At 36.5% G+C, this 57,671-nt stretch carries 49 protein-coding genes and 1 tRNA gene (2 of these 50 cut by a window edge); 29 read left to right on the top strand and 21 right to left on the bottom strand.

The window, feature by feature from the left end; all coding sequences use genetic code 11:
• Positions 1-280 carry the 3' portion of an SPOR domain-containing protein gene (locus BN1354_RS05750; protein WP_045089341.1) on the top strand. It extends 230 nt beyond the left edge of the window, so only the last 280 of its 510 coding nucleotides appear in the window; its start codon lies off the left edge, out of view; it ends in the stop codon at positions 278-280.
• Positions 281-298: 18 nt separating this feature from the next.
• A complete protein-coding gene (gene folE / locus BN1354_RS05745) occupies positions 299-877 on the top strand; it encodes a GTP cyclohydrolase I FolE (RefSeq protein WP_045089342.1) in 579 nt (192 codons plus the stop codon).
• Positions 878-1,024: 147 nt separating this feature from the next.
• On the opposite strand, the gene typA is transcribed toward folE, so the two are convergent.
• Complete coding sequence (typA, locus tag BN1354_RS05740; RefSeq protein WP_053826504.1) at positions 1,025-2,827, bottom strand: translational GTPase TypA; 1,803 nt, start codon at positions 2,825-2,827, stop codon at positions 1,025-1,027.
• Positions 2,828-3,096: 269 nt separating this feature from the next.
• On the opposite strand from typA, the gene ahpC reads away from it, so the two are divergent.
• From ahpC to BN1354_RS05725, 3 genes are all read left to right on the top strand, one after another.
• A complete protein-coding gene (ahpC, locus tag BN1354_RS05735; protein ID WP_045089344.1) occupies positions 3,097-3,663 on the top strand; it encodes an alkyl hydroperoxide reductase subunit C in 567 nt (188 codons plus the stop codon).
• A 95-nt stretch (positions 3,664-3,758) separates the two neighbouring features.
• On the top strand, positions 3,759-5,315 hold the full coding sequence (gene ahpF, locus BN1354_RS05730) for an alkyl hydroperoxide reductase subunit F (RefSeq protein ID WP_053826503.1): 1,557 nt from the start codon (positions 3,759-3,761) through the stop codon (positions 5,313-5,315).
• Positions 5,316-5,402: 87 nt separating this feature from the next.
• Complete coding sequence (locus tag BN1354_RS05725) at positions 5,403-6,260, top strand: energy transducer TonB (RefSeq protein ID WP_045089346.1); 858 nt, start codon at positions 5,403-5,405, stop codon at positions 6,258-6,260.
• Here the strand turns inward: BN1354_RS05725 and BN1354_RS05720 are convergent.
• From BN1354_RS05720 to rpmH, 6 genes are all read right to left on the bottom strand, one after another.
• On the bottom strand, positions 6,243-6,863 hold the full coding sequence (locus BN1354_RS05720; protein WP_053826502.1) for a NigD1/NigD2 family lipoprotein: 621 nt from the start codon (positions 6,861-6,863) through the stop codon (positions 6,243-6,245). The two genes, BN1354_RS05725 and BN1354_RS05720, sit on opposite strands and share 18 nt — an antisense overlap.
• Before the next feature lie 8 nt (positions 6,864-6,871).
• A complete protein-coding gene (locus tag BN1354_RS05715; protein ID WP_053826501.1) occupies positions 6,872-8,023 on the bottom strand; it encodes a 1-acyl-sn-glycerol-3-phosphate acyltransferase in 1,152 nt (383 codons plus the stop codon).
• Positions 8,024-8,035: 12 nt separating this feature from the next.
• Entirely contained in the window at positions 8,036-9,031 is a 996-nt protein-coding gene (locus tag BN1354_RS05710; RefSeq protein ID WP_053826500.1) for a D-alanine--D-alanine ligase, read from the bottom strand.
• 59 nt (positions 9,032-9,090) lie between these two features.
• The gene (locus tag BN1354_RS05705) at positions 9,091-10,176 is read right to left on the bottom strand and encodes an RluA family pseudouridine synthase (protein WP_082057345.1); all 1,086 of its coding nucleotides are present in this window, start codon (positions 10,174-10,176) and stop codon (positions 9,091-9,093) included.
• 11 nt (positions 10,177-10,187) lie between these two features.
• Positions 10,188-10,853 carry a PASTA domain-containing protein gene (locus BN1354_RS05700; RefSeq protein WP_045089350.1) on the bottom strand — a complete coding sequence of 222 codons (666 nt, stop codon included), beginning with the start codon at positions 10,851-10,853 and terminating at the stop codon, positions 10,188-10,190.
• Between the two features lie 192 nt (positions 10,854-11,045).
• Positions 11,046-11,192, bottom strand: coding sequence for a 50S ribosomal protein L34 (gene rpmH, locus BN1354_RS05695; protein ID WP_045089351.1), 147 nt, complete (start codon positions 11,190-11,192; stop codon positions 11,046-11,048).
• Positions 11,193-11,636: 444 nt separating this feature from the next.
• Here rpmH and BN1354_RS05690 point away from each other — a divergent pair.
• From BN1354_RS05690 to BN1354_RS05655, 8 genes are all read left to right on the top strand, one after another.
• Positions 11,637-11,708: transfer RNA gene (locus tag BN1354_RS05690), tRNA-Glu, on the top strand.
• A gap of 28 nt (positions 11,709-11,736) precedes the next feature.
• Positions 11,737-11,991: a 30S ribosomal protein S20 gene (gene rpsT, locus BN1354_RS05685; protein ID WP_045089352.1), complete on the top strand. Its 255-nt coding sequence runs from the start codon at positions 11,737-11,739 to the stop codon at positions 11,989-11,991.
• Between the two features lie 113 nt (positions 11,992-12,104).
• The gene (locus tag BN1354_RS05680; protein WP_053826499.1) at positions 12,105-12,410 is read left to right on the top strand and encodes a Dabb family protein; all 306 of its coding nucleotides are present in this window, start codon (positions 12,105-12,107) and stop codon (positions 12,408-12,410) included.
• Positions 12,411-12,609: 199 nt separating this feature from the next.
• On the top strand, positions 12,610-14,568 hold the full coding sequence (gyrB, locus tag BN1354_RS05675) for a DNA topoisomerase (ATP-hydrolyzing) subunit B (protein ID WP_053826498.1): 1,959 nt from the start codon (positions 12,610-12,612) through the stop codon (positions 14,566-14,568).
• 18 nt (positions 14,569-14,586) lie between these two features.
• Positions 14,587-15,513 (top strand): S66 peptidase family protein, encoded by a 927-nt coding sequence (locus BN1354_RS05670; protein WP_074010737.1) that lies wholly within the window; start codon positions 14,587-14,589, stop codon positions 15,511-15,513.
• Between the two features lie 47 nt (positions 15,514-15,560).
• Positions 15,561-17,078: a potassium/proton antiporter gene (locus BN1354_RS05665; protein WP_045089356.1), complete on the top strand. Its 1,518-nt coding sequence runs from the start codon at positions 15,561-15,563 to the stop codon at positions 17,076-17,078.
• Positions 17,079-17,082: 4 nt separating this feature from the next.
• A complete protein-coding gene (locus tag BN1354_RS05660; protein WP_053827220.1) occupies positions 17,083-18,096 on the top strand; it encodes a M28 family peptidase in 1,014 nt (337 codons plus the stop codon).
• Positions 18,096-18,527 (top strand): SufE family protein, encoded by a 432-nt coding sequence (locus BN1354_RS05655; protein WP_045089357.1) that lies wholly within the window; start codon positions 18,096-18,098, stop codon positions 18,525-18,527. The genes BN1354_RS05660 and BN1354_RS05655 overlap by 1 nt, the downstream gene beginning before the upstream one ends.
• A 70-nt stretch (positions 18,528-18,597) precedes the next feature.
• Here the strand turns inward: BN1354_RS05655 and BN1354_RS05650 are convergent, their stop codons facing one another.
• The 7 genes from BN1354_RS05650 to BN1354_RS05620 form a co-directional block, all read right to left on the bottom strand.
• Complete coding sequence (locus tag BN1354_RS05650) at positions 18,598-19,380, bottom strand: pyrroline-5-carboxylate reductase family protein (protein ID WP_045089358.1); 783 nt, start codon at positions 19,378-19,380, stop codon at positions 18,598-18,600.
• Positions 19,377-20,153: a glutamate 5-kinase gene (proB, locus tag BN1354_RS05645; RefSeq protein ID WP_045089359.1), complete on the bottom strand. Its 777-nt coding sequence runs from the start codon at positions 20,151-20,153 to the stop codon at positions 19,377-19,379. The genes BN1354_RS05650 and proB overlap by 4 nt, the downstream gene beginning before the upstream one ends.
• A gap of 4 nt (positions 20,154-20,157) precedes the next feature.
• Entirely contained in the window at positions 20,158-21,345 is a 1,188-nt protein-coding gene (locus BN1354_RS05640; RefSeq protein WP_053826496.1) for a glutamate-5-semialdehyde dehydrogenase, read from the bottom strand.
• A 288-nt stretch (positions 21,346-21,633) separates the two neighbouring features.
• Entirely contained in the window at positions 21,634-23,667 is a 2,034-nt protein-coding gene (locus BN1354_RS05635; protein ID WP_053826495.1) for a TonB-dependent receptor, read from the bottom strand.
• Between the two features lie 30 nt (positions 23,668-23,697).
• Positions 23,698-24,048 carry a DUF488 domain-containing protein gene (locus tag BN1354_RS05630; RefSeq protein ID WP_197272020.1) on the bottom strand — a complete coding sequence of 117 codons (351 nt, stop codon included), beginning with the start codon at positions 24,046-24,048 and terminating at the stop codon, positions 23,698-23,700.
• A 7-nt stretch (positions 24,049-24,055) separates the two neighbouring features.
• Positions 24,056-25,381, bottom strand: a complete 1,326-nt coding sequence (locus BN1354_RS05625; RefSeq protein WP_045089362.1) for a dicarboxylate/amino acid:cation symporter — start codon at positions 25,379-25,381, stop codon at positions 24,056-24,058.
• Positions 25,382-25,383: 2 nt separating this feature from the next.
• A complete protein-coding gene (locus BN1354_RS05620; RefSeq protein WP_082331545.1) occupies positions 25,384-27,522 on the bottom strand; it encodes a S9 family peptidase in 2,139 nt (712 codons plus the stop codon).
• A gap of 107 nt (positions 27,523-27,629) precedes the next feature.
• Here BN1354_RS05620 and BN1354_RS05615 point away from each other — a divergent pair, with 107 nt between their 5' ends.
• Positions 27,630-28,520 carry a cation diffusion facilitator family transporter gene (locus BN1354_RS05615; RefSeq protein WP_053826494.1) on the top strand — a complete coding sequence of 297 codons (891 nt, stop codon included), beginning with the start codon at positions 27,630-27,632 and terminating at the stop codon, positions 28,518-28,520.
• A gap of 2 nt (positions 28,521-28,522) precedes the next feature.
• On the opposite strand, the gene speA is transcribed toward BN1354_RS05615, so the two are convergent.
• The gene (speA, locus tag BN1354_RS05610; protein ID WP_053826493.1) at positions 28,523-30,421 is read right to left on the bottom strand and encodes a biosynthetic arginine decarboxylase; all 1,899 of its coding nucleotides are present in this window, start codon (positions 30,419-30,421) and stop codon (positions 28,523-28,525) included.
• Positions 30,422-30,814: 393 nt separating this feature from the next.
• Between speA and BN1354_RS05605 the strand changes: the two genes are divergently transcribed.
• From BN1354_RS05605 to BN1354_RS05575, 7 genes are all read left to right on the top strand, one after another.
• Complete coding sequence (locus tag BN1354_RS05605; protein WP_053826492.1) at positions 30,815-32,074, top strand: serpin family protein; 1,260 nt, start codon at positions 30,815-30,817, stop codon at positions 32,072-32,074.
• A 405-nt stretch (positions 32,075-32,479) separates the two neighbouring features.
• On the top strand, positions 32,480-35,026 hold the full coding sequence (locus BN1354_RS05600) for an adenosylcobalamin-dependent ribonucleoside-diphosphate reductase (protein WP_045089366.1): 2,547 nt from the start codon (positions 32,480-32,482) through the stop codon (positions 35,024-35,026).
• Positions 35,027-35,179: 153 nt separating this feature from the next.
• Positions 35,180-36,985 carry an ABC transporter ATP-binding protein gene (locus BN1354_RS05595; RefSeq protein WP_197272018.1) on the top strand — a complete coding sequence of 602 codons (1,806 nt, stop codon included), beginning with the start codon at positions 35,180-35,182 and terminating at the stop codon, positions 36,983-36,985.
• A gap of 269 nt (positions 36,986-37,254) precedes the next feature.
• On the top strand, positions 37,255-37,857 hold the full coding sequence (locus BN1354_RS05590) for an IMPACT family protein (protein ID WP_053826491.1): 603 nt from the start codon (positions 37,255-37,257) through the stop codon (positions 37,855-37,857).
• Between the two features lie 158 nt (positions 37,858-38,015).
• On the top strand, positions 38,016-40,466 hold the full coding sequence (gene topA / locus BN1354_RS05585; protein WP_053826490.1) for a type I DNA topoisomerase: 2,451 nt from the start codon (positions 38,016-38,018) through the stop codon (positions 40,464-40,466).
• A gap of 14 nt (positions 40,467-40,480) precedes the next feature.
• Positions 40,481-40,975, top strand: coding sequence for a GNAT family N-acetyltransferase (locus BN1354_RS05580; protein ID WP_053826489.1), 495 nt, complete (start codon positions 40,481-40,483; stop codon positions 40,973-40,975).
• Between the two features lies 1 nt (position 40,976).
• Entirely contained in the window at positions 40,977-41,219 is a 243-nt protein-coding gene (locus tag BN1354_RS05575; protein ID WP_045089370.1) for a hypothetical protein, read from the top strand.
• 27 nt (positions 41,220-41,246) lie between these two features.
• Here BN1354_RS05575 and BN1354_RS05570 read toward each other — a convergent pair whose 3' ends face one another.
• From BN1354_RS05570 to BN1354_RS05550, 5 genes are all read right to left on the bottom strand, one after another.
• Positions 41,247-41,804 carry a chromate transporter gene (locus BN1354_RS05570; RefSeq protein WP_045089371.1) on the bottom strand — a complete coding sequence of 186 codons (558 nt, stop codon included), beginning with the start codon at positions 41,802-41,804 and terminating at the stop codon, positions 41,247-41,249.
• A complete protein-coding gene (locus BN1354_RS05565; RefSeq protein WP_045089372.1) occupies positions 41,805-42,362 on the bottom strand; it encodes a chromate transporter in 558 nt (185 codons plus the stop codon).
• A gap of 371 nt (positions 42,363-42,733) precedes the next feature.
• Positions 42,734-44,086 carry a TrpB-like pyridoxal phosphate-dependent enzyme gene (locus tag BN1354_RS05560; protein WP_053826488.1) on the bottom strand — a complete coding sequence of 451 codons (1,353 nt, stop codon included), beginning with the start codon at positions 44,084-44,086 and terminating at the stop codon, positions 42,734-42,736.
• Between the two features lie 49 nt (positions 44,087-44,135).
• Positions 44,136-46,439, bottom strand: a complete 2,304-nt coding sequence (locus BN1354_RS05555; protein WP_045089374.1) for an NADP-dependent malic enzyme — start codon at positions 46,437-46,439, stop codon at positions 44,136-44,138.
• A gap of 75 nt (positions 46,440-46,514) precedes the next feature.
• Positions 46,515-46,934: a hypothetical protein gene (locus BN1354_RS05550; protein ID WP_053826487.1), complete on the bottom strand. Its 420-nt coding sequence runs from the start codon at positions 46,932-46,934 to the stop codon at positions 46,515-46,517.
• Between the two features lie 261 nt (positions 46,935-47,195).
• On the opposite strand from BN1354_RS05550, the gene BN1354_RS05545 reads away from it, so the two are divergent.
• From BN1354_RS05545 to pncB, 8 genes are all read left to right on the top strand, one after another.
• Positions 47,196-47,951, top strand: coding sequence for a LiaI-LiaF-like domain-containing protein (locus BN1354_RS05545; protein ID WP_053826486.1), 756 nt, complete (start codon positions 47,196-47,198; stop codon positions 47,949-47,951).
• 14 nt (positions 47,952-47,965) lie between these two features.
• Positions 47,966-48,808 (top strand): LytR/AlgR family response regulator transcription factor, encoded by an 843-nt coding sequence (locus BN1354_RS05540; protein ID WP_045089376.1) that lies wholly within the window; start codon positions 47,966-47,968, stop codon positions 48,806-48,808.
• Between the two features lie 102 nt (positions 48,809-48,910).
• On the top strand, positions 48,911-49,519 hold the full coding sequence (locus tag BN1354_RS05535; RefSeq protein WP_053826485.1) for a TetR/AcrR family transcriptional regulator: 609 nt from the start codon (positions 48,911-48,913) through the stop codon (positions 49,517-49,519).
• 84 nt (positions 49,520-49,603) lie between these two features.
• A complete protein-coding gene (locus BN1354_RS05530) occupies positions 49,604-51,070 on the top strand; it encodes a TolC family protein (RefSeq protein ID WP_045089378.1) in 1,467 nt (488 codons plus the stop codon).
• Positions 51,071-51,134: 64 nt separating this feature from the next.
• Complete coding sequence (locus tag BN1354_RS05525) at positions 51,135-52,151, top strand: efflux RND transporter periplasmic adaptor subunit (RefSeq protein ID WP_082057431.1); 1,017 nt, start codon at positions 51,135-51,137, stop codon at positions 52,149-52,151.
• 49 nt (positions 52,152-52,200) lie between these two features.
• Entirely contained in the window at positions 52,201-55,329 is a 3,129-nt protein-coding gene (locus BN1354_RS05520) for an efflux RND transporter permease subunit (RefSeq protein ID WP_053826484.1), read from the top strand.
• A 33-nt stretch (positions 55,330-55,362) separates the two neighbouring features.
• Complete coding sequence (locus tag BN1354_RS05515) at positions 55,363-55,656, top strand: PG0541 family transporter-associated protein (RefSeq protein ID WP_045089381.1); 294 nt, start codon at positions 55,363-55,365, stop codon at positions 55,654-55,656.
• Between the two features lie 499 nt (positions 55,657-56,155).
• Positions 56,156-57,328, top strand: a complete 1,173-nt coding sequence (gene pncB, locus BN1354_RS05510; RefSeq protein WP_053826483.1) for a nicotinate phosphoribosyltransferase — start codon at positions 56,156-56,158, stop codon at positions 57,326-57,328.
• On the opposite strand, the gene BN1354_RS05505 is transcribed toward pncB, so the two are convergent.
• Positions 57,323-57,671, bottom strand: the end of a protein-coding gene (locus BN1354_RS05505) for a M23 family metallopeptidase (RefSeq protein WP_053826482.1). 1,343 nt of this gene lie beyond the right edge of the window; the window shows 349 of its 1,692 coding nt (coding positions 1,344-1,692); its start codon lies off the right edge, out of view; the stop codon is at positions 57,323-57,325. The two genes, pncB and BN1354_RS05505, sit on opposite strands and share 6 nt — an antisense overlap.

Raw genomic sequence — 57,671 nt, 5'->3', positions numbered from 1 at the left:
GTATTACAAAACAAGAGGTTTTAAAATACAGGCGTTCTCCGGCAATAACCAACGCACATCAAGAGATGAGGCTAACAGGAAGCAGAGCCAAATAAATCAGTTATATCCAGATCTGGAGACAGTGGTCCTATTTGAATCTCCTTTCTGGAGATTAAGGGTAGGTAATTTTGAAAACCGGGGAGAAGCAGAAGAGGCTTTGCATAAATTAAGAGAATCATTTCCATCATTTGGTAGAGAAATGTATATTGTTGTAGATGAGGTGAAAATACCTGTCAACTAACCTCATAAATGGAATAAAATGTCATCTGAAGAATTAGAAAAAAACAAATCCATTATTTCGGATCACATGAGAGAGATCCTCTCTCTGCTTGGCGAAGATGTTTCTCGCGAGGGACTTATTAAAACCCCGGACAGAGTAGCTAAGGCTATGCAATATCTGACTAAAGGTTATTGGCAGAGCCCTGAAGAGATACTTCGTTCTGCTCAGTTTAAGGAAAACTATCGCCAGATGGTAATTGTGAAGGATATCGACTTCTTTTCAATGTGTGAGCATCATATGCTGCCGTTTTTTGGTAAAGCGCATGTTGCATATATCCCCAATGGTTATGTCACCGGTCTAAGTAAGATAGCACGAGTGGTAGATGTCTTTTCAAGAAGACTGCAGGTGCAGGAGAGATTGACAACGCAGATTAAAGATTGTATTCAAAATACACTTAATCCTATGGGTGTGATGGTTGTTATTGAGGCTAAGCATATGTGTATGCAGATGCGTGGAGTAGAAAAGCAAAATTCAATTACTACTACATCAGACTTCACTGGTATATTCCGTGAGCAAAAAACAAGAGAGGAGTTTGTTAATCTTATTAATAGGAAATAAGTTTGCAGAAATACAGAATAAAATAAACTGATCAATAAGGTAGAGATCTGTTTATAATAATAGCCGGTTATAATCATTAATAACCGGCTATTCTATTAAATTAAACTTACTCTTAATTTCAGTATAGCTTATCTGATTTTTATGGTTTTAAGATTTCTTTGATGCTCTTTTCCTATCGTTTTCATCAAGAAGTATTTTTCTTATTCGCATATGTTTAGGAGTGACTTCAACATACTCATCATCCTTTATATATTCCAGAGCCTCTTCAAGACTAAAGATAACAGGTGGAGCTAATTGTGCTTTATCATCTGAACCGGATGCACGAACGTTGGTAAGTTTTTTTGACTTGGTAACATTAACTACCAGGTCGCCTTCTTTATTTTGTTCTCCTACTACCTGACCGGCATATACATCTGTTTGTGGGTAGATGAAAAAATGACCTCTGTCTTGCAGTTTATCCAATGCATATGCATAAGCATTACCTGATTCTCCAGCAATAATTGAACCGTTTTGTCTTTTTTCAATTTCACCTTTCCAGGGCTGAAATTCAAGGAATCGGTGCGCCATAATAGCCTCACCTGCTGAAAGGGTTAGTACAATATTGTTTAAGCCTATAATCCCTCTCGATGGAATCACAAACTCCATATGCATGCGGTCACCCTTACTTTCCATGGTAAGGAGTTCACCTTTTCGGCGTGTAACAACATCAATAATTTTACTTGAATACTCTTCAGGAAGGTTTATTGTTAACTGTTCCACCGGTTCATGTTTTTCGCCATGTTTCTCTTTGATGATTACCTGGGGCTGACCTACCTGCAGCTCGTAACCTTCACGACGCATTGTTTCTATAAGGACAGAGAGGTGTAGTACACCGCGACCGTAAACTATCCATGAGTCTGAGCTTTCAGTCTCTTCCACTCTCAAAGCAAGGTTTTTGTCAAGTTCACGCATTAATCTTTCATAAATATGTCTTGAAGTTACATATTTACCATCCTGACCAAAAAATGGAGAGTTGTTTATTGTGAATAACATAGACATGGTTGGCTCATCAATAGCAATTGGATCAAGTGGTTCAGGTTTATCTATATCTGTAATTGTATCTCCAATTTCGAATCCTTCAATTCCAATTAATGCACATATATCGCCCGAGTTTACCTCGTTTACTTTTGTACGGCCTAATCCTTCAAAAATATCAAGTTCTTTTATACGTATTCTCTTAATACTACCATCACGTTTGCAAAGTGCATAATCTTTACCATTGAAAATTGTGCCTCTGTGTACTCTGCCTACAGCTATCCTTCCAACATAGTTAGAATAGTCGAGAGATGTAATTAGCATTTGCGGTGTACCCTCCAATACTTTTGGAGCAGGGATATGTTTAACAATAGCATCCAGCAGTGGTATGATATTTTCTGAAGGTTTTTTCCAGTCATCAGACATCCATCCCTGTTTTGCAGAACCATATATCGTAGGGAAATCAAGTTGCTCCTCAGTTGCATCCAGACTAAACATTAAATCGAATACCTCTTCCTGAACCTCTTCAGGACGGCAGTTGGGCTTGTCAACTTTATTAATAACCAATATGGGTTTCAGTCCAATTTCCAAAGCTTTCTGCAACACAAACCTTGTTTGAGGCATTGGTCCTTCAAATGCATCAACAACAAGCAGACAACCATCAGCCATGTTAAGTACACGTTCAACCTCACCTCCAAAATCGGCGTGTCCCGGAGTATCAATTATGTTGATTTTTGTGTCTCCATATTTTATTGAAACGTTTTTGGAAAGTATTGTAATACCACGTTCGCGTTCAAGCTCATTATTATCTAAAATCAGCTCATCTGTTTGCTGGTTTTCTCTGAATAGGTGTCCTGCCAGCAACATTTTATCAACCAGGGTTGTTTTACCATGATCAACGTGTGCGATAATGGCGATATTTCGGATGTCATACATAAAAACAATCTTTTTAGGGTGCAAAGATAGGTTTTTTACACGAGAATCTCTTAAATTTATATATAATATGAAATGTCTATTAATAATTATTATATTACTAACAAACAAAATAGTCAATATAGCTTTAATCTGATTTTAGTAATTCCCTCATTTGAACGTTATAAGAAAAGCATTTTCCACAAATAGATATTATTGATATTGTATAGCTTTTTAATAGGTCAGCGCTATCTTATCTTTGCACTGTTTATTAATATTAAAAGTTAATTTATATGCAACCTATTATTAATTCAAGAATTCCGGAATTCAAAGTACAAGCTTACCACAATGGTGAGTTCAAAACAATTACAGATAAGGACACATTAGGTAAATGGTCGGTATTTTTCTTCTATCCAGCCGACTTCACTTTCGTATGCCCTACAGAACTTGTAGACGTTGCAGAAAAGTATGAATACCTGCAATCAATCGGAGTGGAGGTATATTCTGTTAGTACAGACTCTCATTTCACTCATAAGGCATGGCATGATACATCAGAGAGCATAAATAAAATTAAGTATCCTATGCTGGCTGATCATACAGGTGAGTTAAGCCGTGCGTTTGGCGTACTTAACGAAGAAGATTATCTGGCCTACAGAGGAACATTTGTTGCTAATCCTGAGGGTATTGTGAAAGTACTTGAGGTGAATGACGGACCAATTGGACGTAATGCTGCAGAACTCGTACGCAAAATAGAGGCTGCTCAGTTTGTGGCTGAACATAAAGATGAAGTTTGTCCTGCTAAATGGGAAAAAGGTAAGGAAACCCTTAAACCAAGCATTGATCTTGTAGGAAAAATTTAATTTTAAACTCATAATCAAGCCCTCTGATCGATCTTCTATGGCCAGGCCATAAATATTAACAGAGGGCTTTTTATATAAAAAATGAAATAGTTATTATGCTCGACAATTCATTAAAAGAACAATTAAAAGCAATTTTTGCAAATTTAGAATCAGAATATCAATTTGATATATATGCATCTCAGGATCATGAAAGCTATAGTGAACTGGTTGAGCTGCTGGAGGATGTAGTTGCAAGTTCACCAAAGTTTTCTCTGAAAATAAATGAAGGAAACTACATTGCATTCAATCTGCTGAAAAATGGAGAAGAGACAGGTGTGGTCTTCAGAGGTATACCCAATGGTCATGAATTTACTTCACTTCTGTTGGCCGTGCTGAATAGTGATGGCAAAGGGAAAAATCAACCTGACGAATTTATAAGAAAGAGGGTAGAATCATTAAAGGGAAAGATTAATCTTACAACTTATGTTTCACTAACATGTACAAATTGCCCGGATGTTGTACAGGCCCTTAATCTCATGGCAATTATCAATCCTGATATAACACATGAGATGGTTGACGGTGCAATTTATAAGGAGGAGGTTGAATCATTGAAGATTCAGGCTGTACCTGCTGTATATGCTGATGGAGAACTGCTTCATGTGGGCAGGGGTGAATTTGGAACACTATTGACTAAACTTGAAGAGAAGTATGGTGTTGTAGAAAAAGAGACCACTGATTCGGAAATCAGGAGGTTTGATGTTTTAGTTGTAGGTGGAGGTCCTGCAGGCGCTTCTGCGGCAATATACTCTGCACGAAAGGGGCTGAATGTGGCAGTGCTGGCTCAGACAGTAGGAGGACAGGTAAAGGAAACTACTGGAATCGAGAATATGATTTCAGTACCCCAGACAACTGGAGAAAAACTTACTGTTGATCTTAGAAAACATATGGAGGAGTATCCTATCTCGATTCTTGAGCATAGAATTGTTGAGAAAGTTGAGGTAGATGGTAATGAGAAAATTGTACATGTTAAAGGGGGTGAGCGGTTTGCAACTGGTGCTCTTATAATTGCAACTGGTGCTAACTGGAAAAAGCTTAATGTTCCCGGAGAAGCTGATCATATTGGTAAAGGGGTTGCATTCTGTGTGCATTGTGACGGACCGTTTTATAAAGATAAGCATGTAGCTGTTATAGGTGGAGGAAACTCAGGTATTGAGGCTGCAATTGATTTAGCTGCAATATGTTCAAAGGTTACTGTATTTGAGTTTCTTGATGAACTTAAAGCTGATAAGGTGCTACAGGAGAAAGTTGCCTCTTTGCCAAATGTAGAACTGTTTTTAAGCTCTCAAACAATGGAGGTGCTTGGCGATGGTAATAAAGTTAGCGGTTTGAAAGTGAAAGACAGAAAAACTGAAGAGGAGAGGGTTGTAGATGTAGATGGGGTATTTATACAGATAGGGCTAGCCCCAAACAGTTCTGTTTTTAAAGGTGTTGTTAATGTTAACAGATTCGGAGAAATAGAGACAGATTCTCATTGTCGCACTAATGTTCCGGGTATATATGCAGCGGGTGATGTTACAACTGTACCTTACAAGCAGATTATAATCTCCATGGGTGAAGGAGCTAAAGCTGCCCTTACTGCTTTTGATGACAGAATTAGAGGTGTTTTATCTTAAAAGAGCTGTTGCAGTAACAGGAAAATCATATTTTTTATGTAAGTTTGTAACATTAATGCAATAAATTAGTTAAGAGAAAATTGTTACATGAAACTACGTAAAATTCACACTGTTATAGCAACATTCTTTATAGTTTGCTTTACTTCTTTATCTACAATAGATGCAATTGCTCAAAATGTTCCGGTATCTCAAAGTGACAAGATTGTAGAAAATCCTGATATCGTTCCTATGTTTACTGGTGGAACGGCTGAGATGCACCGCTTTATTTCCAATACATTAAGTTACCCGGCAGATGCTGCTGAACGAAATGCACAGGGTTTGGTAGTTTATACATTTGTAGTTGAAAAAGATGGTTCACTCTCCAATTTTAATATAATTCATCGTGCAGATCCTCTCTTGAATGAAGAGGCGTTGCGTATTCTAAAAAATATGCCACCATGGAGACCTGCACGTCATAATGGAGAGATTGTAAGGTCGGAAACTTATGTTCCAATGTATTTTAAACTTAACAAGAATGTTCAGTACTCAACAAGAACTTCAAGTTCTGCTACAGCAAGAGCGTATGCGAAGACCGACCAGTCAATCCTGGAAAATAGTGAGATTTATACGATAGTGGATAAAATGCCGGTGTATGAGTATGGTGAAAAGGAACTGGCTAATTTTATATCATATAACATGCGCTACCCGAAAGAGGCATTACAGCAGGGTATTGAGGGCAGGATATTATGCTCCTTTATAGTGGGCAAGGATGGCTCTATATCAAATATTGAAGTTGTGAGCGGATCAAATGAGGCTCTTAATAATGAAGCTATTCGTGTATTGGGTTTAATGCCTAAATGGACTCCGGGTGAAAATAATGGTGAAAAAGTGAATGTAAAGTGTCTGCTTCCGATAGATTTTACTATTGATGAACAGCCTATTCCACCATTAACAAGCTCCAACTAGGGTGAAATTGAATTGACGCAATTCCTTATTTGAATATATAAAAAGTCTGAATGGAACTTCGGTTTCGTTCAGACTTTTTAGTTTGCTAAGTCTGAATGAAGCATACATAATTTGAAAGTATCCGGGAGGATCATTATTCATTGAGTGAGAAAGATATAGATCTGTACCTTCTGTTGATGTGTCTTTATAAAGAGCAATTGTATGTGGTGTACTGTGATATTCAATCTCAAGAATTAAATTCAGATAGTCACCTTCAACCCACACACTTATAATTTTTAATGGGTCATTTTTATAATTCTCGGGATAGCCTTCAAAAAGCACATCACCTGAGAATACTGGTGTAATATTTTTAATTTCTATTTTATCACCATTTAAGGGTGTCCAGTATAAAATAACCCTGTCGCCATCACTACCGTGAAAATCTTTAACTTCAATCGGTGATAGTACTTTACCATTATCTAATTTGAAACGGTAGGTGTCACCCTGTTTAATCACTGTGGCGAACTCGGCAAGAAAATCATCCATTCTTTCAGGCTTTTTATCGCAACCTTGAATAAGGGTAAGAGATAATATAACCAGAAGAGTGAATGCTATCTGCTTCATTAAAGATATTATTTTATGTTTAAGTTATTTTTTACTGTATTTCCATACATCTCGATAATCTTTCTGCGAAGAAAATCCAAGTCTTTATTTGGTATGTCGATCTTTTCAACCTGCGAATTAATATAACTGATGAAGTTTTGTTTCTCCTCTTTATTGTATTCAGAAGAAAACTTTTCAGTACCGGTCATCAAATCATATGCTATATAGTTTATAGGATAAAATGTGTAGTTTCTGAATATTTCTCTGTCTATTATCTCTGCAACTTTATCAAGCATCTCATTTCTTCCGGTGTCTGATGGGATTTCACTTAAAAAAGAATTAATACATTTACCTAGCCGGAAATGCACCCTGCCTTTATATCCTGTTATACCGGTATACATATTCTCAATGTCATCGGCCTGACTTTTTTTATACTCTGCGTTATCTCGCTTAAGCTGATACTCCTTTGCTTTTAGAAAATCGCAAGGGTCATATTCATATGAAATTGAGAGAGGTATAATATTAAGTTCTTTTATAGTATTCAACGGATCTGAGCTGTCATGTAGTGTTAGCATCTTCAACAGACTTGTTTGTGTTCTGTCGTCAGAATCCTTAGCGCGTCCCTCTCTTTGAGCCAACCAGATTGATTGTTTCCTGTTTCTTATTGTGTCGTGGATATAATCTGACAGATGTTTTGAAACTATAAGCATCTGTCTCACAGAAACTCCTCTCTTTACAATGAAACTTTTATTTAAGCGAACCAGTTTCTCAATCCATGGATAGATAAGCAGGTTGTCGCCAATCGCTATTTCGGTAGTCTCTTTATTCTGATCAAAAAGGAGAATATTGAAGAATGCGGCATCCAGTACTATATCACGATGGTTTGAAATGAAAAGATTACTTTCGTTTTCATTTATATTTTCCCATCCATATCCGTTCATCTCCTTTGTGGTCTTCTCGATAAACCGATTCATTGTAGGATAAATGACCCTTTTCTGGAAGTCAAATTTTGTTTTGCAACTTGATAGCAGAGAAGCGAATTGCTCCCATGTATATGGTTTTACTATCTGCTCTGCAGCCTTTTTGAATCTTTCATCAACTAAAAGCTGAGCTATTGCTTCTGCCACTTCGTTATCATTCAGAGGCCTAATATCATCAAACTGATTATCTGAAATGTTCATAATGCTGATTTTTTAGTGTGATGGAGTGCTGTTTAGTTTATTGATTTCTGTTTCAATAATTTCTGTCATTACATTCTTCATCTCTAAGCCTGCAGCTTTAACCTGTTGGGGAATAAAACTTGTAGTTGTCATTCCCGGGGTGGTATTTACCTCCAGTAAAACCGGTGATTCTTCTCTGATTATATAGTCAGCTCTTATAATTCCTTTAGCTCCGATTAACTTATAAATCTGCTTTGTCAGTGACTGTATCTTATGAGTTAGTTCTTCTGATATGCGGGCGGGTGTAATCTCTTCCACCTCTCCCAGATATTTTGCGCTATAGTCAAAAAACTCATTTTGGGTGACCACTTCTGTTAATGGTAATACGGTTAACCCTTTTTCTGTTTCGAAGCATCCACAGGTAACTTCTACGCCTTTCACAAAACTCTCAATTATCACTTCAGGAGCCTCTATGAATGATTCATTGATCGCCTCCATCATTTTAGCTGCAACCTTTACTTTATTGGTTGCAAAGCTTGATCCACCCACGTTAGGTTTAACGAAAACAGGTAGTCCCAATTGAGCTTCAATCGCCTCAATATCAATATTGTCGCCTTTTCGTAATAATATAGAGTCGGCCACCTTGATGCCAAAATTCTTGAGGAAGTTGTTTGATGTATATTTGTTGAAAGTAATTGCAGATGCAAGTACACCACAGTTGGAGTAGGGTATACCAAGCATGTCGAAATAGCCTTGCAGCAGTCCATCTTCTCCGGGGGTGCCGTGAATTGTGTTGTATACGAAATCGAAAACTATCTTTTCTTCGTTTGCAACAAAACTAAAATCGTTCTTGTCAACTGGGATAAAATCATTATTATACTCCACCATCCAGCTTTCACGGTCGATTCTTACCTTGTAGATATTATATCTGTCCTTATCAATGAAAGAGCTGATTCCTTCAGCACTCTTCTCTGAGACAACCTTTTCACTTGAATATCCACCCCAGACAACAGCAATATTTTTCTTCATATACTTTTATAAATTGAGCCAATAGGGATACTTGTCTAATTTTTTTTCAAGTCTCTGTTTTAACCTTCGAAATCTCTTGAAGATGTATAAATCCTCCACTTTTCAATCACTGCTTGCATATCGTCGGGCAGTTCACTCTTAAAATTTAATTCCTCACGTGTAGAGGGGTGTATAAATCCAAGAGTTTGTGCATGCAAACATTGTCTTGGACAAATTTCGAAGCAATTATATATAAATTGTTTGTATTTTGCAAAGCGTGTGCCACGAAGTATTTCGTTTCCACCATATCTTTCGTCATTAAACAGTGTGTGTCCCAGGTGTTTCATGTGAACACGTATCTGGTGGGTGCGACCAGTGTCTAGTTTACACTCTACTAAAGTTACATAGCCAAATCGCTCAAGTACACGATAATGTGTTATGGCTGTTTTGCCTTGATCTCCATCAGGAAATACTTTCATGAGCATACGGTCTTTGGGGTCGCGACCAATATTTCCCTCTATTGTACCACTGTCTTCGGCTATATTTCCCCAGACAAGTGCAGTATAGAGTCGCTTTGTCTCTTTCCGGAAGAATTGTCTCGATAAGTCAGTTTTTGCATCTGGAGTTTTGGCTATTAGCAGTAAGCCCGATGTATCTTTGTCAATTCTGTGTACTAATCCCAGCCTGGGATCATCAACATCTTTGATGTTTTTATATCCAAGATGATATGCCAGTGCATTAACTAGTGTGCCTGTGTAATTTCCGTGACCTGGATGTACAACCAATCCTGGTGGTTTATTAACCACTATCAGATAGTCATCTTCATATACTATATTAAGAGGGATATTTTCAGGTATGATCTCCAGTTCACGTTTGGGAAAGTCAAGAACAAGAGTAATTACATCCAGTGGTTTTACTTTATAGTTAGATTTTACAGGAATGCCGTTAACTAGAATTGAATTGGCTTCGGCAGCCTGTTGTATGCGATTTCTAGATGCACCTTCTATGCGAACAGATAAAAATTTATCTACTCTGAGCAGTCCTTGCCCTTTGTCGGCAACGAATCTATAATGTTCATATTTTTGATTTTGTTCGACGGAGTCTTCAATAATTTCATCTTCATCCTCCGCCAAAAAATCGATGCTGTTATAATCGTTTTCTGTCACAAAGTACCGTATTAGAAAAATGAATCGTCGAATATACCTTCACCTGAGGATTGATTTCCTGTGTCAATATCTGATATTCCTGGAGCAATAATTATCTCATCGTTTACACCTAATGAGTCAGCAAGAGTGCTACTGCTTACAACCAGATTTAAAGGCGATCCTGCTGGGATTTTCTCATCAGGTAATAGTGCCCGGCCTCGATATTCAACTGCCATAACCAGTCCTGAATATTCCGATGGCACTTCTTGTATTGAAATCTGAGTGAAACCTAAAGAGTTGAGTAGAGCAACAGCCTGACGGGTAGAGTAGTCCACCAGCCCCGGTACCGCTATTTGCTGAGGATTCTTTGAGTATACTGTAACATATATAGAACGACCCTCTTTTACCTTATTGTCTGCTTTTGGAGTTTGATCCAATATGGCTCCGGGAACCGCATCACGGTTGTAAACGGAATCTACAATCTCGGCATGAAGGCCTTTTGCTTTTAGAATAATGTTTGCCTCTTCTATCTGTAAACCCTCTAATCGGGGCACTACAACATTATGTCCATGTCTGGTGTAGAAATTAAGTAATAATAATGCGATCACAACTAGAATTATTCCGGTTATGATCATAACTAATATATTTTTTAAAATATTATTACCGAAAATTGGTCTGTCAGCATTTTTTTTGCTCATAACTACAGCGTTAGTATTTGCGTAAACGATTTGCTTTACAAAAGTACTAAAAAAATGATAGCAGAGGAAGAACATACAAAAAAACAGAAATGCGGATATACCGAATTCCTGTTTCTTCCGCAAATCTGTTAAGATATATTGCGGGTATAGTTCTTTCTCCGACTCCGACTGTTACATACAGTTACGGAATAATTAATATTCGTCGGATACAGTTAATCTTGCTCTACCTTTTGCACGACGTGAGGCAAGTACTTTTCTACCGTTCTTTGTAGCCATTCTGGTGCGGAAACCATGTTTATTTTTTCTCTTTCTGTTTGACGGCTGGAATGTTCTTTTCATTTGACTATATTATTATTTACTTTTCAAATTCTATTGATCCGTTTAATTCAAATCCATTACGGGGTGCAAAAATAGATAAAATATTTAAAAGTACCAATTTTATTAAACGGAAAAAGTTCTGTAATTGATATCCCGAATTAATATATAATATTACATTGCTATTATCTTCTTCTTACATTCTTCTTATATTCTTCTTTTATGACTAAGTATTGTAAGGGAAATAAAATAATATTCAAAGAGGTTTGTGAAAACTATTTATCTGCACTATATTTGCGTTTACACATTAATATAATGCATAGGCACTTCAAAAGTTGTTTTTTTAATTTGATTCGAAAAAAATAAAGAAAAATTGCAGGAAAGTTTTGCAGTTTAAAAAAAACGCTCTATATTTGCACCCGCAATTTGAGCCTCGGCTATCAGATTAAAAAGGTTAACGCCTACAATGGCCCATTCGTCTATCGGTTAGGACGCAAGATTTTCATTCTTGAAAGAGGAGTTCGATTCTCCTATGGGCTACTAATAAAAAAGAAATAAAGTCAACGAAATGGCAAATCATAAATCATCAGAAAAAAGAATCAGACAAGCAAAAGCTTTGCGACTAAGAAACAGATATGTTTCACGCACAACTAGAAATAAAGTTCGTAAATTCCGTTCTACTGATTCTAAAGAGGAAGCACAAAAGATGTATCCTGAGGTTTGTTCAATGTTAGACAAGCTGGCTAAGAAAAATGTTATACATCAGAATAAAGCAAACAATCTGAAGTCTAAATTAGCTGCTCATATGAATCAGTTGAGTTAATTAAGACTTAAATGTCAAACTACATATACAGAAAGCCGATCATTTTGTTCGGCTTTTTTGTTTTTTATGAATAAGATGTATTATAATTAATCATTTAAAAAAATATATAAGAAATGGTTAGACATATAGTTTTATTTAAACTTGCTGATGAGGCCGAAGGTAGGTCGAAAGCAGAGAATGCTCTTATAATAAAAGAGAGACTTGAGGAGTTGAAAAACACTATCCCTGTAATAAGAAAGATCGAAGTGAAGATAAATCTTTCAGAAGCGTCTGCAGATAATCATGATGTAATTCTGGAGAGTGAATTTGATACCCTGGAGGATGTAAGAATTTATGCTGTTCACCCGGAGCATATAAAGGTGGGTGAATTCATTGCAAAGGTTAGAACATCAAGAGCTGCAATTGATTACGAGTTCTGACATTGATTGTTTAAAGTACATGTAAGAGTGGGCTATTTGCTCGCTCTTTTTTTGTAAACTGACTATGTAAATCGGCCGTAAAAAAGCAAAAAAGGGTTGGTGAAGAGGCGATTTTTTCGTATATTTGCTCTGTTTAAATTGCAATTATTACTTGATTGTAATAGCCTAATTTTAAGAAAGATTTAATTAATCATATAACATGTCAGAAGAAGAAAGAAAATCAGCAAGCGTTGACTATTCCGCTCAAAATATTCAGGTTCTTGAAGGTCTTGAGGCAGTACGTAAACGCCCTGCAATGTATATAGGAGATGTAAGTGAAAAAGGTTTGCATCATTTGGTAAACGAGGTTGTAGATAACTCTATTGATGAGGCGCTTGCAGGATATTGTGATGAGATTGATGTAGTAATCAACGAAGATAATTCAATTACAGTTATAGATAATGGTCGCGGTATTCCTGTAGATTACCACGAGAAAGAGAAGAAGTCTGCACTTGAAGTGGTACTGACTGTTCTTCATGCAGGTGGTAAATTTGATAAGGGAACTTATAAAGTTTCAGGAGGACTTCATGGTGTTGGTGTTTCTTGTGTTAATGCTTTATCGGTTTATCTAAAAGCAGAAATTCACAGAAATGGCAAGATTTATGTTCAGGAGTACTCAAAAGGTAAACCTTTTGCAGACGTGAAAATTATTGGAGAGACCAATAAGACTGGTACAATTATCACTTTTAAACCGGATGATTCTATTTTTACAGTACTTGAATACAGATATGATATTCTAGCTACAAGATTGCGTGAACTATCATATCTGAACTCGGGTATCACTATGACACTGACAGATAAAAGAGTGCAGGGTGAGGACGGCAAATATAAAAGTGAACGTTTTTATTCAGAAACTGGACTTGAAGAGTTTGTACGATATATCGATAAAAATAAAGATTCAATTATCCAGGATCCTATTCATATTGTTACTGAGAAGAATGGTATACCCATAGAAATAGCATTATCGTATAATGATACTTATAACGAGAATATTTTCTCTTATGTAAATAATATAAATACTATTGAGGGAGGTACTCATCTTACTGGTTTCAGACGTGGGCTTTCTCGTACTTTAAAGAAGTATGCCGAAGATTCGAAAATGCTTGATAAGGTGAAGGTAGAAATTAGTGGTGATGACTTTAGAGAGGGTATCACTGCTGTTTTGTCTGTTAAGGTTGCTGAACCTCAGTTTGAGGGACAGACTAAAACCAAGCTGGGTAACTCTGAAGTAATGGGAGCAGTGGATCAGGCTACGGGAGAGGCTTTGAAATACTATCTAGAAGAGCACCCTAAAGAGGCAAAGGTGATTGTGGAAAAGGTTATTCTTGCCGCAACAGCTCGCCAGGCAGCCCGAAAAGCAAGGGAGATGGTGCAGCGCAAATCGCCTCTGTCTGGTGGAGGCTTACCGGGGAAACTTGCAGATTGTACTAGTAAAGATCCAAAGCTTAGTGAGATTTTTCTTGTGGAGGGAGATTCTGCGGGAGGTACTGCAAAACAGGGACGCGACCGTATGTTTCAGGCTATTTTACCTCTCCGTGGTAAGATTCTTAATGTTGAAAAAGCAATGCCTCATAAAGTTCTTGAGAGTGAGGAAATTAAAAATATATATACTGCTCTTGGGGTTTCTATAGGTACTGAAGAAGATTCAAAAGAACTAAATATTGAGAAACTTAGATATCATAAGATAGTATTAATGACTGACGCTGATGTAGATGGTAGTCATATTGATACTCTTATTCTTACTTTCTTCTTCCGTTATATGCGTCCATTAATTGAGAAAGGTTATGTGTATATTGCAACTCCACCTCTTTACCTATGTAAAAAAGGGAAAATAGAGGAGTATTGTTATAATGAGCGTCAGAGACAGGATTTTATTAATAAATATGGTGACGGTAACGAGAATGCAATCACAACACAAAGATATAAAGGTCTTGGTGAAATGAACGCTGAACAATTGTGGTCTACAACCATGGATCCTGAAAGACGTACTCTTAAACAGGTTACAATTGAGAATGCTGCTGATGCAGATATTATCTTTACAATGCTGATGGGTGAAGAGGTAGGACCAAGAAGAGAGTTTATTGAAGAAAATGCACGACTTGCAAATATTGATGCTTAGTCATTAACTATTGAAATTATGCTTCGACCAGCTCCACTAAAGCTAAATGACAAGGTTGTTATCATTTCTCCATCAGGGAAAATTGATGAATCCTTCGCGAAGGATGCTGCATCAATAATGGATAGCTGGGGTGTAAAAACCGAGATTGGCAGATATGCTCTTAGTGAAAATGGCAGGTTTAGTGGTTCGGTCGAAGAACGTCTTTATGATCTTCAAAGTGCTTTAGATAATCCTTTAATCAAACTGATTCTTTGTTCCAGAGGAGGATATGGAGTTATTCACCTTTTAGATAAATTGGATTTTTCTTCAATTAGAAAACATCCTAAGTGGGTAATTGGTTATAGTGATATAACAGCACTGCATTCTGCTCTTCAAAAAAATGGTATCATTTCAATACATGGCCCTATGGCTAAACATTTTTCAGAAGAAGGCGAAGAGGATTTATCTGTCAGATATACTAAAAGTATACTTTTTGGTCAACCGGTCGCATATGAAATCCCTACTGAGGGATACGATATCATAAACAGAAAAGGTAGGGCTATGGGTAAACTTTTTGGCGGTAATCTATCTGTATTTTGTGGTTTGCTGGGCTCGAAATATATAAGGATACCTCATAGAGGTATTCTTTTTATTGAAGATATTGGTGAAGTTCCTTACAGAGTGGACAGAATGATTTACCAATTGAAAATCTCTGGTATGTTTTCAAAGATTAGTGGATTAATTGTTGGTAAGTTCACGGATTATGAGGAGGATGATTTAATGTATGCTTCACTTTATGAATCTATAAGAAATGTTGTTGAAGACTATGAGTTTCCTGTATGTTTTAATTTTCCGGTAGGGCATGTTAAACATAATTTGCCGTTATTGATGGGAGAAAAAGCAGAACTGATAGTTGGAGATGATAGGATATTGTTTAAACAAAATAAAGGTCAGTCTTTTGATTGATATTTTAATTTTACTCATATAATAACTGTCACAAATAATAGTGAAAAATGCAGATAAGTACTGAATTAATGTTGCTTGTAGGGTCCGTGCTTTTTTTTATAAGTATGCTGGTTGGAAAAGCGGGATCTAAATACGGAGTGCCTGTCCTTTTACTATTCCTTATAGTTGGTATGGTCTTTGGTTCAGACGGTTTCGGCCTGCAGTTCGAAAATGTTCAGGTAGCACAAACTATCAGTTCGATTTGTCTTTGTATTATTCTTTTTTCGGGTGGACTTGATACCAAATTTCAGGAAATTAGACCAATTATAGGGCCAGGAGTTGTACTTGCAACTATTGGCGTTCTATTAACAGCATTGCTTACAGGTGTATTTATATACATGTTATCTGGTTTAATGTTTCCTGCACTGGGTGTTAGCCTGGTGACTGCTTTTCTCCTTGCATCTATATTTTCATCCACTGATTCTGCTTCTGTATTTGGCATATTAAGATCTAAAGGTTTGGTTCTGAAGAATAACCTTAGACCGTTGCTTGAGCTGGAGAGTGGTAGTAACGACCCAATGGCTTTTATGCTTACACTCATGTTTATGCAGATTATACAGTCTGGAGATAATCCAAATTATTTAGTGGTTATACTCATGGTAATCGTACAACTGGCTGTTGGGTTTGTTCTTGGGTATCTTTTTGGCAAGGGGGCAGTTAGAATTATTAATCGTATCCGAATGGAGAATGTGGCTCTTTATCCGATACTACTCTTAACACTGGGAATATTTATATATGCTGCTACATATTATCTGCAAGGTAACGGTTACCTTGCAGTATATATTGCCGGACTAGTTATTGGTAATTCGAAGTTCACTCATAAACGTACTTCAATGAAATTCATGGATGGATTTGCCTGGATGAGTCAGATTCTATTGTTCTTAACTTTAGGATTACTGGTGAATCCGAGTGAATTGATTAACGTGGCTGTTCCTGCTCTGATTGTTTCAGCTTTCCTGATTTTATTTGGTCGTCCGATTGTAGTTTTTCTGACTCTATTACCATTCAGAAAGATTGGTGTTAAAGACAAATTTTATGTCTCATGGGTAGGTTTAAGGGGGGCTGTACCAATAATTTTTGCTATTCTTCCTCTGGCAGCTGGTGATATACCTCACGCAAGATGGATATTTAATATGGTTTTTGTGATAACCATTGTGTCATTGCTTATTCAAGGAACTTCATTGCCGGCAGTAGCAAGATGGTTGGGATTGTCGGAAAAACCTCCTAAATATAAGCAATTTGAGGATTTTGATGTAGAGTTTGCAGAAGAAATTAAATCTGCAATGACTGAGATACATATCTCTGAAGAGACTCTTAATTATGGCAAGAATCTTATTGAACTTCCATTACCAGATAAAACGCTAGTGGTAATGGTTAAAAGAGGGGAACAGTATTTTGTTCCAACAGGGCAGACAGAGTTACTTGCCGGAGACAAACTCCTTGTTATTTCTGATGACGAGGATGCTCTGAAGGAGACTTATAATAATATTGGAATATCAGACTATTCCTATCAAAGAAATATTTAATAAAATGAGACATCTAAGGATATTTTCTCTTGTGCTGTTATTATTTTTGGGATTAATGTTTACAATTTCATGTAATTCATGTCAGTCTCGAAAAAAAATAGTGATGTCAGAACCATACACTCAGGTTTCTCCACAATTCAATGCAGACTCAGCATATGTTTTTATCGAAAAGCAGGTGGCATTCGGATCTCGTGTACCGGGAACTAAAGCCCATGAACTGTGTGGAGATTATCTTGTAACTAAATTACAAGAGTTTGGGGCAGAAGTGATTGAGCAGAACGCTGATGTTACTCACTACAATGGACAAAATTTCACTTTACGCAATATTATCGGAAGTTATTATCCTGAAGTGGAGAAAAGAATACTTTTATTTGCTCATTGGGATTCACGACCTTTTGCAGATGAAGAAAGTGATCCGGATAAAATTAATCAGCCTATTTTAGGTGCTGATGATGGTGCAAGTGGGGTAGGTGTGATTCTCGAAATTGCAAGACAGCTTCAGCAGAATACTTTAAATAGTGGAATTGGTATTGATATTATATTCTTTGATTTGGAGGATTGGGGACAACCTTCGAATAGTTCAGAATGGGTGCAGGGTGATTGGTGGTGTATAGGGTCGAAATATTGGTCTGAACAGCCTCATATTGATAACTATAAAGCAAATTATGGAATTCTGCTGGATATGGTTGGAAGTGTAAATGCTACTTTTTTAAGAGAGGGTTATTCACTTCAGTATGCTTCAAATATTGTTGATAAAATATGGAGCACAGCAGCAAAACTTGGTTATACAAACTATTTTCTTTCACAGAGAGGAGGGTATATAACTGACGATCACCTGCCTGTGAATCAGCATCACAGAGCTCCAAGTGCAAATATTATAAATCTTAAGAGGGATACAAGAACTGGTTTTGTACCTCATTGGCATACTCTGAATGATGATATGCGTAATATAGATAAAAATACATTGAAAGCGGTTGGACAAACCGTTATGGAAGTGATTTATACAGAAAAGTTATAATGCAGACAATTAACGAAATACAACAAGAAATTATTGATGAGTTCAGTATCTATGATGATTGGATGGATAAATATGCATATATCATAGAACAAGGTAACGCGATGCATCCATTAGAAGAAAAATATAAGATTCCTGAAAATATAATTAAAGGCTGTCAAAGTAGGGTTTGGCTTCAGACAGATTACCGTAATGGGAGACTGTTTTTTGAAGCCGAAAGTGATGCAATTATAGTTAAAGGTTTGCTTGCTTTGGTGTTACGTATTTTCAATGGACGTACTCCTGATGAAATTATTGGTACTGATCTTCGCTTCATGAAAGAGATAGGATTGACTGAACATCTATCTCCTACTAGGTCTAATGGTCTATTGTCAGTTATAAAACAGATACGCTATTACGCAATTGCATATAAATCTAAAGAGGAGAAGAATTGATAATAGCTTTCATGTAGTATGGTTCATTTAATCTATTCTGTTTATAATTAATTAGAGCTGTATTGGATCTTTAGCCCCCGTTACTGCTTAACTCTTTCGATCTGTTTCTTGCTGCATCAAGAACTCCCTCGAAATGCTTTCCAATATCGTGGGATTGAAAATATTCCAAACCAGCTTGTGTAGTACCACCCTTACTTGTAATGTTTTTTATAAGGTCTTCTATGCTATAGTCCTTCTGATTCTGCATAAAGTAGAGGGTTGTTCCTCTTGTTAATTCAAGTAGTAATTCATCAAGAAGTGATCCGGGAAGATCAAACTCCTGTATTTTATTTTTAAAAGTTTTTATAAAAGCCAAAATAAATGCCGGGCCGCTTCCAAAAACAGAGGTGAACAGGTCAAATCCGTCTTCTTCAAGCTTAACTACTTTTCCAAGTTTTCCTAATAGATTAAATATTCTTTCTGATTTTTCACTATCAGGTTTGTTGGATCTGAACGCAGTAACAGATGCTTTAAATGCCATTGCCAGATTAGGCATTATACGAATAATAGTGGTTTTATTACCCAAGTACCTCTCAATATATGCTATACTCTTTCCGGCAACAGGAGAAATAATTGTTTTTTCTGAAAGATCACTTTTCTTTAATTGTTCTAATACACCCGCTAGATCTTGAGGTTTAACAGCAAGCCATATAACATCAGCGTATAATACAAGTGACTCCATATCTTGAAAATAATGCAAGTCAACATTTTTTCTATTTCTGGCATAATAAGCAAACTCGATACTTCTATCTTCTTTTAAACCTTGATAAACCGCATTGGCGAGATTACCATATCCTATAAACCCTTGTTTCATTTCTTAACTTTTTCTGTTTTGAATCTAGTAAAAGGAATTTCATTGTGAAGAGCTTTAATTATATAGTTAGCACGCTGACCATTTACAATCCACATTTCTACACTATTAGTCATACAGATTTCTGCAGCATGTATTTTTGAAGACATACCTCCTGTACCAAGTGTAGATTCTTTCTCTTCAATAAAATTCATAATAGATTCAAGATCCGTTACTTCTGCAATTAATTTAGCATCTGAATGAAGATGGGGATTTTGATTAAATATCCCATCAATATCTGAAACTAATACAAGTAGATTTGCATCAATTATTGTTGCTACCAATGCAGAGAGCTTGTCGTTATCACCAAGCATTATTTCTTCTATAGAAACGGTATCATTCTCATTTACAATTGGTATATAATCTACTTGCCATAGTCTGTTTATTGTATTCCTGGTATTTTCAATTGCAACAGGGTTTTCAAAATCACGGTAGGTAAGTAAAATCTGGGCAATATTTAATCCAAAAGTACGAAAAATGCCGTCATATAGCTCCATTAGTTTAGTCTGTCCAATTGCAGCCATAGCCTGTTTGGAATCCACTCTCTTCTGATAACCGCTAATTTCTACGAATTGACGAGCAGTGGCAATTGCACCCGAAGATACAATTACAATTTCGTAATCTTTTTTTAGTTCTACGATTTGTCTGGCTAGACTCTCAATTACTGCAAATGATATTCTATTAGTTCCGGCAGTTAATGTGGAAGTACCTATTTTAATTATAAGTTTTTTTTTCATGAAATTATTCTCTTATATGACCTTCACCATATACAAACCATTTATTAGTAACAAGTTCCTGAGATCCAAGTGGTCCCCTAAAGTGAAGTTTTTGAGTACTAATTGCAATTTCAGCTCCTACACCAAACTGACCTCCATCTGTAAAACGTGAAGATGCATTGTGATAAACTGCTGCACAATCAACCTCTTGCATGAACTTATAAGCATTTTCCTGGTTATTCGTTGCAATTACAGCAGTATGTCCTCCTGAATATTGGTTAATCATTTCAATTGCCTCTTTAAGATCATCCACTAGTGATACATATAGTTTAGGTGCAAGATACTCTTCACAGAGAGTTGCAACATCATTCTCTTCTTTTATCTCATTACATATTTTTGTAATCTCACTGTTTCCCCATACGTCTATACCATTTTCCTTAAGATTTTTTACCAAGAATTTGATTCTCTCCTGAATATTGTTCATGCTTCTGTGTATAAGTACCTTATCTATCGCATTACATACACTGATACGTTTCTTTCCATTGATAACGAGTTGTGTAGCCATCTCAAAATCAACATTGTCATCTATAAAAAGGAAATTATTTCCTCTGCCGCTTACTATGACAGGTACTGATGAATTGTTCAATACAAATTGAATCAATCGTTCTCCTCCACGGGGAATTATCAGATCCACTTTTCTTGTATTCTCTTTGATCAACTTCTGAGTTTCTGAATGAGAGAGGTTCAAATATTCAACATAGTTTTTATCCACATTATTATCAGAGAGAGCTTTTTGCCACAATTCAGTCAGAAGAGTATTTGTATTTAATGACTCTTTTCCACCCTTCAGCAAAATTTTATTTCCTGCTTTAAATGCCGTTGCCGCAGCTTCAATAGTAACATCTGGTCTAGACTCATATATTATTAGTATTGTGCCAAATGGAACTGTTTTATTAACAATATGCAAGCCATCTTTACGAGTGAAGTTATACAACTCTTTCCCTTCAGGATCATCCTGTGCAGCAACTTCTTCAAGAGACTTAATCATATCTCCAATCTTTTTCTTATCCACTTTCAGACGATCTTTCATTGATTCATCCATTTCCGGGAAAGTTTCAATATCTAAGTTGTTGGCATCAATTATTGCTTGTTCTTTTTCTTTTATCAGTTCGGACAATTTTGACAATACACTATTCTTTATAATTATATCCATAATTTCTAAAAAAAATATTCAGGCATACACATTAATTAATATAATATGAATAAAACAATTGTAAAGTCATATAATATTATAAAGTATACACATCACTTCAGAAGTTAATTTAATATACTGGAGCTATATGTATACAATTGAAACAAAAACAGTGTCAAAGATAGCAAATTATTCGTAATACGATATTTAATGTTACTAATATTAGATTTGGCTCTTATTTTTGTTGCAATTTCAGTTTTAATTTTGAAATAAGATGAGAATACAAAACCCCTATACTTTATATAACTGCTAAAGGAATAGTTTTATACCGCTATAAAAGTGCCTAGGTAATCCGGGATAATAGTACCTTGGTTCAGCATTTCCAAAAGCCACAGCATTCACAGTAAGCATTGGAGAATAGTGTGCATTAGTTATATTATTTATACCCGTGAAAAGTTCTATATTATAATTAGTTGATACAGAAAAGCTATATGAACTCCTTATATTCGCTATAAAATAGCCTTCATTAATTAAAGAGTTGGCATCATCCATATACTGCTCTCCAACATATTGAAGCTGTGTATCAATATTTAACCTTGTAAAAGGTTGCCAAAGAATATTTGCGTGAGCAACCTGTGCAGGAATTCCCGGGAGCTTATTTCCATCAAATTTTTGATCATTATCAGTAAAATCAACAAACTTATTAATCGACCATGTATAATTTGCATTAAGATTTAGTGTGCCAGGGAATGAAGATAGCCTGAGTATTTTCTGTTTTATTAAGAATTCAAAACCATTATGGCTTGTTTTTCCTGCATTAATTCCGGTGAATATATCTTCCGATAAACGTTTTGTAACAAGCAGATTATTCAGATTGATATAATAAACAGATGCTTCAATTGTAGTAGCTCTTCTAAATAGATTAAGTCTAAAACCCATTTCGTACTGAACTCCCTGTTCAGGTTTCAATTCCTTATTTATGTCACCCTCAGGAAGGAGTGTCTCTTCTGGAGAAGGCATAGAGAAACCATGTCCAACAGAGCCATAAAAAGCCAAAAGCTGAGATGGTGCATAATTAATACCTAATCTGGGAGAGAAAATAAGAGGGAAACTACGTTCTCCAGATTGATCGCCATTGCTAAGGAATTGATCGCGAAGTAAATAGTTAACCTTGTTTACAGCACCACCAAGAGAAATATTCCACTCGGATGCAGGACGCCAATAGATCATACTAAATAAATTATAATGATCTCTTGACTCTCTATTTTTATTTATCATTTCATTTTCCAGATCCATTTTCCACCTATATACATCTTTGACCCATTCAAATCCTATCATAGCATCCCATTGATTATTGTGATATGATAGCCTATTGCTTATTCCACCACCTGAAGTGCCATCATCAAGGTTGTTAAATGGTCGTCTCTCATAACTATCCGCCCATCTGCCAAATACATTCAATTTATTTGTCCATTTATCAGAAAACAGATTAGTTAAAGTAACCCCTGCTATAGCTCGCTGATACTTTTTATATCCCTCAATTGCACTCCAGTTAGCTGCTGCAGCTTTAGGATTGCTTTCATAAAGAGACTTACCTACAGAGCTCGGTATCTGAGCATTCAGATCAATCAGCATAAGAGTATACTCCAATGAATAATCTTTTTGTTCCCATTCACCTGAAGAAATAAAAGAGGTACGTCTATAGCGATTGTTTTCACGATACCCATCACTATTCACATGAGAAATAGTACCCCATAGATTTAAATTTTGATTGATATAATTGCCTGAAGCGGCAGCTTTTATAGTATTGAAACTCCCATACTGTATAAGCGCTGCAGCACCCTCCTTGGTTGATCTAGGAGTATACAGGATTATATTACCTCCAAGACCTGAGCCGTAAGTTGCAGAGGCAGGTCCTTTAATCACTTCCATCCTACCAATTCCCATTAGATCAATATCCTCAGGTGTAGAAATACCATCAGAAGATGTTATAGGTATATCATTCAAGTACGATTTAATACGATTTGTATTATATGGAGTTCTGCTACCAACACCTCTAATTATAACTCTACTGGTGGAATATGTACCACTATGCATATATATGCCAGGTATTGAATGTAAAGTATGAGCAAAATTATTACCATCAGTTATCTGTATCTCCTCACCTGTTAGAACTGATACAGATCCGGGGACATGAAGTTGTAACGTGCTTATCTGAAATGCGTTGACAATAATCTCATTCAGATAAATTGTTGAATCTAGGTCATTATCTATTTCCTGAGAAAAGGAATTTAATGTAAAGAGACTTGTTACTATAAGTAATACTTCTTTTAATATTTTCATTATCAAGTATTATAATGAATACTTACCCTGCTATACTTTATCACGCAAAACCTCAATTAATACCATAGCCTGATTCTTTTCCCTATCTTTTGCCGAGAAAAGCAGAGTTATTACTTTTTTCTCTTTCTCAAGCTTAAGTAGCTGATCAATAAGTTCTTTTTTGTTAACCAGTTCATCTTTATATCGCTGTTGAAATTCCATCCACTTATCAGGATCATGATGAAACCATTTTCTTAACTCTGTTGAGGGAGCAATTTCCTTCATCCATAGATCGACTTTAGCATCCTCTTTTGAAAACCCCCTCGGCCACAACCGATCGATAAGCACTCTGTAACCATCATCTTCAGTTACAGAATCATATATACGTTTAACCTGTATCATAATTAATCTATTCAGAAAGATAACTTTTATCAACCTCCAATCCTTTCTCAGGGTCGTGCATTTTTCCAATAGAATTTGCAACTAAAACTGAAACTAGAGTATCACCTGTAATATTAACTACAGTCCTGCACATATCAAGTGGACGATCCACAGCAAAAATTAAAGCCAACCCAATTGCCATTTTATCTGAGGGTATACCAATAGACTCAAGAACAATCACCAGCATAATCATGCCTGCACCAGGTACTGCAGCCGAGCCTATAGAAGCTAACAGAGCAGTGAGTACGATTGTAAGCTGATCCATAAAATCAAGCGGGATATGAAGAGCCTGGGCAATAAATACTGCTGCAACAGCCTGATAAAGACTAGTTCCATCCATATTTATTGTTGCCCCTACCGGTAACACAAAACTTGACACTTCATGATCAACCCCCAATTTGTTAGTCACTCTCTCAATTGTTACCGGAAGAGTAGCTGCACTTGAGCTTGTAGAAAATGCCAGCAATTGTGCCGGTGCAATTCCTTTAATAATCCATGAAGGTTTTCTCCCTGTGAACAGATAAAGAATGATTAGATAAATACTAATCATGATAAACAGACCAGCAATTACGGTTGTAGCGTAATTTAACAGTTTAAGCAGAATTTCCGAATCATCTGAACTTACAATAATCTGAGCCAGCAATGCAAATACAGCATATGGGGCTATCATCATGATGATATTAACCATTTTCAGTATCACATGATTCAACGAATCAAAAAGCTTAGACAGAGGTTTGGTCTTCTCTGAATCAACCAAAAGCATACTGATCCCAAATAGAATTGAGAAGAAAATCACCTGAAGCATGAGCTGATTATTGCTCATAGCACCAAAAATATTATCAGGAACAATATCCACTAAAAAGTCGAGCGGTTTACTCATTTCCTGAAACTCCGCCTGTTCAATATTAGAAGTGATAGTATTATCACCGGCATAAGTTACTGTTAGCTCCTCAATTGTTTCCGCAGAAAGCCCCGCTCCCGGTTTTACTATATTTACCAGAACAAGACCAGTAGTAATTGCTATACAGGTTGTTATTATATACAATACTATTGTTCGAATACCAATATTCTTAAACGTAGATATATCCTTCAGATCAGATACCCCTTTAACCAGCGAAACCAAGATCAGAGGAATTGCAATTAACCTCAGTAATCTTATAAATATTGTACCAAAAGGAGCAATCCAGTTTAGTATGAAATCATAACCCCAACTGAAAGAGCTCATAACAAAGCCGAATAAAATTCCGGCAACCATACCAATTAAGATCTTCCAGTGGAGTTCAAGTTTTTTCATATTTATTTATAAATTCCTACCCTGTTTAATATAAATGCAAAATCAAAAGCTGTTTCCTTGATACCTTCATAACGACCGGTTGCACCTCCATGTCCCGATTCCATATTCATTTTCAGAATAAGAATATTGTTATCCGTTTTAAGTGCTCTGAGTTTAGCTGTATACTTTGCCGGCTCATGAAAAAGAACCTGCGAATCGTTAATACCTCCAGTCACCAGTATATTAGGATAATCCTGTGCAGAAATATTATCATAAGGAGAGTAGGAGAGAATATAGTTATAATACTCCTCTTCATTTGGATTACCCCACTCTTCATATTCACCCGTTGTTAGAGGCAAAGTATCATCAAGCATGGTGTTTATAACATCCACAAACGGAACTTGCGCCACAATTGTTTGATAAAGATCAGGTCTCATATTACTTACTGCACCCATAAGCAAACCTCCAGCACTTCCACCCATAGCTGCAAGCTTATCAGATGAAGTATACCCATCATTAATCAGCTTCTCGCTGCATGCTATAAAATCAGTAAAAGTATTCTTTTTATTCAGCAGCTTACCATCTTCATACCACTGTTCACCCAGATCACTTCCACCACGTATCTGTGCAATAGCATAAACAAAACCTCGATCTATCAGGCTGTACATGCTTGCACTGAAATGTACGTCGGTACTGTAACCATAACTACCATATGAATAGATCAATGCAGGGTTGCTACCATCTTTTTTCAATCCATTCTTATATACTATTGCCATTGGAACCAGAACACCATCAGGAGCAGTTGCCCATAACCTTTCCACAGTATAATCATCAGGATTAAAACCCGATGGTACCTCTTGTTCTTTTAACTTGATTGATTCGCCAGTTAAAATATTATACTCATAAAGAGTAGTAGGTCTATTTAACGAAGTATAAGTATATCTAATTGTTGTTGCTTCATACTCGGGATTACCACCCATAGATGCTGAATAAACCGGTTCAGGGAAAACAATTTTTTTTGTGTCGCCTCCATTCAGAGACATAACAATAATCTCTGTAAGTCCTTCTCTGCGTAACTCTACAGAAATATAATCCTTAACTATATCAATACCCTCTAACCTGGCATCATCATCATGAGGTAAGAAAACTTTCCATGTCGATTTATCCTCATAACCAGTAAGAGGAACTTCATAAATCATAGAATTCAGATTCTCACGATCCTTATAACTTACAAAAAAATTCTCCTTATGCGGAAAAACAGAATACTCTACATCCTTTACACGTGGCATAAAAACTTTAAATTCATCCAGTGGTCTGTCAGCAGATATATACCTCTCCTCAGAAGTAGTTGAACTTGCACTTCCAATAAATATATACTCTTTAGTTTTAGTACCGGAAACATAAGTTCTGAATTTCGCATCTTTCTCTTCATAAATCAAAGTGCTCTGATGTTCGTTTAGCCCTCTTCTGTGAATCTGATAAGGACGTAAAGTCTGATCGATAACACCATAAAACAGAGTATTATTGTCATTAGCCCAAGTTACAGAGGTAGCACCAATTACAGTGAAACCTATCTCCTCATCAGTGTTTAAATCCTTAATCTTCATCACATACTCGGCATAAGAACCTGTCTCGTTGAACAGGTATGCTACTTTATTATTATCCGGACTAACAGAATAACCTGCAAAAATAAAAGCAGATTTCCCTTCTGCCATCTTATTCACATCAAAGATGACCTCTTCTTCTGCATCTAATGAACCCTTGCGGCGCAAATATGTTCGATATTGCTTGCCTTTTTCTGTGCGACTATAATACCAATACCCATTTATATATGAAGGATAACTCTCATCATCCTCCTTTATCCTTCCCAAAATCTCATCATAGATAGTCTGTTGCAGCTCTTTAGTAGAGGCCATAACACTTTCGGTATATTCATTTTCGGCATTCAGATACTCAATAACTTTCGGATTGTTTTTGTCTTTAAGCCAATAATAGTTGTCGATACGCTTTTGACCGAAATTTTCAAACGTATCGGGGACTACTTCTGCAACCGGTGGTGCAGGAAAATCAGATTGTTTTAATATTTTCACTTCTTCTTTATTAGTATTGCAGGCGGTGATCATAATCATGCCATATATAATTGTTAAATATAACTGTTTCATATTTTATAAATTAATTATTTAATAACAAATATACATAATAATGAGTTATATGACAGCACTGAACTTTCTTTTTCTCTCAATGTTATTATTGATAACAGATAGGTTTTATGGATGCACACAATCATATCCATGGCAATAATGATGTAAAAAATATCAAAACTGCCTTCTTCCTTAATTTCACTTTTACGATTATCGAATTAATTGGAGGAGTGTTGACAAATAGTATGGCAATACTATCCGATGCAGTACATGATTTGGGTGATAGTATAACTTTGGGACTCTCCTGGTACTTTCAGAAAATATCTAAAAAGCCACGAACACACGATTTTACATACGGTTATAAACGTTTCTCACTTTTAGGAGCATTAATTAACTCTGTAATTCTGTTCGTGGGGTGTATATTGATACTTGTTAAATCTATTCCCCGCCTCTTTAATCCTGAGCAACCTGATGCCGAAGGTATGCTCCTGCTCGCAGTTTTGGGCATCATAATTAATGGTATTGCATTAATCAGACTACGAAAAGGCAGTTCATTAAACGAGAGAGTAGTTTCACTTCATATGCTTGAAGATGTATTAGGCTGGGTAGCAGTACTTGTTGGTGCAGGAATAATGCTATTTATTGATGCACCAATAATCGATCCAATATTATCAATTGCGATAGCCCTGTTTATACTTTTAAACGTCTTCCGCAATTTACGAGAAAGCATGCATATCATATTACAAGGCAGTCCCTCTAAACTAGATATCGAAAATGTAGAAGATATGATGCTCAATATAGACGAAGTAAGTGCTGTACACGACCTGCATGCATGGTCGGTTGACGGTGAGTATAACGTACTCACCCTTCATGTAGTGCTCAAAAGGGAGTTGAGCATGACCGACCAGCATATGTTAAAAACCAGAATCAGAGACTCAATGTACAAAATAGGAGTCCAACACTGCACAATTGAGTTTGAGCTTAGTGATGAAGAGTGCACAATGGGAGTGTATGACTAATGTTACTCCAGATATGTATATCCGTACAGACCAGAACGGTAGTTGGATAAAAACTCTTTACCCTCTTCAACAGATATCTTACCCTGTTTCACAGAACTCATTACCCAAGTTTCAACAGTACGTACTAATTTCTTAGGACTATACTGTACATACTCAAGCACTTCTGCCACAGACTCACCATCAATTACCTGATCAATATGATAACCATTTTCACTAGTTGATACGTGAACCACATTAGTATCTCCAAATAGATTATGAAGGTCACCCAAGATCTCCTGATAAGCACCTACAAGGAAAACCCCCAAGTAATATGGCTCCGTTTTTTTAAGAGAATGAACCGGCAGGAAAGTAGATCGGTAACCATCCTGAGAAGCAAAATTAGATATATTACCATCAGAATCACATGTGATATCCTGCAAAGTAGCAGTTCTGTCAGGCTTCTCATCAAGTCGATGTATAGGAATTATTGGAAACACCTGGTCAATACCCCATGAGTCGGGCAACGACTGAAACAGAGAGAAGTTACAGAAATATTTATCTCCAAGCAGCTTTGATAACTGTCGCAGTTCCTGAGGAGCATGTTTTGCCCTGGAGCTGGTTAAATTTATTTCACGGGCAATAGAGTAGTACAACTGCTCCACCTGAGCTCTCGTTTTTATATCAAGCATACCCAAACTGAACAGGTCAAGCGATTCGTCCCTGATCTGCTGAGCATCGTGCCATGCTTCAAGCATTCGTGGTTGAGTAAGCGTATCCCAAATTTTATAAAGCTCCTTAACCAATTCATGGTCATCCTCCTGAATTTCCTTATCCTCAGGCCATTCAGGAAGAGTAGTCGTTTCCAGAACCTCAAAAATAAGAACCGAATGATGTGCAGTCAGCGCACGTCCCGATTCAGTTATAATATTAGGATGAGGAAGCTCGTTTTTATTTGCAGCATCCACAAAGGTAGAAACAGAGTCATTCACATACTCCTGAATAGAGTAGTTGATGCTGTTCTCCGTAAAAGAAGACCTTGTACCGTCGTAATCAACTCCAAGTCCCCCACCTATATCAACATATTCAATACCAAAGCCCATAGCGTGCAGCTGAACATAAAACTGTGCAGCCTCACGAAGAGCAGTTTTTATCCTGCGAATTTTAGTGATCTGGCTACCAATGTGGAAATGAATCAATCGGAAGCAGTCGCTCATATTATTCTTTTTCAGTACCTCAAGAGCCTCAAGAATTTCACTTGAATTAAGACCGAATTTACTGGCATCGCCACCCGAATCTTCCCACTTGCCACTACCTGAGCTTGAAAGCTTCACCCTGATACCAATATTTGGTTTCACTTTTAGTCGCTTAGCAATCTTGATAATCAGCTCCAGTTCATTTTGCTTTTCGATAACCAGGAACACCTGCTTGCCCATCTTTTGTGCAAGCAGAGCTAGTTCAATATAACTTTCATCCTTGTATCCGTTACATATTATAAGAGAGTTATTATCGGTATTAATAGCCAGAACCGCATGCAGTTCTGGTTTTGAGCCGGCTTCCAGACCAATATTGAATCGCTTGCCACTTGATACAATCTCTTCAACCACCTGGCGCATCTGATTTACCTTAATGGGGTAAATAATATGATTCTTTGCCTTATAATCATACTCTTTTGAAGCTTTTGCAAAGCCCTGCGATATTTTTTCTATACGATTATCAAGAATCTCCGGAAAACGAATTAATACTGGTGCAACTACATCTCTCAAATATAGCTCACGCATAAGATCATTAAGGTCAACACTAATCTCTTCCTGTTTGGTGGGTGTAACCTGAACATTTCCCTTATCATTAATGGAGAAATAACCGTTTCCCCAACCATTTATGTTGTAAAGTTCTTCTGAATCTTCAATGCGCCATTTTCTCATTACAGCAAAAATTAAAAAGGTGAATCTAAGTGTGGATTTTAGGTGCAAAAATAAGCAATTATTTTATCAAAATACTATGTTAACAGAAAACAACATCAAGTTTAGTTTTAATATTAATTTCAGACTAATTTCAGTGCCTGAAATGTAGAAGATAGATACCTCATTCTTAACTGTTTCTTACTATGTTCTTACCTTCTTCTTATATACCTTATATAAGAATGTAGATTGAATGAATTATGTATATACAAAAATCAGCTCAATCAGATATTATATTGCCATTTGTATTACATTGAATTGTTAAATATCATTTCCTATACAACCTTCTTACCATATAAAGCATCATACTTATAATAGTACTAAAAGGAACTATTAATAAAAAAACTATATAATCAAATGAACTTAAAAATTACTACCCTTATTTTTGTTACCATTGCGGCAATCTTATCATCTGCATCATGTGAAAAAGGCAACAGTGATCTTGATAAAGAGCTGCCTGACCCAATTAAAATTGAGCTGCGAGGTTCTGAGGCAGAAATGGTGAAATCTGACCAGCAGTTTGCGATTGAGTTTTTTGCTAATGTTTTTAATGAGGAGGCAGCCGAGTTGGATAAAAACTTTATGATATCCCCTCTGAGTCTGAGTATGGCGCTGGCAATGACATGGAACGGTGCCGATGGAGAAACCAAAGCTGTAATGCAAAAGGTACTTAAACTTGACGGATATACAGATCAGGAAGTTAATGAATATTATGAGAAGCTCAGGGAGGCACTTCTGAAGACCGATCCCTCAACTAAGCTGGCAATTGCTAACTCTATATGGACTAATAAGAATATAAAAATTAAAGATGATTTTATAAGATTAAACAATGAATATTTTAATTCTACAGTTGAATCGGTAGATTTCTCTGATGCTAATTCTGTAAAGCTGATGAATAAATGGGCAGCCGACAACACGAATAACCTGATAACACACGTTCTGGATAAGACAAACCCAAATGCTTTGATGTATCTGATGAATGCTCTCTATTATAAAGGTATATGGACATCGGAGTTTAATTCCCGGAATACATCAAGCAAACCTTTTTACAGTGAGGATGGCCAAACAAAGAACGTTGATATGATGCATCAGAAATCCAGCTTCAATTATAACGAAAACCAAACAATGCAGATTGTAGAGCTGCCATATGGAAATCAGGCATTCAGTATGATTGTGCTACTGCCAAAGGAGGGTAATAAGCTTGCAGATGTCACGCAAGAATTGCAGAACAGTAACTCCTGGGGCAATCTTGTTTCAGGGCTGCGCAGCACTCAGGTAGATCTCTACTTGCCTAAATTCAAGACAGAGTATAGCAGGGTGCTTAATGATGTTCTTGAAAAGATGGGTATGGGTATAGCCTTTGAGCCAGGGGCAGCAGATTTTTCAAGAATGACTGATGCTGATGCATTCATCTCTTTCGTAGAACAATTTACATATATAAATACTGATGAGGTTGGAACAGAAGCAGCTGCAGTAACGGTAGTAGGAATTGAACCTACCTCTTATCAGCCTGACAGAACAGCAACATTTAATGCAAACCGACCATTCATTTATATAATTAGGGAAAATTCCACGGGTTCTATTTTATTCATGGGTGCGGTGAAGTATATTGAATAAAAAAGAGACAAAATTTTACAAATACTATACCTGAAATATAAATCACTCAGCGAGTTAATGGTGCTGAGTGATTTTTTTCTTTATATTTATAGGTTGTTAACTTTAATCAACTTGTATATTTTATCTATCTATAAATCAGTATACTTTTCCTGTCTGGAAAACATTTTGTCTTTGTGTTTTTTTTAAATAGCACATAATCAGCTTGATATAAATTAATTTAGAAAATTTCACATGATTGTTGATAAATATATTTGTAAATATTTTGCGCTCTGATAAACTTTCAATAAACTTGCATGGCAAAATAAGTCTGACAGTGAAAAATATCAGATATTAAAAAATAAATGTTCATTGTATTTGCTTATTAGCACCAATTTTAATCATTTTATATTATTAAACCAACAGCTTATGAAAAAAAAGACATACACTTTCGACGAAGCGTATAAGGCGTCGCTGGACTATTTCAGCGGAGATGAGCTAGCTGCCAAGGTGTGGGTAAGCAAATATGCGCTTAAAGACAGTCAGGGTGTAATTTACGAAAAGACTCCCGAAGATATGCATTGGAGACTGGCTAAAGAGATAGCCAGGATTGAGAAGAAATATAAAAATCCATTAAGCGAACAGGAACTTTTTGACCTCTTTGATCGCTTTAAATATATTATTCCACAAGGTAGTCCAATGACCGGTATAGGGAACGATTACCAGGTTGCATCATTATCAAACTGTTTTGTTATTGGGATGGATGGTAGTGCCGACTCATATGGCGCGATCATCCGTATTGATGAAGAACAGGTGCAATTGATGAAAAGACGTGGTGGAGTGGGACACGACCTGTCTCATATCCGTCCTAAAGGATCGCCTGTAAAAAACTCGGCACTTACATCAACCGGTCTGGTTCCTTTCATGGAACGCTACTCAAACTCCACTCGCGAAGTTGCACAAGATGGTCGTCGTGGCGCATTAATGCTTAGCGTATCAATTGAGCATCCCGATTCGGAAGATTTTATTGATGCTAAACTGGAGCAGGGTAAAGTGACAGGAGCTAATATCTCTGTTAAAATTGATGATGAGTTTATGGAAGCTGCTTCTGCTGGGAAGACTTACAAGCAGAGGTTTCCAATTGATTCAGATAATCCTAAATATGAAAAAACAATTGATGCCCAGAAGCTGTGGAAAAAGATTGTACATAATGCATGGAAATCTGCAGAGCCGGGTGTCCTGTTTTGGGATACTATTGTCAGAGAATCGGTGCCCGACTGTTATGCAGATCTTGGTTTCAAAACTGTATCTACCAATCCTTGTGGAGAGATTCCTTTGTGTACTTACGATAGCTGCCGTTTGCTGGCAATCAACCTGTATTCATATGTTGTTAATCCGTTTACAGAGGATGCTTATTTCGATTTTGAGCTGTTTGCCAAACATGTTCAGTTGGCTCAGCGTATTATGGATGATATAGTTGACCTGGAAGCAGAGAAGATTGATAAGATTCTTGAGAAGATTGATGCTGACCCTGAAACAGAAGAGGTTAAATCTACTGAGAGGAATCTTTGGAAGAAAATCCAGCGCAAAACATTGCAGGGACGCCGTACAGGTGTTGGAATCACAGCAGAAGGTGATATGCTTGCAGCACTAGGTATCAGATATGGTACTGATGAAGGAAATGACTTCTCGGAGAAGGTGCATCGCGAAGTTGCAATTAATGCATATACCTCCTCTGTTAAAATGGCTAAGGAAAGAGGTGCTTTTGAGATATTTGATGCAGAGCGTGAGAAGAATAATCCATTTATCAACCGTCTTAAAGAAGCAAGTCCCCAGATGTATGAGGATATGGTTAAATATGGTAGAAGAAACATTGCATGTCTCACCATTGCACCAACTGGTACAACCAGTCTGATGTCTCAGACAACATCAGGTATTGAGCCGGTATTTCTTCCAGTATATACCAGAAGACGCAAAGTGAATCCTAATGACAGGGATGTTAAGATTGACTTTGTAGATGAGAATGGAGATTCATGGGAAGAATACATCGTGTTCCACCATAAGTTTGTTACATGGATGGAAGCAAATGGATACTCGACTACTAAAAAATATACGAATGCCGAAATTGATGAACTGGTTGCTAAGTCTCCTTATTACAAGGCTACTTCCAATGATGTTGACTGGTTGCAAAAGGTTCGTATGCAGGGACGTGTACAGAAGTGGGTTGATCACTCAATAAGTGTAACAATTAATCTGCCAAATGATGTTTCTGAGGATCTGGTAGGAGAACTTTACATGGAGGCATGGAAGAGTGGTTGTAAGGGTTGTACAGTTTATCGTGACGGTTCAAGATCAGGTGTATTAATATCTAACGGAGATGCTGAGACAAAAGATAAGAAAAAAGCAGAGGACTGTTTCGAAATGCCACCTGTTGTTACTTCTCGTCCTATCGAGCTTGATGCAGATGTGATAAAATTTCAGAATAATAAGGAGAAATGGATTGCATTTATCGGTTTGCTTAATGGAAGACCTTACGAAATCTTTACCGGTATCAATGATGAAGATGATGGTATCATGATTCCTAAGAGTGTTACTTCCGGTAAAATCATTAAAGCTTATGATAATGATGGCAGAAAGCACTACGATTTCCAGTTTCAGAACCGCCGTGGCTACAAAGTAACTATCGAAGGTCTGGATGGCAAGTTTAATCCAGAGTTCTGGAATTATGCAAAACTTATCTCCGGTGTTCTTCGTTACGGTATGCCTATTGATCAGGTTATTAAGTTGGTATCGGGCCTTGAACTGGATAGCGAAACCATTAATACATGGAAGAATGGTGTTGAGCGTGCACTTAAGAAATATCTGCCAAACGAAACTGAAGCTAAAGGCCAGAAATGTCCTGTTTGTGGTCAGGAGACACTTGTTTATGAAGAGGGATGTCTCAAATGCCGCAACTGTGGAGCTTCAAAATGCTGATTTGAATTAAATAATGTTTCCCTGATCTTATAAAAGATTCTGAGGACTATAATTAATAGATATATGTAGAAAAAGCGATGCCTTAATGGTGTCGCTTTTCTTTGTTAATGACTTGTAGTTAAACCTTAATGTACATTGACAGTCCAACAGGGGATGAAAAAAAATGATACTTATTCCCAATCTTTTAAAGCACTTTTCCGAAACCTATTGCCGTTTGTAAAACCTTACAAGGGTATGATTGCAGGAACACTTTTACTTACACTGATAGGATCTTTTGCCGCACAGGTGAATCCCCTTTTGGTGAACGAGACAATAAATCGTGTGGAGGAGCTGCTGCGTCAGCCTGATCCTATTGTGAATGGTATGAGGCTGTTATTGATTATTTCTGCAATAATGCTTGCAAATGAGTTGCTGAATATTGGTATTCAGTTTGGACAAAAATATTTTGGTGAGAAGATACGAATACAGGTTGGTAGCGACCTGTCTCAGAAGGCTGTGGATAGGTTGCTTACTTACAAGATGTCGTTTTTTGCGGAGTCGGATAATCAGACAGGTTATCTGGAGACCAGAATAAATCGTGGGGTTGAGAGTCTGATTAGGTTGGTACAAAACTTTTTTCTTGATATCCTGCCTCTGTTCTCCACTGCTGTAATTGCCCTGGTGGTTATGTTTAATGCTAATATGTATGTAGGGCTGATGGCTCTTGTAATAATTCCTGTATATTTCTTTGTTAGTCAGCGACAGGCATATCGACTAAAAGGGTGGCGTATGCAATTGCGAGGTCAGCGTGAACGTAAAAATCACGGTCTCATTAATATTATCGATTCAATCACAGTTATTAAAAGTTTTGTTCGAGAGAAAACAGAGGGTGAAAAACAGTATGAGCTGCAGATGGAGATGCTGGATAACCAACTGCAGACACGTCGCACGAGCTATGTATTTGAGAGCTTGAAGTCATTCATACAACAAATCGGGGTTGTACTAATAATAATACTTACTGTATATTTAGTTCTGAACGGACAGATGGGTATTGGTGCCATAATGATGCACATAATGCTTTTCCGTAATGTCTCGGCTCCAATCAGTCAGCTTCATAGAATTTATGACCAGGTAAATGATGCTCTTATTTATGCGGATGGTTTTTTTGATGTGCTTGATAATGATGATGCTGTTGAGGTAGGTGGAGATATAAAAGCAAAGGATGTTGAAGGTCAGTTTGAAGTAAACAATGTGAATTTCACCTATCCAAATGGTAAGAAAGCCCTTACAGATGTGAGTCTAACACTTGAAAAAGAAAAGACAACTGCAATTGTTGGCCTGAGTGGTGCAGGTAAGAGTACTTTGATCAATCTTCTCTGTAAGTTTTATAAGCCTGATAATGGTGTGATTAAGCTTGATGGAATAGAACTGGAAGATTATGAGAATGGATCTTTAAGGGATAATATCGGTTTGGTATTGCAGAAAAATCATATTTTTAAAGGTACAGTATATGACAATATCTTGTATGGAAAGTTAGATGCAACACATGATGAGGTGATAGAAGCCTCAGAAAAAGCTTTTCTGCATGAACAGGTATTGTTATTGCCTGAAGGTTATAATACTGATGCTTCAAACCTAAGTGGAGGTCAGCAGCAAAGAATTGCAATTGCGCGACTGTTTTTAAAGAATCCTCCCATTATTTTCCTTGATGAACCTACAGCAAGTCTGGATGCAATAGCAACGGAACATATTAAAATGAGTCTTGATGCCATAAAGGAGGGGCGAACAGTGGTTATAATTTCCCATTCCTTATCGCAGATTGTTGAGGCGGATGTGATTCATGTTTTAAAGGATGGTTATCTTGTAGAGAGTGGCTCGCACGAGAATCTTTATAAAATTAATGGTGAGTACAGGAAAATATTCGATGCATCTGCACGTAGCCTAAATTTGGATAAAATGATTGATACTATTGCTGTATAAAAGAGGATTTATTAAATAAAGGCACCTGTTAATTTGAGCCAATTTATTAACTTCTAAGTAATATATAGGATATCTCAAGATGAAATGTGAGATAATCAGTACTGTTTAGATAGTCTTAATTTATTCCATATCCAATTACATTTAAATCATTAAAAGACTAAGACGAAACAACTTCAGCTGAAGTCTATATCTCTGCTATTTTACTATAGTTTGATACATTTCATAATTATACTACTTTTGTTTATATTATGAGAAAGTGAATAAAAACTATGGACGACAGCTATAAAACCGTTTCAGGACCTTCTGAGGGATATATAAATGAAAAAAAGAGTAAGTTTTTATCATTTCTATTTCCCGTGAAGAGTGCTGACGAGGCAATGGGGATTCTGGAGGAATATCGTAAGAAATATTATAATGCCAGGCATGTTTGTTGGGCATACATGTTAGGGTGGGAGCGAAAAGAGTTCAGGTATAATGATGATGGTGAGCCTTCCGGTACAGCGGGTAAACCAATATTAGGACAGATTAACTCATTTGAACTTACAGATGTGCTTATTCTGGTTGTACGTTATTTTGGTGGTACACTGCTTGGTACAGGGGGGTTGATTAAAGCATATAGAGAGGCTGCAGCGGATGCAATTGCAAATGCAGAGATAATAACAAGGACTGTTGATGATGTTATAGTAATCGATTTCGAATACATTCATCTTAATGATGTTATGAGAGTATTAAAACAGTTTGAAGAGGTGGAGTGGACTCAGGATTTTAAGGAATCGTGCCGAATGAAGTTGAGAGTTCGTAAATCACTTTCAACACAGCTATCTGAAATGCTGTCATCTATTTATGGGGTGGTATTAAATGAAAATAAATAGTGTTATTATCTTATGAAAATTACTTAATAATCAAGGAAATTCTAAAAAAACTGTTGTTGCAACCACAAAATTACTACTTTTGCACCCTAAAAGTAGTGCTAAATCATTAATTTGAAAGCTATCTGCTTACAAAAAGCTAAAGAAGAAAAGAACAATTGATGGAAAAGAACCTGGTTATTGTTGAGTCACCCGCGAAAGCAAAAACGATAGAAAAATTTCTTGGAAAAGATTTTCATGTAATGTCGAGTTATGGGCATATACGTGATTTGAAGAAGAAGGATTTTAGTATTGATGTTGAAAATAACTTTGAACCTATCTATGAGGTTCCGGATGATAAAAAGAAAATAGTATCAGAACTGAAGGCTGCTGTTAAAAAGGCTAATACTGTATGGTTGGCTTCTGATGAGGACCGTGAAGGTGAGGCTATTTCCTGGCATCTTTTCGAAACTCTTGAACTTAAAGAGGAAAATACAAAGAGAATTGTTTTTCACGAGATTACGAAAAATGCAATTCTTGAAGCTATAAAAAACCCAAGAAAGATTGATAAGAATCTGGTTGATGCTCAACAGGCTCGACGTGTCCTGGATAGAATTGTAGGGTTTGAACTATCTCCTGTATTATGGAGAAAAATTAAACCGGCTCTCTCTGCTGGTCGAGTACAATCTGTTGCTGTAAGATTAATTGTTGAGCGTGAGCGTGAGATACAAAACTTTAATTCAGAAGCATCATACAGGGTGGTTGGAGTTTTCTCGAAAGTGGAAAATGGACAGACTTACGAAATTAAAGCAGAGTATAACAAGCGTCTGAAAACAAAAGAAGAGGCACTGGAACTTCTTGAGAAATTAAAGAGTTCGGTTTTTTCCATTGAGGATGTTGTAACCAGACCTGCAAAAAAATCACCTGCTGCTCCTTTCACTACATCAACTCTTCAACAGGAAGCGTCACGTAAACTGGGTTTCTCTGTGGGGCAGACTATGATGGTTGCACAGCGACTGTACGAGTCGGGTAAGATCACATATATGAGAACAGACTCGGTGAATTTGTCGGGTTTGGCAATTGGTACTGCCAAAACTGAGGTTATAGATCAGTATGGTGAAAAGTATCATAAGTCTCGTCAGTATAGTACAAAATCAAAAGGGGCTCAGGAGGCTCACGAAGCAATACGCCCTACATATATAAGTGAACATGAGATTGAGGGTACGGCTCAAGAGAAGAAACTGTATAACCTTATCTGGAAGAGAACTATTGCATCGCAAATGGCTGATGTAGAACTTGAACGCACTACTGCCAATATTTCGGTGTCAAATACGGATGGTAAGTTTGTAGCCAATGGTGAGGTAATAAAGTTTGATGGATTCCTTAGGGTGTATCTTGAAGGTACTGATGATGAGAATGGGGAGAAAGAGGATGGTATATTACCACCGGTTAAAAAGGGAGAAGTACTTGAAATGCAGGAAGTTTCTGCTACTGAGAGATTCTCTCAACGTCCTGCCAGATACTCTGAAGCTTCATTGGTTAGAAAAATGGAAGAACTGGGCATTGGACGTCCTTCAACATATGCTCCAACTATCTCAACGATAATCAACAGAGAGTATGTTGAGAAAAAAAGTATTGATGGTGAAAAAAGAAATTTTAATGTCCTTCTTCTTAAAAAAGGAAAAATAAAAGATTCTGAAAAAACTGAAACTACCGGTGCAGATAAGAATAAGCTTTTCCCCACAGATATAGGTATTGTTGTGAATGATTTCCTGGTAGAATATTTTCCTTCTATAATAGATTATAATTTCACGGCTAAAGTGGAAGAGGGATTTGATAAAATTGCCGAAGGTAAAGCTAAGTGGAATAAATCAATATCTGATTTCTATGATGTCTTTCATCCGATTGTTGAGGAGACAGCAAATATGCGTATGGAGCATAAGGCTGGTGAAAGGGTATTGGGTGTTGATCCGAAATCAGGCAGACAGGTATCAGTAAAGATTGGACGTTATGGTGCAATGGCGCAAATTGGTACTCCGGAGGAGGATGAAAAACCTCTATTCGCATCTCTTCAAAAATCTCAATCGATTGAATCAATCACTCTTGAAGAAACATTAAAATTATTTGAACTACCACGTAATATAGGAGAGTTTAGAGATAAAGATGTTGTTATTGGTATTGGACGTTTTGGACCTTATATCAGGCATAATAATAAATTTGTGTCTATTCCAAAAGGTGTTGATCCACTCGAGATACAATTAGAGGAAGCTATCGAGCTTATTGAAGATAAGGAGAGGAAAGATAAGGAGAAGACTATTAAATTATTTGAGGAGGATTCTGATCTACAGGTTTTGAATGGTAGGTATGGTCCTTATATCAAGTATCAGAATTCAAATTACAAGATACCAAAGACAACTGATCCTAAAAAGTTGACTCTTGAGGAGTGTAAAAGAATTATTGAAGATAGCGCTAAGGATAAAAAATCTAAAAGCAAGAAAACAAAGAAGTCTGAATCTGCAGAAAGTTCAACAACTAAGAAAGGTACTAGCAAAACAGCCGATAAAGGAAAAACTAAGACGGCTAAAGCTACATCAACTAAGAAAACTACAGGAAAAAGATCAACTAAAAAATAACCTTTTTAAGTGCGATGATTACCAAAATCAGACCTGCTACTTATAAAGACTTACCGGAGATCATGCCGATTTACGATATTGCCCGTGATTTTATGCGCAGTACCGGTAATGAAGGTCAGTGGATAAATGGTTATCCTACAGAGAAGTTTATAACCGAAGAGATAGAGGCTGGGCACAGTTTTATATGTGAAAATAGTGCAGGAGAAATTGTTGGTACTTTTTGTTTTATTATTGGTGAAGATCCAACTTACTTGAAGATTTATGATGGCCAATGGTTAAATGACGAGCTATATGGCACTGTTCACAGGATTGCATCATCGGGTAAAGAGAAAGGTGTTGCTAAAGCATGTTTTGAATGGTGTTTTACTCAATGCCCGAATATCAGAGTTGATACACACAGAAATAATATTGTTATACAAAAGATTCTTGGTAGTTTAGGATTCCACTATTGTGGAATTATATACGTTTCTGATGGATCGGAGCGACTCGCTTATCAAAAAAAAATATGAAATGAAATTCACATCTTTTTGCCGTAAGACTGTAATAGTAATTATTTCTGTATTCCTTTTATCAGTAAATCCGGTCATTTCGTCTGAAACAGTGAATATTGAAGAGTTGGATATCAATATTGATTATAGTAACGATCCCTTTTATGTGGAATTGTGGTTTTGGGTTGTTATTGCTGCAATATTACTTTTCTTATTGATAATTCTAATTAAAGGTAACAGAAATAAAGTAATAACTGAGAAATAAATTAGTTCAAATAATATATTTATCTTATTAATAAAGTATTAGTCCCGCAATACCAGATAGTACAATCAGTAATATTGGATCGACTTTCCTTATTGATGCAATCATGATAATTGTAAAAATTATCCAGCTTTTATAGTCAATAAAATTGTGTTCGTTCATCAACATCAGAGCTGCAGAAGCAATTAAACCAATTATTGTAAGTTTTAATACTGATAATGAAGATTGTAACCAAGGATTGTTTTTAAGTCTGAAGAAAAACAGACATACCAGTGTCATTAATATTAATGATGGAATACTAACAGCTAAAGTACTGATTGCAGATCCCAATATTCCATAACCTGTTGAATATCCTGCTTCGGTAATCGCTGTGTATCCAATATACGTGGCAGAGTTGAAGGCTATTGGCCCAGGTGTTGTTTGAGAAATAGCTACTATATCTGTAAAATCGTTAACACTAATCCAGCCATGTATGTCAACAACCTCTCTTTGGATGAGAGGTAACATGGCGTAGCCACCACCAAAGCCAAACAGACCTATTTTCAGGAACGATATAAAAAGCTGCAAATATAATTCCGTCAGTTCCATTTACTTTTTCGTTTTTTGTTTAATAAATAGAAAATAGAGAATCCCGAATATAGCTGAAAATAATATAATATATACTGGTGATATTTTTAGCAACCAAACTAAAAGGGCCACTGTTATTGGAACCCAGATATTGCTTATTTTTATCCCGGCAGATTTACCTAAACCTAAAAGAGGTGCTACAATAAGTGCAACTACTGCTGGTCGAACTCCTCTGAAAATGCGTTCAACAACCTGGTTGTCCTTGAACTGGGTGAAGACAATTGCAATAAGAAGTATTATAATAAAGGACGGGAGAATAATTCCAGCACCAGTAAACAGACTTCCTTTAAAGCCTAGTCTTTTATTGCCTACAAATATTGCTGTGTTTAAAGAAATTGGTCCCGGAACAGATTGTGCTAATGCTAGCATATCCATAAACTCATTATCAGCAAGCCATTTCTTTTTATTGACAACCTCATTGCGTATTAGTGGAATCATGGCATAGCCTCCTCCAAAAGTAAAGGCTCCTATTTTGAAGAAAACCAGAAAAAGCTCCAAATATTGTTTTGCCAGATTCATAAAAGTGGGATATAAAATGAAAAGCAGATTGCAATATTACTAAATATATTGCTAATCTGCTTTCTATAAGAAGCCGCATCGGTGGAATAAGACGAAACTCCGTTTGACAGGATTTGAGTGTCTTAGCTTCTTTGTAATCCGCTGTTCCGATAAATCGGAAACCCGAAGGCTGCGGCCCGCCATTGAAACCAAAAACGAGTCTCGGTTTATAAAATGTAATTGATGAGTTCCCCAATCGACCAATGCGGCAGTAACTTCATCATTTATGTATTCCAAAGATAAATGGTCTATACGTAATATCCAAATTATTTATGTTATTTTTTTGGATTAAATTAGTCTCAGCTCTTTGTTAATACTCATTTTCAGCTATATCAGACTTCTGTTAAAAACTTACTAATATCTTCGTCCGAAACTACATGATTTGTAAGATCACCAGCGAGGAATTGATCATAAGCACTCATGTCTACAAAGCCATGTCCTGAAAGATTAAACAGAATTACTTTTTTCTTTCCTTCTTCTTTAGCTTTTAAAGCCTCATTAATTGCTGCTGCTATTGCATGATTTGATTCAGGTGCAGGAACAATACCTTCAGTACGAGCAAATAATACACCAGCATTAAAAGAGTCAAGCTGTTTTATATCTACTGCTTCAATATAGCCATCTTTAAGAAGCTGACTAACAATGCTACCTGCGCCATGATATCGAAGTCCCCCAGCATGAATATTTGCCGGTGTAAACTTATGTCCTAGTGTAAACATTGGGATAAGTGGGGTATAACCAGTTTCATCTCCGAAGTCATATTTAAATTCCCCTCTGGTCAGTTTAGGACATGATGCAGGCTCAGCTGCCACAAAACGTGTTTTCTTTTCACCTGTGAAGTTGTGACGCATGAATGGGAAACTTATGCCTGAGAAATTTGAACCACCTCCAAAGCAACCAATTACAATATCCGGATACTCATCTGCCATCTCCATCTGTTTTTCAGCTTCAAGTCCAATAATAGTCTGATGTAATGAAACATGGTTTAAAACACTTCCTAAAGCGTATTTGCAATTTTCTGTTTGCATTGCTAATTCAATGGCTTCAGAAATAGCAGTACCTAAACTTCCCTGATAGTTAGGATGGTCGGTAATGATTTTACGTCCAGCCTTGGTAGACATGCTTGGTGATGCAATTACCTGAGCACCCCATGTCTGCATAAGAGAACGTCTGTAAGGCTTTTGTTCGTAGCTTATCTTTACCATATAGACTGCAAGTTCAAGACCAAATGCTTTGGCAGCGAATGCAAGTGCGGTACCCCATTGACCAGCTCCGGTCTCTGTAGTAATGTTAGTTGTTCCATCAACTTTATTATAGTAAGCTTGTGGTAATGCTGAGTTCAATTTATGTGAACCAACGGGACTAACACTTTCATTTTTAAAATATATATGCGCTGGTGTATCAAGTGTTTTCTCAAGTTCAGTTGCTCTTACCAGCGGAGTGGGACGATATATTTTATATTTATCTCTTACTTCATCTGGAATATCTATCCATGTATCAGTTTGGTTTACTTCCTGGCGTGATAGCTCCTCAGCAAACAATGGAAACAGATCCTCAGCTTTGAGTTCCTCTTTTGTTTGTGGATTGATCATTGGTAAAGGTTTATTTTTCATCTCAGCAGTAATATTATACCACTGTGTTGGTATTTCCGTTTCAGGAAGCATAAATCTTTTTCTTTTTGACATAATATTTTGATTGTTTATTAGATATGTTTCTATTGAATGATGAAGATACCTAAATTATTCTTGATAAATTATTTAATCTTATATTTTCTTCAACAATTGCATCAATAACTGCTACGGCTACCATATTTACTATATCACGCACAGAAGTATCTACATCTAAAATATGTACCGGTTTGTTTAGTCCCATTTGAATAGGACCAATTATATCATTCTTTCCAGTTTCTTTAAGTATTTTGTATGAAGCATTGGCTGAACTCAGATTAGGGAAAACAAGTGTATTTACCTCTTTATCGCGTAAACGTGTAAAAGGATATTTCTTATCTCTCAATTCTTTATTCAGGGCATAATTAACTTGCATTTCACCATCAACAACCATTTCAGGATATCTTTCGTGAAGTGTTTTAACAACCTGGTGAACGCTCGCAGGACTGCCTACTGAGTCTGACCCGAAGTTAGAATAGGAAACCATCGCTATTACAGGATCATGATTGAAAAACTTAACAGTAGCATCAGCCAATCTAGCTATGTCTATCAAAGTATCTGTATCAGGATGTCTGTTGAATAGAGTATCAGCAAGAAACAGCATACCTTTTTTAGTGTTTACTATATGCATTGCACCAATATGGTTAAGACCCTCACGGATACCAATCACCTCTTTAGCAATTTCAATAGTGTCGGCATATTTACTGAATACACCTGTTATCATTGCATCCGCCTCTCCGGTTTCAACCATCATCATTCCAAAATAGTTGCGTTCGAACATCTTCTCAGCAGCTTCTTCAAAAGTCATTCCCTGACGTTCTCTCTTTTTGGAAAGGATTTCTGCATAACGCAATCTACGCTCTTCTTCACGATCGTGACGTAAATTAACTATCTCTATTCCATTAAGACTAATCTGGTTCTCTTTTGCGATCTTTGCAATCTTCTCTTCATTTCCCAATAAAATAGGATGACATATACCTTCAGCATATGCATTTTCCGCAGCCTTAAGCATATTAAGATGATTAGTCTCAGAGAACACAACACGTTTAGGATTTAGTCGCGCCATTTCGTACATTCTACGCACCATCTTATTATCAAGACCCATAAGATCACGCAGCTTATGATCATATTCCTCCCAATTTTCGATAGGCTTGCGGGCAACACCTGACTCCATGGCAGCCCTAGCTACAGCAGGAGCAACAGTTGTAAGAAGTCTTGGATCAAGTGGTTTAGGAATTATATAATCTCTGCCAAAACGTAACTTTTTGATACTGTATGCTGTATTAACAACATCAGGAACTGTTTTTTTTGTGAGTTCAGCCAGAGCATAAACAGTTGCAATTTTCATCTCTTCGTTAATACATGTTGCTTGAACATCCAAAGCACCACGGAAAATATATGGGAATCCAAGTACATTGTTTATCTGATTAGGATGATCTGAACGTCCGGTCGCAAATATTATATCCTCTCTTGCACTCATTGCAAGCTCGTAAGAAATTTCAGGATTAGGATTAGCAAGTGCAAAAACAATTGGATCTTTACTCATCGATTTTACCATGTCTGTAGTCAGCACATCAGCTACAGATAATCCTAGAAACATATCAGCACCCTTAACTGCCTCTTCAAGAGTTGTTATTTTTCTGTCAGTTGCAAATGGTTTCTTGCGCTCATTAAGGTCTGTTCTATATTTACTTATTACACCTTTTGAGTCTAGCATCACAATATTCTCAAGTTTCGCTCCTAATGCAATATATAGTTGAGTACATGAATTAGCTGCAGCACCCGCTCCATTAACAACAATCTTTATTTCATCAATTTTTTTACCATTAAGCTCAAGAGCATTAAGTAGTCCGCACGCCGATATAATAGCAGTTCCATGCTGATCGTCGTGCATAATAGGAATATCGAGTTCTGCTTTCAGGCGTTCCTCAATCTCAAAACACTCAGGTGCTTTTATATCCTCCAGGTTGATACCACCGAATGTTGGAGAAATTGCTTTAACTATCTGAATAAACTTTTCAGGATCTTTCTCGTTAACCTCAATATCAAAAACATCGATGCCTGCAAATATTTTAAAGAGAAGACCTTTTCCTTCCATAACAGGTTTTCCTGCAACGGCACCTATATCACCTAAACCAAGAACAGCTGTTCCATTTGATATAACTGCAACAAGGTTTCCCTTAGCAGTATATTTATATGCAGCACCCGGATCATTTTTTATTTCAAGGCATGGTTCAGCAACACCCGGTGAATAAGCTAAAGATAAATCATGTTGAGAGTTATAAGGTTTGGTAGGTAAAACCTCAATCTTTCCCGGACGCCCCTGAGAGTGATAATCAAGGGCATCTTTACGCAACTTGTTATTTGTCATTTTGATTGTTTTTGTGCAGTAAAAATAATAATATGCACAAAATTATAAAAATAATGCGATAGTTTATAATTTTCTTTACTCGATTATCTGATAATGTTCAGCTTCAATGTGAAATATTATTTGTGAATTTTCTGACTCACACTCCTCAGTGTGATGAGTATTAGTACTGTTAACAATTTGTTCATCTGCAGCAATTGTACCAACAACTCTTACATATTTATCCACACAATCAGGATCAAACTTACCAAGAGTAGCACTTGATTCAGCACGTATTGTGAAATCACTCTTTTCATCCTTCAGAAATAGTTTCATACCACTCTTTTCACATACATGAGTACATAATCCTTCAACAATTACTTTTTCATCAATCATCGATTCTCCATTGATAACAATTTCACTAATCTCTGTTACATTAGATTTACCTCCTGTGCAACCGACAGAAAATAATAGATTAATCGCCAGAACCGAGAATATAAAATACCTTTTGCTTTTCATATGATATTAACTTCTTGAGATATTAATTTCAAAGATAACTATTTTATCATTATTTGTAAAATAAGCTATTATTTACAGTAGAAATTACTTCATTCGTCGGGGAAATTAATGATGTTCATCGATTTATTATTGTACATGGTAACCCTCTTAGCATATCTTTGCGAAACTTAATTCATAGTCATGTAATTTCAGTAGTGTTATATACATAGCTAAATACTTTAAGATAATTGATAAATTTTAAACAATTTAATATTTTTACATATGGAAAAAAAATTTAAGCCAAATGAAACTCCAAAAGTACAAGGAATTACTTTTGGAATACTTCTTATACTTGCCGGGTTTCTATTTCTTTCTTTTAATTTTGGATGGATTGACCCTGTTCTCAGATCTGTTGTTTTTTCATGGCCTTTTATATTTATTATACTATCTGTAATCAGCTTCTCAAAGAGAGACTTTGCTTTTGGATTTATTTGGCTTATTGCAGGTATATTTTTTCTACTACCCAGATTAGCAGAAGCATATCCTGACTATTTAAGCGGTATTCAAGATAATTTTACGAATGTTTATTGGCCATTACTGCTAATTATAGTTGGAATAGTAATTGTTTTTAATGTTATTTCTGGCAGAAACAGGAGTATGAGAGGTTGTGGAAACCGTTCAATGCAATTTCAATCAACAGAAAATAGAGATGGTGTAATTAATAAAAATGTAACTTTTGGTGGCTCAGAAAGTATATTTTTAGACCCTGTATTTAATGGTGGAAGTATAAGTGCAGTTTTTGGCGGTGTAGTTCTTGACCTTCGCAAAACCACACTTCCTGAAGGGGAGACCTATCTGGATATATCTGCAATTTTCGGTGGAATAGAACTATACATACCTGACAGCTGGCTTGTCGAAACAAGAATTCATACAGTATTAGGTGGAGTTGAAGATAAAAGATTAGTTTCTCAAACTGATCAATCAAGGAAATTGATTCTGCAAGGAAATCTTACATTCGGAGGATGCTCAATTCTATAGACATAAATTAAAGAATGAAATTTATATTCACATATACACAGATTCAATGGTTGATACTTTTACTTCTAAGTGCCATTTTTGCTGTGTTGAACACCCTCGCATATCAACCACTCGTTTCATTCTCTTTCAATATATTTTTACTGAAAAGTATGATCGATGGATTATTGCTTTTGGGAATATGCAGATTATTATTGATAGTAATTCCATCAGCTAACTATGTAAAACTTGAACCTATACAGCAATTTATAAATTATTTTGCATTAGGTATTCTTGTAACAGCAGTTTGGGTAGGCCTAAGTTTTGCTACCTCCTACTATATTCTTGGAAGTGAAAATATTGAGAAGTTTGTTGATATAATTCCAATGAACGCATTCATAGGGTTGTTGTTATATATTATTGATATTCAGTTTATACATTATAAAATGGTTGTTGTGGAAAATAAAATAGAAACAGAGCCAGATACAGATTTCAAAGCAGATAGTAATGAAACTAAACTAAATCCGGAACAGACAGATGAAGGTTCAGAAGCAATAGAACGTATTGCCGTGAAAGTAGGAAATAAAATTCATGTAATTCTTGTTCAGGATATCATATATATTGAGGCTGATGGTGATTACGTAAAAATAGTTACTGATCATGGTAAATATATGAAAGAGGATACTATGAAGTATTATGAAGCAGGTTTACCTCAATCAAAATTTGTAAGAGTTCATAGATCTTATATTGTAAATGTTGAAAAAATACTACGCATTGAGCTATACGAAAAGCAAAATCAAATGCTAACACTTAACAACGGAGACCAAATCAGAGCCAGCGCTTCAGGTTATAAATCCCTCAGAGATGTACTTAAATTGTAAAATATGAAAAGATCTTATAATAAAGTATGTTAAAACCTGGAAAACTGTTTTGAGTTTTCAAGTTTTACTAATTACCTTTGCACGCATTTTAAAACGCAGCAAATGGAAATAAAAGATCGAATATTAAAGAAAGCAGAAGATTTATTCTTCGTATATGGCATAAAAAGTGTTTCAATGGATGAGCTTGCAACATCTTTGGGAATATCTAAAAGAACTATATACGAGAATTTTAAGGATAAAGAGGATATCCTTACTTCTCTAATGATCAAGCTAAGAGATGATCGTAATTTGGCTTTTCAAGAATACCTTTCTGATGATTATAATGTAGTTGAGGTTTTCTTGAAAGTTATCGAGATACAGTCTCAAATGCCCGAGTGTAATGCTAAATTCTTTCAGGATATATATAAATATTATCCTAAAGTAGCAGCATTGATCCAGAAAAATATGGAAGAGAATAATAATTTCTTACAAGAGTTTTTGCAAAAGGGTATTAATCAGGGATATATACGTGAAGATCTTAATATTAAGATAGCTGCATTTTTAGTTGAAGAGAGCACACACACCTATTTACGAGCCTCATACATAGAAAAACCACCATTCTCTTTTAATGAACTATTCAAGACAATGATGATAAATTTTGTCAGAGGCATATCGACAGAGAAAGGAATAAAAATAATTGATGCTTATCTCGAAAAAGAAAAGAGTAATTAATAGAGATAAGTCGTTTAATAAATGAGTTTTATTAGTTCATTGATTCGAAGGTATAAAAATAAAATAAAGTATTTAAGTTGAAAGATGAATAAATCTATTATGAATCCAAAGATGTTAATGATGCTTTTAGTGATGTTACTCAGTCTTAATGGACTGAACGTTGCAAATGCTCAGCAAACTGATAGTTTGCACATCGATTTAAACAGTGCACTGGAAATTGCACTGAGTGAAAATCCCACCGTGAAAGTGGCTGATATGGAAATTAAAAAGAAGGAGTATGCTAAAAAAAGCGCATATGGTGCATTATTTCCTCAGATGGATGTAATTGGATCGTATCAGCGTGCAATTAAAAGGCAAACAGTATATTTTGATGAAGGATTTGGTTTCGGGGGTGATATAGATCCAAATGATTATACTCCCGAAGAACTTAAGATTTTAGAAGTATTTGGTAAAATGATGTCACCTGATCCAGAATCATCAGGTGATGGAATTCAAATGGGACGTTTTAATGTATGGACTGCAGGTCTTAATGTGAATATGCCATTGGTTGTTCCCTCATTATGGAAGAATATTCAGATGAGCGAAGTGGATATACGACTCGCAATGGAGCAGGCCAGAGCTTCGCGAATTGATCTTATCAACCAGGTTAAGAAAGCCTACTTCAGTCTATTACTTGCTCAGGATAGTTATAATGTATTAAAGCTCACATATGAGACCGACTCATTAAACCTTGTTAATATTAAAAATAGATATAACCAGGGCATAGTTGCTGAGTATGATGTTGTTACTGCCGAGGTTAGGTTAAAGAGTCTGATCCCCAATATTCTGCAGGCAGAAAATATGAGAAAGATTGCAGAACTTCAATTGAATATGCTAATGGGTATCGATGGTGATTTACCACTAAAAGTAACGGGATCACTTGATGAATATGAAGCTACAATTTCAAACATTATAATACCTGCAGATACGTCATTATTGCAGAATAGTGATATTAAGCAGTTCGATTTACAGGCTCAGCAGGCAAAAAATGCATATGAGATACAGAAGCTGCAGTATGCACCTTCACTTGTTACTTCTTTCAATTGGACTTATATGAGTCAGAATAACGACTTTCGATTCAGTGATTATCGTTGGGATCCATATTCAACAATTGGAATAACACTTCAAATTCCTCTTTTTAGCGGTGGACAGCGATATCATAATGTAAAACAGTCAGAAATCCAACTGCACCAGCTAGGGGAACAGCGTAAAAATCTGGAGAGATCATTAAAGCTATCCATAAAAAATAATTTTGATCTGATAAACAAAAATATAGAACAGGTAATAGCCTCACAGTCTTCTGTAGAACTGGCTCGCAGGGGTCACGAAATAACCTTGAAGAGATATGAAACAGGAATGGGAACAATTGTTGATGTAAATGCAGCTGCACTTGCCGTTCTTAATGCAGAACTTCAAAACAGAAATGCTATATATGACTATCTGGCTGCAAAGGCCGATTTGGAAAAGGTTATCGGTTATGAGATTGCACCTATTGAAGATATTAACTGGTGATATACAATATTTAGAATTTAATATTTAATAAACTGAAAAATAAAAACAATATAACTTTATGAAAATGCAAAACTTATTTAAGTTTATTCCATTACTGTCGATTGCTCTGCTATTATCATGTGGTGGATCGGGACAAACCGAAAGCACAGAAAGTGAAGCATCACAAAAGACAAAAGTGCGTGTGGAAGAGGTTAAACTGGTTCCCGTAGATCAGATTTCCACATTTACTGCAACTGTTGAGGCCGATAAGGTAAACAATATCGCTCCTGCAATGGGAGGACGTATTCGTGAGATTTATGTTGAAGTTGGATCACAAGTAAGAAAAGGTCAGGTACTTGTTGCAATGGATGCTTCTACTTATTCACAACAGGAAACACAGGTTGCTACTTTAAGGAGAGATTTCGAAAGATATAAAGAGTTGTATGAAGTAGGAGGTATTTCAAAACAGCAGCTCGATCAGGTAAAAACTCAGCTGGATGTTGCAGAAACAGCAATGAATAACTTGGGAGAAAATACCAAACTCGTAAGTCCCCTAAATGGAGTAGTAACCGCTCGTAATTACGATCCGGGTGACGTAGCAATGCAATTGCCAATTCTAACAATTGAGAGTATGAACCCTGTGAAGGTTACACTTAATGTATCCGAAAGATTTTACAGTCAGGTAAAAATTGGAATGCCAGTTGAAGTACAAGCTGATGCCCTTGGAGATGAGGTGTTTGAAGGTAAGATATCCCTGATATACCCCACAATCGATCCGGTATCACACACTTTCACAGTTGAGGTTTCAGTTCCAAATAATAATCAGAAGCTTCGTCCAGGTATGTTCTCACGCGTGAAAATGAATTTTGGAACAAATGACCGTCCTCTGCTCAGCGATTTAGCAGTGCTTAAGCAGGTAGGATCAAACGACCGCTATGTATTTGTTGAAGAGAACGGTAAAGCAAAATATACTATAGTTCAACTAGGTGCAAGAATTGATGACAAGTATGAGATCATTTCGGGATTAAATGCCGGAGACAAGGTAATTATTCATGGAAATACCAACCTTATTGATGGTTCGGAAGTTGAAGTGATAGATTAATTAATTATGTGTTATCTAAGATATAAATAGGATAAAATAGAACAGATATATGAAAATATATGAAACCGCGGTAAAAAATCCCGTGGGAACATCACTAATTTTTATCGGAGTTGTACTGATTGGACTTCTGTTTTACAGACAGTTGCCAATCGACCTCTATCCCAATATCGACCTTAATATTGTGTCGGTCATGACCACCTATTCGGGTGCGGGAGCACAGGATGTGGAAGCAAATGTTACACGACCACTCGAGGATGTATTAAATACAACCGAGAAACTAAAAGAGATTACATCTCAGTCGAGAGACGGCTTATCAATGATAATGCTTGAGTTTGATTATGGTACCGATATGGATGCTGTAATGAATGATGTGAGAGATAAAGTGTCCCTAATATCGGGGTTTCTTCCCGATGGCACTGAAGATCCCATGATTCTTAAATTCAGTTCAGACATGATACCTGTAGTAGTCCTTTCGGCTACAGCAGAAGAAAGTGCCAATGCATTATATAAGATTCTTGATGAGCAGGTTGCAAACCCCTTAAATCGTATTACAGGAGTAGGAACTGTATCGGTAGGAGGTGCCCCTCAGCGTGAAGTGCAGGTAAATGTAGTACCAGCCAAGCTTGAAGCATATAACATGTCACTAGAACAGATTGCACAGGTAATTGCTGCTGAAAATGTAAACGTACCTGCTGGTAACATCGATATAGGTTCCCAAACTTATATGTTACGTCTTGAAGGTGAATTCAAGAATAGTAAAGATCTGAATGATATAGTTGTTGGAAGCAGCATGGGGCGTCCTGTATATCTAAGAGATGTTGCAACTGTTAGCGATACTCTTGAATCACGAGTACAGGAAAACTATACTAATGGCAGACGAAGTGCAAGTATAATTGTACAAAAGCAATCAGGGGCTAATACTGTTGCAATTGCAGATGCTGTTAATGCAGCATTGCCTGAACTGCAGAAGTCTCTGCCACCAGATATTGAGATTGAGTCTGTAATGGATACATCAGACTACATTAAAACATCAATCAATAGTTTGCTTGAGACTATTTTCCTGGCTTTGATAATTGTTGGTATAGTAGTACTGTTTTTCCTGGGCAGATGGCGTGCAACCATTATTGTAATGGTTACAATCCCAATTTCGCTTATCGGATCATTCATATACCTTTTTATAACGGGTAACTCTATAAATATCATATCTCTTTCGGCTCTCTCCATCACCATAGGTATGGTAGTTGATGATGCTATCGTTGTACTTGAAAATATTACTTCTCATATCGAACGAGGCAGTCGTCCAAAGCAGGCAGCTGTTTATGGAACAGAAGAGGTTTCGCTATCTGTTATCGCATCAACACTAACCATTATTGCAGTGTTCCTGCCGATGACAATGGTAGGCGGTTTTGCAGGAGTTATGTTTAAACAGTTGGGCTGGATGGTTACTATTATCATCTCTCTTTCATTGATAATATCACTTACTCTCACACCAATGATGAGTTCACATATGTTGCGCTCAGTAAAAGATGTTAAAATGAATGGGTTCGACAGATGGTATCACAACAACATATTACCTGCGCTCGATAAACTTGATCATGGATATAGCAAGTTGGTAAACTGGGTTTCAAGAAGAAGGAGAACAACACTGTTTGGAGTTGTTGTGATATTCATAATAAGTATAATTATTTCCGCTATTACTCTTAAAACAAGCTTCATGCCTGAATCAGACAATAATAGTATAGGATTAACTATTGAGATGCCAACAGGTACACGTATGGAAGTTGCAAGGGAGGTTGGACATAATATTGTAAATAACTTGAGGGATAAATATCCGGAAATTGAAATTATCTCTTTTTCAGTTGGTACTGCCGGTGAAGGTGATACTTACGCAGCAATGCAGGATAATGCCCCAAATATTATGACATATAACATCCGACTCAAGGAAGCTAAATATAGAGATAAAACTATATATGATATTTCAGATGAGATGCGAAATGATCTCGCTTCAATGCCGGAACTCAATCGCTTCCAGGTGATGCCTGGTGGTGGTGATATGGGAATGGCAGGAGGAAACAATGTTGCAGTGGAAGTTTTCGGATATGATCTTGCAGTTACAGATGCTATCGCTGCAGAACTGAACAGTAAATTATCTGAAGTAGATGGATTAAGAGATATTGTTATTTCACGTAAGGACTATAGGATGGAATATCAGATTCAGTTCGATCGCGAAAAACTTTCACTGAATGGTCTTAATATGGCAACAGCTTCTAATGCAGTTCGTAACAGAATAAACGGTCTGGTAATGTCACGTTATCGTGAAGATGGTGAAGAGTATAACATACGTGTTCGTTTTGAAGAGCAATATCGTCAATCTATCGAGGATATTGAAAATATCCTAATCTATAACCCAATGGGTTTTGGAGTTAGAGTAAGAGATCTGGGTACGGTAGTAGAATCTTCTTCACTACCTCAAATCGACAGGCAGGACCGTGAAAGAATTGTCACAGTTACTGGAACAATATACGGCAGAGCCTTGAGTGAGGTAGTTAAAGATGTCGATGCAATTCTCGCACAGATTGATGTTCCAACAGGTGTGCAGATAGAAATTGGTGGTACTCTCGAAGATCAGCAAGAGTCCTTCGCCGAGCTTGCACTCCTTCTGTTGATAGTATCAATTCTTGTATATATTGTACTAGCATCTCAGTTTGAATCTCTCACCTATCCGTTTATGATTATTCTTACAATTCCTTTTGCTTTTACGGGTGGATTGCTTCTACTTGCGATAACCGGTGAGCCACTGGGAATAATGGGATATGTGGGACTTATCATGCTTGTGGGTATGGTTGTAAAAAATGCTATTGTGCTTATCGACTATATCAACCTGAATCGTGAAAGAGGTATGTCAATTATTACAGCAGTAGTTCATGGTGGACGCTCGAGGTTACGTCCGGTATTGATGACAACTTTAACTACTATTTTGGGTATGATACCTCTTGCAATAGGTACCGGACAAGGTTCCGAAATGTGGCGTGCACTTGGTATAGCAATTATTGGTGGTATGACATTCTCCACAATTATTACACTTATACTAATACCTGCGCTTTATTCTATGATGGCGGGTTATGGTGTTCGTCGCAGACGTAAGAAACATCGTTTAGTTATTGAGGAAAACAGGTAGTAATTAGTTAGAATAAATGAAAAAAAGAGATTTATGAAAGCAGTAATGATTGTATTAGACCAGGCTCACTACGATGAGATTGTTGAAAATCTGAACACATTAAATATACGCGGATTTACTTCCTGGAGAGAAGTTCATGGCAGAGGCAGTAAAAATGGAATTCCTCATTATGGTTCTCATGCGTGGCCTTCAGTTAATAATTCAATTCTCACAATTGTAGAAGATGACAGGGTTCCACTTTTATTGAAATATCTAAAAGATCTGGATAATGAGTCACCCAACCTTGGCTTAAGAGCATTTGTCTGGAATATTGAAGATATGATTTGAAACAATTTTGATTTGATTATATTTTTTAAAGGGATGCAATAAACAGTTGCATCCCTTTATTTATTTTGCAGAACCGCTATTCAACCTGTACATTACCCATACCTTATTCTTACCTTGTTCTTACATTGTTCTTACCTTCTTCTTATATACCTTATATATTTAGAAGGAAGAGAAGGCAAGGGTAAAGGCCAAACAAGATTAAAATTCAGCCAATCTATTGTCTTAATAATATTTCGATATACAATATTGATGACTATATTACCTGTTTTGCATAATGAGTACCTTCTGTCCTATATTTATATATCAAATAATGAATAACGAGATTATTACTGATATCCAATGGTTTTGTTTCTGCAAAATTGTTATATTAAAATCGGATAAATTTGAACGAATCTATACTATAAATGTTTTAACTATTAATAATTTTAATTATCGGCTAATCTGAAAAGATTATTAATTATTTATTTAACAACAGTTGATATCATTAATTCAGTAAAATATGAGTGTTATTAGAAGTCTGCTTGATACAGATCTTTATAAGTTTACAACAAGCTATGCTTATTCCAAGCTTTTCCCAAGAGCACATGGAGAGTTTGAATTTGTGGATAGGAGTAATGGTGATTATCCTGATGGGTTTGACATACTGCTGAAAAAAGAGATAGAGAAGATGTCAACTTTATCACTTTCTCAAGGAGAGGAGAATTTTATCAGGCAACAGATGCCATATTTACCACCCACTTATATAGATTTCCTTAAAGGTTTCAGATTTGACCCCTCTGAGGTTGATATCAGGCTTGAAGATAAAAAGCTACATATAAACGCTAAAGGACTCCTTTATAGGGTGACACTTTGGGAAACTCCTATACTTGCAACAGTGTCAGAGCTGTTTTTCAGGGAGATGGGAAAATATCCCGACAGGAAGTATATGGAGGAGGCTGCTATTGAAAAAGCGATGAGAATGAAAGAGCATGATATAACATTTTCACTCTTTGGAATGCGGCGTAGGTTTAGCTTTGAAGTGGAAGACAGAGTTACAGAGCTTCTTAAGCAACATGCAGGTGATAGTTTATATGGCACCAGTAATGTTTACATGGCATACAAGCACAACCTTAGTGTTTCAGGCACTCATCCGCATGAATGGGTTCAGTTTCATGGATCAATATATGGCTATAAGATGGCCAATTATATGTCAATGGAAGATTGGATAAATGTTTTTGATGGTGATCTTGGCACTGTTCTCACTGATACATATACAACCGATGTTTTCCTTCGCAATTTCAGTAAGAAACATGCAGCATTGTTTACAAGTCTGAGACATGATAGTGGAGATCCGTTTGTTTTTATTGATAAAGTAATTCGCAGATATGAAGAGTTGCGAATTAATCCAAAGATGAAGTATCTGGTGTTCTCAGATAGTCTTAATGTAGATAAAGCAATAGAAATTAAGAATTACTGCAACAATCGAATAGGATCAACTTTTGGAATTGGCACTAACCTTACCAATGATGTCTCATCAAAAATAAAAAGCATGAATATTGTCATGAAGCTCTTTCGCTGTAAAATGACAGCAAAAGAGGAGTGGCAGGAGTGTGTGAAGCTATCAGATGTAGAAGGTAAGCACACAGGTAGTGAAAGAGAGATAATGCTTGTGAAAGCTACATTGGGATTATAGCTGTTTCCTGTATTCGCTGCTGTTTCCTGCGGCATCAGTTGCAGTAAATACTAAAGTTAGCTTCTCTCCCTTAGGGAGTCTCGATTCATCAAAATCATAAGTATATACAGATGATTTAGAATCGTGAGTAAACAGCACAAACTCACCATTGATCTCGCCTCTGAATGAGGCAACCCCACTTTTATTGTCAGTAAGCCTTATCCGAATACGTCGCTGACTAGTCCAGTTTTCCGGTGCCAGAGGAGTGATTACAGGTGGCTGAGTGTCTGCCGATATAGCATAACTATCTCCCAGTTCTCTTATTGAAACTGAAATCCCGCCTCTGTTATATTTGCCCCCAACC

It is taken from the genome of Lascolabacillus massiliensis (assembly GCF_001282625.1).
In the GTDB taxonomy this organism is placed as follows: domain Bacteria; phylum Bacteroidota; class Bacteroidia; order Bacteroidales; family Dysgonomonadaceae; genus Proteiniphilum; species Proteiniphilum massiliensis.
The sequence above is the reverse complement of the archived record's forward strand: the minus strand, read 5'-3'. Positions and strand labels throughout refer to the sequence as shown.

Bases quoted from the DNA above. Each gene is read 5' to 3' on its own strand.
- BN1354_RS05565 (WP_045089372.1), bottom strand. From the start codon at position 42,362: ATGAATCTGGCAAAACAATATTTGGAGCTTTTTCTGGTTTTCTTCAAA.
- BN1354_RS05725 (WP_045089346.1), top strand. From the start codon at position 5,403: ATGAAACTACGTAAAATTCACACTGTTATAGCAACATTCTTTATAGTT.
- BN1354_RS05540 (WP_045089376.1), top strand. From the start codon at position 47,966: ATGAAATTTATATTCACATATACACAGATTCAATGGTTGATACTTTTA.
- BN1354_RS05590 (WP_053826491.1), top strand. From the start codon at position 37,255: ATGGACGACAGCTATAAAACCGTTTCAGGACCTTCTGAGGGATATATA.
- BN1354_RS05550 (WP_053826487.1), bottom strand. From the start codon at position 46,934: ATGAAAAGCAAAAGGTATTTTATATTCTCGGTTCTGGCGATTAATCTA.
- topA (WP_053826490.1), top strand. From the start codon at position 38,016: ATGGAAAAGAACCTGGTTATTGTTGAGTCACCCGCGAAAGCAAAAACG.
- BN1354_RS05680 (WP_053826499.1), top strand. From the start codon at position 12,105: ATGGTTAGACATATAGTTTTATTTAAACTTGCTGATGAGGCCGAAGGT.
- BN1354_RS05715 (WP_053826501.1), bottom strand. From the start codon at position 8,023: ATGAACATTTCAGATAATCAGTTTGATGATATTAGGCCTCTGAATGAT.
- BN1354_RS05560 (WP_053826488.1), bottom strand. From the start codon at position 44,086: ATGTCAAAAAGAAAAAGATTTATGCTTCCTGAAACGGAAATACCAACA.
- proB (WP_045089359.1), bottom strand. From the start codon at position 20,153: ATGAAAAAAAAACTTATAATTAAAATAGGTACTTCCACATTAACTGCC.
- BN1354_RS05535 (WP_053826485.1), top strand. From the start codon at position 48,911: ATGGAAATAAAAGATCGAATATTAAAGAAAGCAGAAGATTTATTCTTC.
- rpmH (WP_045089351.1), bottom strand. From the start codon at position 11,192: ATGAAAAGAACATTCCAGCCGTCAAACAGAAAGAGAAAAAATAAACAT.
- pncB (WP_053826483.1), top strand. From the start codon at position 56,156: ATGAGTGTTATTAGAAGTCTGCTTGATACAGATCTTTATAAGTTTACA.
- BN1354_RS05575 (WP_045089370.1), top strand. From the start codon at position 40,977: ATGAAATTCACATCTTTTTGCCGTAAGACTGTAATAGTAATTATTTCT.
- BN1354_RS05635 (WP_053826495.1), bottom strand. From the start codon at position 23,667: ATGAAAATATTAAAAGAAGTATTACTTATAGTAACAAGTCTCTTTACA.
- BN1354_RS05625 (WP_045089362.1), bottom strand. From the start codon at position 25,381: ATGAAAAAACTTGAACTCCACTGGAAGATCTTAATTGGTATGGTTGCC.
- BN1354_RS05520 (WP_053826484.1), top strand. From the start codon at position 52,201: ATGAAAATATATGAAACCGCGGTAAAAAATCCCGTGGGAACATCACTA.
- BN1354_RS05640 (WP_053826496.1), bottom strand. From the start codon at position 21,345: ATGGATATAATTATAAAGAATAGTGTATTGTCAAAATTGTCCGAACTG.
- ahpC (WP_045089344.1), top strand. From the start codon at position 3,097: ATGCAACCTATTATTAATTCAAGAATTCCGGAATTCAAAGTACAAGCT.
- rpsT (WP_045089352.1), top strand. From the start codon at position 11,737: ATGGCAAATCATAAATCATCAGAAAAAAGAATCAGACAAGCAAAAGCT.
- gyrB (WP_053826498.1), top strand. From the start codon at position 12,610: ATGTCAGAAGAAGAAAGAAAATCAGCAAGCGTTGACTATTCCGCTCAA.
- BN1354_RS05700 (WP_045089350.1), bottom strand. From the start codon at position 10,853: ATGAGCAAAAAAAATGCTGACAGACCAATTTTCGGTAATAATATTTTA.
- BN1354_RS05670 (WP_074010737.1), top strand. From the start codon at position 14,587: ATGCTTCGACCAGCTCCACTAAAGCTAAATGACAAGGTTGTTATCATT.
- BN1354_RS05580 (WP_053826489.1), top strand. From the start codon at position 40,481: ATGATTACCAAAATCAGACCTGCTACTTATAAAGACTTACCGGAGATC.
- BN1354_RS05600 (WP_045089366.1), top strand. From the start codon at position 32,480: ATGAAAAAAAAGACATACACTTTCGACGAAGCGTATAAGGCGTCGCTG.
- BN1354_RS05570 (WP_045089371.1), bottom strand. From the start codon at position 41,804: ATGGAACTGACGGAATTATATTTGCAGCTTTTTATATCGTTCCTGAAA.
- BN1354_RS05620 (WP_082331545.1), bottom strand. From the start codon at position 27,522: ATGAAACAGTTATATTTAACAATTATATATGGCATGATTATGATCACC.
- ahpF (WP_053826503.1), top strand. From the start codon at position 3,759: ATGCTCGACAATTCATTAAAAGAACAATTAAAAGCAATTTTTGCAAAT.
- typA (WP_053826504.1), bottom strand. From the start codon at position 2,827: ATGTATGACATCCGAAATATCGCCATTATCGCACACGTTGATCATGGT.
- BN1354_RS05530 (WP_045089378.1), top strand. From the start codon at position 49,604: ATGAATAAATCTATTATGAATCCAAAGATGTTAATGATGCTTTTAGTG.
- BN1354_RS05515 (WP_045089381.1), top strand. From the start codon at position 55,363: ATGAAAGCAGTAATGATTGTATTAGACCAGGCTCACTACGATGAGATT.
- BN1354_RS05655 (WP_045089357.1), top strand. From the start codon at position 18,096: ATGCAGACAATTAACGAAATACAACAAGAAATTATTGATGAGTTCAGT.
- BN1354_RS05525 (WP_082057431.1), top strand. From the start codon at position 51,135: ATGCAAAACTTATTTAAGTTTATTCCATTACTGTCGATTGCTCTGCTA.
- BN1354_RS05660 (WP_053827220.1), top strand. From the start codon at position 17,083: ATGAGACATCTAAGGATATTTTCTCTTGTGCTGTTATTATTTTTGGGA.
- BN1354_RS05720 (WP_053826502.1), bottom strand. From the start codon at position 6,863: ATGAAGCAGATAGCATTCACTCTTCTGGTTATATTATCTCTTACCCTT.
- folE (WP_045089342.1), top strand. From the start codon at position 299: ATGTCATCTGAAGAATTAGAAAAAAACAAATCCATTATTTCGGATCAC.
- BN1354_RS05595 (WP_197272018.1), top strand. From the start codon at position 35,180: ATGAAAAAAAATGATACTTATTCCCAATCTTTTAAAGCACTTTTCCGA.
- BN1354_RS05555 (WP_045089374.1), bottom strand. From the start codon at position 46,439: ATGACAAATAACAAGTTGCGTAAAGATGCCCTTGATTATCACTCTCAG.
- BN1354_RS05605 (WP_053826492.1), top strand. From the start codon at position 30,815: ATGAACTTAAAAATTACTACCCTTATTTTTGTTACCATTGCGGCAATC.
- BN1354_RS05545 (WP_053826486.1), top strand. From the start codon at position 47,196: ATGGAAAAAAAATTTAAGCCAAATGAAACTCCAAAAGTACAAGGAATT.
- BN1354_RS05710 (WP_053826500.1), bottom strand. From the start codon at position 9,031: ATGAAGAAAAATATTGCTGTTGTCTGGGGTGGATATTCAAGTGAAAAG.
- BN1354_RS05630 (WP_197272020.1), bottom strand. From the start codon at position 24,048: ATGATACAGGTTAAACGTATATATGATTCTGTAACTGAAGATGATGGT.
- speA (WP_053826493.1), bottom strand. From the start codon at position 30,421: ATGAGAAAATGGCGCATTGAAGATTCAGAAGAACTTTACAACATAAAT.
- BN1354_RS05665 (WP_045089356.1), top strand. From the start codon at position 15,561: ATGCAGATAAGTACTGAATTAATGTTGCTTGTAGGGTCCGTGCTTTTT.
- BN1354_RS05650 (WP_045089358.1), bottom strand. From the start codon at position 19,380: ATGAAACAAGGGTTTATAGGATATGGTAATCTCGCCAATGCGGTTTAT.
- BN1354_RS05615 (WP_053826494.1), top strand. From the start codon at position 27,630: ATGGATGCACACAATCATATCCATGGCAATAATGATGTAAAAAATATC.